At 71.2% G+C, this 56,474-nt stretch carries 51 protein-coding genes and 3 pseudogenes (1 of these 54 only partly in view); 17 read left to right on the top strand and 37 right to left on the bottom strand.

Annotated features, from left to right (window positions below; translation table 11 throughout):
- Positions 1 to 383: 383 nt before the first annotated feature.
- Positions 384 to 641, top strand: a pseudogene (locus ACZ5DS_RS26135) (SDR family NAD(P)-dependent oxidoreductase); the annotation flags it as partial.
- Between the two features lie 202 nt (positions 642 to 843).
- Positions 844 to 1,629 carry an SCO2400 family protein gene (locus tag ACZ5DS_RS26140; RefSeq protein ID WP_468242834.1) on the top strand — a complete coding sequence of 262 codons (786 nt, stop codon included), beginning with the start codon at positions 844 to 846 and terminating at the stop codon, positions 1,627 to 1,629.
- Positions 1,630 to 1,642: 13 nt separating this feature from the next.
- On the opposite strand, the gene ACZ5DS_RS26145 is transcribed toward ACZ5DS_RS26140, so the two are convergent.
- Complete coding sequence (locus ACZ5DS_RS26145; protein WP_468242836.1) at positions 1,643 to 2,359, bottom strand: TIGR03943 family putative permease subunit; 717 nt, start codon at positions 2,357 to 2,359, stop codon at positions 1,643 to 1,645.
- Positions 2,356 to 3,399, bottom strand: a complete 1,044-nt coding sequence (locus ACZ5DS_RS26150; protein ID WP_468242838.1) for a permease — start codon at positions 3,397 to 3,399, stop codon at positions 2,356 to 2,358. Before ACZ5DS_RS26150 ends, ACZ5DS_RS26145 begins: the two co-directional genes overlap by 4 nt.
- Before the next feature lie 164 nt (positions 3,400 to 3,563).
- Between ACZ5DS_RS26150 and ACZ5DS_RS26155 the strand changes: the two genes are divergently transcribed.
- A complete protein-coding gene (locus ACZ5DS_RS26155) occupies positions 3,564 to 5,396 on the top strand; it encodes an NAD-binding protein (protein ID WP_468242841.1) in 1,833 nt (610 codons plus the stop codon).
- Between the two features lie 32 nt (positions 5,397 to 5,428).
- Here ACZ5DS_RS26155 and ACZ5DS_RS26160 read toward each other — a convergent pair whose 3' ends face one another.
- Complete coding sequence (locus ACZ5DS_RS26160; protein WP_468242844.1) at positions 5,429 to 5,803, bottom strand: hypothetical protein; 375 nt, start codon at positions 5,801 to 5,803, stop codon at positions 5,429 to 5,431.
- A gap of 103 nt (positions 5,804 to 5,906) precedes the next feature.
- On the opposite strand from ACZ5DS_RS26160, the gene sigJ reads away from it, so the two are divergent.
- The 3 genes from sigJ (at position 5,907) to ACZ5DS_RS26175 (ending at position 9,069) form a co-directional block, all read left to right on the top strand.
- Positions 5,907 to 6,824, top strand: a complete 918-nt coding sequence (gene sigJ, locus ACZ5DS_RS26165; RefSeq protein ID WP_468242847.1) for an RNA polymerase sigma factor SigJ — start codon at positions 5,907 to 5,909, stop codon at positions 6,822 to 6,824.
- A gap of 105 nt (positions 6,825 to 6,929) precedes the next feature.
- Positions 6,930 to 8,120 (top strand): NAD(P)/FAD-dependent oxidoreductase, encoded by a 1,191-nt coding sequence (locus ACZ5DS_RS26170; protein WP_468242849.1) that lies wholly within the window; start codon positions 6,930 to 6,932, stop codon positions 8,118 to 8,120.
- A gap of 10 nt (positions 8,121 to 8,130) precedes the next feature.
- Positions 8,131 to 9,069 (top strand): sigma-70 family RNA polymerase sigma factor, encoded by a 939-nt coding sequence (locus ACZ5DS_RS26175; RefSeq protein ID WP_468242852.1) that lies wholly within the window; start codon positions 8,131 to 8,133, stop codon positions 9,067 to 9,069.
- A gap of 61 nt (positions 9,070 to 9,130) precedes the next feature.
- Here ACZ5DS_RS26175 and ACZ5DS_RS26180 read toward each other — a convergent pair whose 3' ends face one another.
- Positions 9,131 to 10,936: a S9 family peptidase gene (locus ACZ5DS_RS26180; protein ID WP_468242854.1), complete on the bottom strand. Its 1,806-nt coding sequence runs from the start codon at positions 10,934 to 10,936 to the stop codon at positions 9,131 to 9,133.
- A gap of 150 nt (positions 10,937 to 11,086) precedes the next feature.
- Entirely contained in the window at positions 11,087 to 12,721 is a 1,635-nt protein-coding gene (locus ACZ5DS_RS26185) for an IS200/IS605 family accessory protein TnpB-related protein (RefSeq protein ID WP_468242857.1), read from the bottom strand.
- 236 nt (positions 12,722 to 12,957) lie between these two features.
- Here ACZ5DS_RS26185 and ACZ5DS_RS26190 point away from each other — a divergent pair, with 236 nt between their 5' ends.
- A complete protein-coding gene (locus ACZ5DS_RS26190) occupies positions 12,958 to 13,755 on the top strand; it encodes an SURF1 family protein (protein ID WP_468242860.1) in 798 nt (265 codons plus the stop codon).
- Here the strand turns inward: ACZ5DS_RS26190 and ACZ5DS_RS26195 are convergent, their stop codons facing one another.
- From ACZ5DS_RS26195 to ACZ5DS_RS26210, 4 genes are all read right to left on the bottom strand, one after another.
- Positions 13,756 to 14,820 (bottom strand): hypothetical protein, encoded by a 1,065-nt coding sequence (locus ACZ5DS_RS26195; protein ID WP_468242862.1) that lies wholly within the window; start codon positions 14,818 to 14,820, stop codon positions 13,756 to 13,758.
- Between the two features lie 80 nt (positions 14,821 to 14,900).
- Entirely contained in the window at positions 14,901 to 15,584 is a 684-nt protein-coding gene (locus ACZ5DS_RS26200) for a SigE family RNA polymerase sigma factor (RefSeq protein WP_468242865.1), read from the bottom strand.
- A 322-nt stretch (positions 15,585 to 15,906) separates the two neighbouring features.
- Entirely contained in the window at positions 15,907 to 16,986 is a 1,080-nt protein-coding gene (locus ACZ5DS_RS26205; protein WP_468242867.1) for an aspartate-semialdehyde dehydrogenase, read from the bottom strand.
- Positions 16,986 to 18,257 (bottom strand): aspartate kinase, encoded by a 1,272-nt coding sequence (locus tag ACZ5DS_RS26210; protein WP_468242869.1) that lies wholly within the window; start codon positions 18,255 to 18,257, stop codon positions 16,986 to 16,988. The genes ACZ5DS_RS26205 and ACZ5DS_RS26210 overlap by 1 nt, the downstream gene beginning before the upstream one ends.
- A 210-nt stretch (positions 18,258 to 18,467) precedes the next feature.
- Between ACZ5DS_RS26210 and ACZ5DS_RS26215 the strand changes: the two are divergent.
- Positions 18,468 to 18,625, top strand: a pseudogene (locus ACZ5DS_RS26215) (winged helix-turn-helix domain-containing protein); the annotation flags it as partial.
- Positions 18,626 to 18,741: 116 nt separating this feature from the next.
- Here the strand turns inward: ACZ5DS_RS26215 and ACZ5DS_RS26220 are convergent.
- On the bottom strand, positions 18,742 to 19,365 hold the full coding sequence (locus tag ACZ5DS_RS26220; protein ID WP_468243015.1) for a TetR/AcrR family transcriptional regulator: 624 nt from the start codon (positions 19,363 to 19,365) through the stop codon (positions 18,742 to 18,744).
- Positions 19,366 to 19,528: 163 nt separating this feature from the next.
- Between ACZ5DS_RS26220 and ACZ5DS_RS26225 the strand changes: the two genes are divergently transcribed.
- Positions 19,529 to 19,957: a nuclear transport factor 2 family protein gene (locus ACZ5DS_RS26225; protein WP_468242872.1), complete on the top strand. Its 429-nt coding sequence runs from the start codon at positions 19,529 to 19,531 to the stop codon at positions 19,955 to 19,957.
- 239 nt (positions 19,958 to 20,196) lie between these two features.
- Here the strand turns inward: ACZ5DS_RS26225 and ACZ5DS_RS26230 are convergent, their stop codons facing one another.
- The 5 genes from ACZ5DS_RS26230 to ACZ5DS_RS26250 form a co-directional block, all read right to left on the bottom strand.
- On the bottom strand, positions 20,197 to 23,196 hold the full coding sequence (locus tag ACZ5DS_RS26230; RefSeq protein WP_468242874.1) for a tetratricopeptide repeat protein: 3,000 nt from the start codon (positions 23,194 to 23,196) through the stop codon (positions 20,197 to 20,199).
- 42 nt (positions 23,197 to 23,238) lie between these two features.
- Entirely contained in the window at positions 23,239 to 23,550 is a 312-nt protein-coding gene (locus tag ACZ5DS_RS26235) for a trypco2 family protein (RefSeq protein WP_468242876.1), read from the bottom strand.
- A gap of 141 nt (positions 23,551 to 23,691) precedes the next feature.
- Positions 23,692 to 24,354, bottom strand: coding sequence for a DUF5063 domain-containing protein (locus ACZ5DS_RS26240; RefSeq protein WP_468242879.1), 663 nt, complete (start codon positions 24,352 to 24,354; stop codon positions 23,692 to 23,694).
- Positions 24,347 to 24,946: a recombination mediator RecR gene (gene recR / locus ACZ5DS_RS26245; protein WP_468242881.1), complete on the bottom strand. Its 600-nt coding sequence runs from the start codon at positions 24,944 to 24,946 to the stop codon at positions 24,347 to 24,349. The genes ACZ5DS_RS26240 and recR overlap by 8 nt, the downstream gene beginning before the upstream one ends.
- A 55-nt stretch (positions 24,947 to 25,001) precedes the next feature.
- A complete protein-coding gene (locus tag ACZ5DS_RS26250) occupies positions 25,002 to 25,346 on the bottom strand; it encodes a YbaB/EbfC family nucleoid-associated protein (protein ID WP_468243017.1) in 345 nt (114 codons plus the stop codon).
- 251 nt (positions 25,347 to 25,597) lie between these two features.
- Between ACZ5DS_RS26250 and ACZ5DS_RS26255 the strand changes: the two genes are divergently transcribed.
- On the top strand, positions 25,598 to 26,347 hold the full coding sequence (locus ACZ5DS_RS26255; RefSeq protein ID WP_468242883.1) for an SLATT domain-containing protein: 750 nt from the start codon (positions 25,598 to 25,600) through the stop codon (positions 26,345 to 26,347).
- Positions 26,348 to 26,363: 16 nt separating this feature from the next.
- Here the strand turns inward: ACZ5DS_RS26255 and ACZ5DS_RS26260 are convergent, their stop codons facing one another.
- A complete protein-coding gene (locus tag ACZ5DS_RS26260) occupies positions 26,364 to 27,902 on the bottom strand; it encodes a substrate-binding domain-containing protein (RefSeq protein WP_468242885.1) in 1,539 nt (512 codons plus the stop codon).
- A gap of 142 nt (positions 27,903 to 28,044) precedes the next feature.
- A complete protein-coding gene (locus ACZ5DS_RS26265; protein ID WP_468242887.1) occupies positions 28,045 to 29,931 on the bottom strand; it encodes a serine/threonine-protein kinase in 1,887 nt (628 codons plus the stop codon).
- A 230-nt stretch (positions 29,932 to 30,161) separates the two neighbouring features.
- Between ACZ5DS_RS26265 and ACZ5DS_RS26270 the strand changes: the two genes are divergently transcribed.
- The 4 genes and pseudogenes from ACZ5DS_RS26270 to ACZ5DS_RS26285 all read left to right on the top strand — a co-directional run bounded on the left by ACZ5DS_RS26270 (position 30,162) and on the right by ACZ5DS_RS26285 (position 33,530).
- Entirely contained in the window at positions 30,162 to 31,517 is a 1,356-nt protein-coding gene (locus ACZ5DS_RS26270; RefSeq protein WP_468242890.1) for an aminotransferase class III-fold pyridoxal phosphate-dependent enzyme, read from the top strand.
- A 111-nt stretch (positions 31,518 to 31,628) separates the two neighbouring features.
- A complete protein-coding gene (locus ACZ5DS_RS26275; RefSeq protein ID WP_468242892.1) occupies positions 31,629 to 32,321 on the top strand; it encodes a GntR family transcriptional regulator in 693 nt (230 codons plus the stop codon).
- A 171-nt stretch (positions 32,322 to 32,492) separates the two neighbouring features.
- Positions 32,493 to 33,143: a hypothetical protein gene (locus tag ACZ5DS_RS26280; RefSeq protein ID WP_468242895.1), complete on the top strand. Its 651-nt coding sequence runs from the start codon at positions 32,493 to 32,495 to the stop codon at positions 33,141 to 33,143.
- Positions 33,144 to 33,361: 218 nt separating this feature from the next.
- Positions 33,362 to 33,530: pseudogene (locus ACZ5DS_RS26285) on the top strand (DUF397 domain-containing protein).
- A 42-nt stretch (positions 33,531 to 33,572) separates the two neighbouring features.
- Here the strand turns inward: ACZ5DS_RS26285 and ACZ5DS_RS26290 are convergent.
- From ACZ5DS_RS26290 to ACZ5DS_RS26320, 7 genes are all read right to left on the bottom strand, one after another.
- Positions 33,573 to 33,959, bottom strand: coding sequence for a hypothetical protein (locus tag ACZ5DS_RS26290; RefSeq protein WP_468242897.1), 387 nt, complete (start codon positions 33,957 to 33,959; stop codon positions 33,573 to 33,575).
- A 182-nt stretch (positions 33,960 to 34,141) separates the two neighbouring features.
- Positions 34,142 to 35,950: a bifunctional metallophosphatase/5'-nucleotidase gene (locus tag ACZ5DS_RS26295; protein WP_468242899.1), complete on the bottom strand. Its 1,809-nt coding sequence runs from the start codon at positions 35,948 to 35,950 to the stop codon at positions 34,142 to 34,144.
- A gap of 127 nt (positions 35,951 to 36,077) precedes the next feature.
- A complete protein-coding gene (locus ACZ5DS_RS26300; protein WP_468242902.1) occupies positions 36,078 to 36,617 on the bottom strand; it encodes a DUF6114 domain-containing protein in 540 nt (179 codons plus the stop codon).
- Positions 36,608 to 37,180, bottom strand: coding sequence for a DUF6230 family protein (locus ACZ5DS_RS26305; RefSeq protein ID WP_468242904.1), 573 nt, complete (start codon positions 37,178 to 37,180; stop codon positions 36,608 to 36,610). Before ACZ5DS_RS26305 ends, ACZ5DS_RS26300 begins: the two co-directional genes overlap by 10 nt.
- A gap of 187 nt (positions 37,181 to 37,367) precedes the next feature.
- The gene (locus ACZ5DS_RS26310) at positions 37,368 to 37,580 is read right to left on the bottom strand and encodes a hypothetical protein (protein WP_468242907.1); all 213 of its coding nucleotides are present in this window, start codon (positions 37,578 to 37,580) and stop codon (positions 37,368 to 37,370) included.
- 124 nt (positions 37,581 to 37,704) lie between these two features.
- Positions 37,705 to 38,208, bottom strand: coding sequence for a hypothetical protein (locus ACZ5DS_RS26315; protein ID WP_468242909.1), 504 nt, complete (start codon positions 38,206 to 38,208; stop codon positions 37,705 to 37,707).
- A 156-nt stretch (positions 38,209 to 38,364) separates the two neighbouring features.
- Positions 38,365 to 39,648: an adenylosuccinate synthase gene (locus ACZ5DS_RS26320; RefSeq protein WP_468242911.1), complete on the bottom strand. Its 1,284-nt coding sequence runs from the start codon at positions 39,646 to 39,648 to the stop codon at positions 38,365 to 38,367.
- Between the two features lie 197 nt (positions 39,649 to 39,845).
- Here ACZ5DS_RS26320 and ACZ5DS_RS26325 point away from each other — a divergent pair, with 197 nt between their 5' ends.
- Positions 39,846 to 40,697 carry a diacylglycerol kinase family protein gene (locus tag ACZ5DS_RS26325; RefSeq protein ID WP_468242914.1) on the top strand — a complete coding sequence of 284 codons (852 nt, stop codon included), beginning with the start codon at positions 39,846 to 39,848 and terminating at the stop codon, positions 40,695 to 40,697.
- Positions 40,698 to 40,833: 136 nt separating this feature from the next.
- Positions 40,834 to 42,345 (top strand): APC family permease, encoded by a 1,512-nt coding sequence (locus ACZ5DS_RS26330; RefSeq protein WP_468242916.1) that lies wholly within the window; start codon positions 40,834 to 40,836, stop codon positions 42,343 to 42,345.
- A 16-nt stretch (positions 42,346 to 42,361) separates the two neighbouring features.
- Here ACZ5DS_RS26330 and ACZ5DS_RS26335 read toward each other — a convergent pair whose 3' ends face one another.
- Complete coding sequence (locus tag ACZ5DS_RS26335; protein WP_468242918.1) at positions 42,362 to 42,916, bottom strand: GbsR/MarR family transcriptional regulator; 555 nt, start codon at positions 42,914 to 42,916, stop codon at positions 42,362 to 42,364.
- 74 nt (positions 42,917 to 42,990) lie between these two features.
- Here ACZ5DS_RS26335 and ACZ5DS_RS26340 point away from each other — a divergent pair, with 74 nt between their 5' ends.
- On the top strand, positions 42,991 to 44,025 hold the full coding sequence (locus ACZ5DS_RS26340) for an ABC transporter ATP-binding protein (protein WP_468242920.1): 1,035 nt from the start codon (positions 42,991 to 42,993) through the stop codon (positions 44,023 to 44,025).
- Positions 44,026 to 44,035: 10 nt separating this feature from the next.
- Here ACZ5DS_RS26340 and ACZ5DS_RS26345 read toward each other — a convergent pair whose 3' ends face one another.
- From ACZ5DS_RS26345 to ACZ5DS_RS26400, 12 genes are all read right to left on the bottom strand, one after another.
- Complete coding sequence (locus tag ACZ5DS_RS26345; RefSeq protein ID WP_386573046.1) at positions 44,036 to 44,632, bottom strand: Uma2 family endonuclease; 597 nt, start codon at positions 44,630 to 44,632, stop codon at positions 44,036 to 44,038.
- 87 nt (positions 44,633 to 44,719) lie between these two features.
- Positions 44,720 to 45,925, bottom strand: a complete 1,206-nt coding sequence (locus ACZ5DS_RS26350) for a cytochrome P450 (protein WP_468242923.1) — start codon at positions 45,923 to 45,925, stop codon at positions 44,720 to 44,722.
- A 257-nt stretch (positions 45,926 to 46,182) separates the two neighbouring features.
- Positions 46,183 to 46,848, bottom strand: a complete 666-nt coding sequence (locus ACZ5DS_RS26355) for a response regulator (protein WP_468242925.1) — start codon at positions 46,846 to 46,848, stop codon at positions 46,183 to 46,185.
- Entirely contained in the window at positions 46,845 to 48,197 is a 1,353-nt protein-coding gene (locus tag ACZ5DS_RS26360; protein ID WP_468242928.1) for a sensor histidine kinase, read from the bottom strand. The genes ACZ5DS_RS26355 and ACZ5DS_RS26360 overlap by 4 nt, the downstream gene beginning before the upstream one ends.
- A 160-nt stretch (positions 48,198 to 48,357) precedes the next feature.
- Positions 48,358 to 49,032 carry a response regulator gene (locus ACZ5DS_RS26365; RefSeq protein ID WP_468242929.1) on the bottom strand — a complete coding sequence of 225 codons (675 nt, stop codon included), beginning with the start codon at positions 49,030 to 49,032 and terminating at the stop codon, positions 48,358 to 48,360.
- Positions 49,029 to 50,396 (bottom strand): sensor histidine kinase, encoded by a 1,368-nt coding sequence (locus tag ACZ5DS_RS26370; protein ID WP_468242932.1) that lies wholly within the window; start codon positions 50,394 to 50,396, stop codon positions 49,029 to 49,031. The genes ACZ5DS_RS26365 and ACZ5DS_RS26370 overlap by 4 nt, the downstream gene beginning before the upstream one ends.
- Positions 50,397 to 50,406: 10 nt before the next feature.
- On the bottom strand, positions 50,407 to 51,657 hold the full coding sequence (locus tag ACZ5DS_RS26375; RefSeq protein ID WP_468242934.1) for an acyltransferase family protein: 1,251 nt from the start codon (positions 51,655 to 51,657) through the stop codon (positions 50,407 to 50,409).
- On the bottom strand, positions 51,650 to 52,675 hold the full coding sequence (locus tag ACZ5DS_RS26380) for an alpha/beta hydrolase (protein ID WP_468242937.1): 1,026 nt from the start codon (positions 52,673 to 52,675) through the stop codon (positions 51,650 to 51,652). Before ACZ5DS_RS26380 ends, ACZ5DS_RS26375 begins: the two co-directional genes overlap by 8 nt.
- A gap of 162 nt (positions 52,676 to 52,837) precedes the next feature.
- Entirely contained in the window at positions 52,838 to 53,740 is a 903-nt protein-coding gene (locus ACZ5DS_RS26385; protein WP_468242939.1) for an alpha/beta hydrolase, read from the bottom strand.
- A 210-nt stretch (positions 53,741 to 53,950) separates the two neighbouring features.
- Positions 53,951 to 55,135: a kynureninase gene (gene kynU / locus ACZ5DS_RS26390; protein WP_468243020.1), complete on the bottom strand. Its 1,185-nt coding sequence runs from the start codon at positions 55,133 to 55,135 to the stop codon at positions 53,951 to 53,953.
- Between the two features lies 1 nt (position 55,136).
- Positions 55,137 to 55,985, bottom strand: a complete 849-nt coding sequence (locus ACZ5DS_RS26395; RefSeq protein WP_468242942.1) for a tryptophan 2,3-dioxygenase family protein — start codon at positions 55,983 to 55,985, stop codon at positions 55,137 to 55,139.
- Between the two features lie 152 nt (positions 55,986 to 56,137).
- Positions 56,138 to 56,474, bottom strand: the 3' portion of a protein-coding gene (locus tag ACZ5DS_RS26400; protein ID WP_468242945.1) for a DUF3151 domain-containing protein. It continues 77 nt past the right edge of the window; 337 of the gene's 414 nt are visible here — the last part of the coding sequence; its start codon lies off the right edge, out of view — the gene reads right to left on this strand; the stop codon is at positions 56,138 to 56,140.

Raw genomic sequence — 56,474 nt, forward strand, 5'->3', positions numbered from 1 at the left:
GGGGGGTCTTGTTTGCTTTCGCGGGAGAAAACCCCCACCCCCCCCTTCTTTTCATCCCCCCCGCTGTTTCTCTTGCCCTGTTGCTTCCCCCTCCCCCCCCCCCCCCCCGGACCCGCGGCCACCGTCCCTGTCCGCCACCAAGGCACGAAGGTGTCCATGCTTCCCGCCGCCCTCCAGCAGGCCCCACCGTCCCGCCCCCGGCGCACCGACCGGCCCGGACCGCAGGGGAGGGCGAGACGCCGGGCCCCGAGCGGCCTGTTCGAGCCCGTCCAGCTCGTCCGCGCCTTCCCCGAGACACTGCGCAAACTGCACCCGCGCGCCCTGGTCCGTAACCCGGTGCTCTTCGCCGTCTCCGTCGGCGCGGCTCTGACCACCCTGTCGGCGACGCGCGCGTCACCGCGGTCTCCGTGCACCCCGGCGTGTGCGACACGGCCCTGCTGCCGCTCTACGCCCACGAGGGCGTCTCCGCGGCCGACGGGTCCGGGCACGTGGTCCGGCTGTGCGACCCGGCGGTCGAGATCGTCAACGGCGCGTACTACGACCGCGACGAACGCGTCGACCCGGCCCCGGCGGCGACCGAGGACCGCACGATCAAGCGCCTCAACAAGCTGGCGGACCTGCTGGTCGGCCGGACCGCTTGAAGAACCCGGCAAGAAGAAGGCCGACCAGCACCGGGTCCGTCCGCGTCTACCCCCGGTTCCGCAAGGGACACGAGTCACCCATGAATCCCCTGTGAATGTGTGCAGTAGTGCCACAAGGGCCGCACACCGTCTTCCGAAAGCCCCGCTAGCGTTCTGGCCGCTCGATCCCACGTGCGAACGCGTCGACTCAGGAAGACCCCACATGGACTACTGCTCCTCGTGCCGTCGGCATCTGAACGGCGCCCTGGTGTGTCCCGGCTGCGGCGCGTACGCCCCGGACATAGCCCCGCACAGGCCCACGGCCGTCCCCGCGGCGCAAGCCGCCGGCTGGTACGACGGTCTCCCTGCCGAGCCCACACCGCCTGCCGTGGACGAGGCTCCGTCCGACGACACGGCCGGCCTTCCCGCTGCCCCGCAGGGCCGGGCGGCCCGGCGCCGCCAGCTGGCCCGCTGGAAGAAGAACAAGCGCCGGGCCGCGGTCGCGTCCGCCGTCGCGCTGGTCGGCGGCGGGCTCACCCTGGCCGCACTGGACCGGCAGTCCCCGGACCGGGCCCAGGCGGCCGCGGCGCCGGACAACCGGCCCATGGGCGCCGCGGACGAGCAGGCCGGCGCCGATGCCCGGCCGGAGTCGACCGCACCCAGCACGCCTCGCCCGCCGCACACCACCGCCCCTGCCCGGCACCGGGCGCCCAGCGCCCCGCGCGGCCACACCCTCGCCGCGGCCCCGCAGAACACCCACCCGGATGCGGCCGCCGCCCCGCTGCCCGCGCAGCCGCCGGCGGCCGTACGGCACCAGATCGCCGCCCCCGTCCACGGCACCACGACGACCACCCACAGCGACACGGGCACGACGGCCCAGCAGCCGTCCACCCCCGCCCCCGCCCCCTCGACCACCAGCGGAACGGACTCGAGCACGCCTCGGACGAGCCCCTCCCCGGCGGCGACCTCCCCGTCCCAGCTCTGCCTGCTCGTGGTGTGCCTGGGCTGACGGGGCTCTCGCCTCAGTTGTTCCAGCTCTCGTCGTACGGGTCGTGCGGGGTCGGTACCGGCCTCGCCGCGGTGACGTTCAGGTACGGGATCGGGCCGTTGTTGACCGGGTCGTGGGTCAGCCGGGGGCTGTAGGTGCCGGTGACCTCCAGCCAGGCGTCCGGTTGCAGGACCGGGGGCAGCTTGCCGGTCAGGGCGATCTTCACCGGCTGGGCGTCCGCCGCGCAGCAGTTGAGGGCCATGCGGACCAGATAGGGCGCGCCGGAATGGTCCAGGGCGAGGAAGCCGGTGACGCGGACGGGGCGGCCGTGCAGGGAGCGGCCGTGGCCGTAGGCAGCGCGGGACGCGTAGTCGACCACGCTGAGCGGGACCGCGTCACCCGCGGGCAACCTGCCGTAGCCGTACGGCTGTTGCAGTGCGGTGCCGGTGCGCAGGGCGCTGTAGGAGCCCAGGGCCGGCGGGGCTACGAGGATCAGCGCGAGCAGCGGGAGCACGAGGAGCCAGGAGATGCGGGGCTCGGGGTGGGTGTGGGCGGTGGCCTTCGCCGCCTTGGCGCGCCTGAGCTCGTACCACGCCGTCGCCAGCGCCGCCGCGATCAGCACCGCACCCGACGCCAGCAGCAGCGGCTGCAGGCCCGCCTTGACGTAGCGCAGATAGAGGTCGGTGGCGCCGGCGTGGAGCAGGGCACCGCCGAGCAGGAACAGCACCGCCGCCTGGGCCTGGCGGTTCACAGAAGCACCGTCCCGGTCAGTACGGCACCCGCGACCGCCAGGGCGAACGTGGCGGGGGCGAAGCGGAGGGCGAAGGTACGGCCGAAGGTGCCGGCCTGCATCGCGAACAGCTTGAGGTCGATCATCGGGCCCACCACCAGGAACACCAGCTTGGCCGTCAGGGAGAACTGGGTGAGGGAGGCCGCGACGAACGCGTCCGCCTCCGAGCAGATGGACAGGAGTACGGCCAGTACGGCGAGGGCGAGGACGGAGACCAGGGGGTTGTCGGCCGCGGTGCGCAGCCAGGTCGCCGGGGCCACCGCCTTCAGCGTGGCCGCGGCCATCGCGCCCAGCACCAGGAAGCCGCCCGCGTGCACGGTGTCGTGCCGGACCGAGTTCCAGAACGCCTCACCCCTGGTCGCGCCCTCGTGCGCTCCGTGGGCCGGCGGGCGCAGCCAGTCCGTGCGGCCCAGGCGCTGCCACAGCCAGCCCATCGCGCAGGCTACGAGGAGGCTGGCGAGGAACCGGGCCAGGACCATCTCCGGGTTGCGTGGGAACGCGACGGCCGTGGCGGTCAGGACGATCGGGTTGATCGCGGGGGCCGAGAGGAGGAAGGCCAGGGCTGCCGCGGGGGTCACGCCCCTGCGCACCAGCGCGCCCGCCACCGGCACCGAGGCGCACTCGCAGCCCGGCAGCACCGCGCCCGCCATCCCGGCCACCGGTACGGCCAGGGCGGGCCGGCTCGGCAGGGCGCGGGCGAAGAAGGACGGGGGTACGAAGACCGCGATCGCCGCCGAGAGCAGGACCCCCAGGACGAGGAAGGGCAGCGCCTGGACCGTCACGGCCACGAACACCGTCGTCCAGCTCTGCATCAGCGGGGTGCCGAGGACCCCGCGGATCGGGGACTGGGCGAGCACCGCCAGCAGCAGGGTCATGGTGAGGATCAGCGGCGAGCTGGGTTTCCGGCCCTCCCCGCCGGGCTGTTCGCCGGACGGACGCGCCGACCGGCCCGCCCGGTCCCGCTCGGTGGCGCCGGGCGGGGCGTCTTCGGTGATGGCCACGCGTGGGTACCTCCGGCTCTGTGCTCCCTCTCCCTCCCCATCAATACGCCACCGGGGGCACGCGTGTTCACCCCGTTGCTGGAACCACCTGTCTCCATGGGGCAGTCTTTTCCCTTGTGGTGAGCGTTCCTCAGCAAGGTGGGCCCGGCGTCCGGGCGGCGCACATGGTGGTGTGCGGTGACGACGGGCTCGCGCACCGGCTGGCCGCCGAGTTGCGCGGAGTCCACGGCGAGCAGGTCACCCTCGTGGTGCCGCCGAACGAGCGCACGGCACGGCCCCCGGTGGTCGGGCGGGCCCGTGCCGCCTCCGCCGCGCTGCTCGACCGGATGGTCAACGCCGCCGTCGGACGCGGCGGCAACGGCACAGGCGGCACGACCGGGAACGGCGCAGGTGCCGGCCGACCCGACGGCGAACGGGTGTTGGAGGCCGCCGACCTCACCGAGACGGTGCTCGCCGAGGCCGGAGTGGAGCGGGCCACCGCGCTGGCGCTCGTCCATGACGACGACGAGACCAACATCCGGGCCGCGCTGACCGCCCGCCGGCTCAACCCGCGCCTGAGGCTCGTCCTGCGCCTGTACAACCGGCGGTTGGGCCAGCACATCGAGGAACTGCTGGACCAGGCCGCCGCGTTGGCCTACGGCGCGGGGACGGACGGCCCGGAGGCGTCCACGACCGTGCTGTCCGACGCCGACACCGCCGCGCCCGCGCTCGCCGCGGCCGCCGTCGCCGGCACCACCAAGGTCGTCCAGACCGACAGCCTGCTGCTGCGGGCCGTGGAGCGGCTGCCGGCCGCGGACGGGCGGCTCGCCGCTCCTGGGCTGTGCACCCTGGCGCTGCTCTCGGAGACCGGCACGGGCCCCGCCGGGGCGGACGAGTCCGGGGGCAACGGGGAGCAGGGGCCCCTGCTGCTGCCGGACGACGAGGAGGTGCGGCAGGCCTCCGGGCGGGCCGCCGTGGTGCTGGAGCAGGTGTCGTCCTCCGACGGTCCCGCATCGGCCGCCACCGGGCGCGGGGTGGGGGTCGTACCGCCGCTCGCCTCCCTCTTCTCGCGGCGGCTGCGGTGGTCGCTGGCCGGGCTCGTGACGTGTGTGGTGGCGCTCGCCGTCGCGCTGTGGCTGGTCACGGGGATCCATCCACTGGGGGCCTTCTACCTGACGCTGCTGGATCTGTTCGCGATCGACAATCCGGCGCTCGGGGCGTCCCTCGGTCGGCAGATCCTCCAACTCCTGTCCGGGCTCACGGGCCTGCTGTTGCTGCCGGTGCTGCTGGCGGCGGTACTCGAGGCGCTCGGCACCTTCCGGACCGCGTCCGCGCTGCGGAAGCCGCCGCGCGGGCTGGGCGGGCATGTGGTGCTGCTCGGGCTCGGGAAGATCGGCACGCGGGTGCTGACCCGGCTGCGGGAGCTGCACATTCCCGTGGTGTGCGTGGAGTCCGACCCGGAGGCGCGGGGGCTTGCGACCGCGCGGCGGCTGCGGGTGCCGGTGGTGCTGGGGGATGTCACGCAGGAGGGGGTGCTGGAGTCCGCGAAGATCCATCGGGCGCATGCGCTGCTCGCGGTGACCAGCGCGGACACGACGAACCTGGAGGCCGTGCTGTACGCGCGGAACGTGCGGCCGGATCTGCGGGTGGTGCTACGGCTGTACGACGACGACTTCGCCACCGCGGTGTACCGGACGCTGCGGGCCGCCCATCCGCAGGCCTCGACGCGGAGCCGGAGTGTGTCGCACCTGGCCGCCCCGGCGTTCGCGGGGGCGATGCTGGGGCGGCAGGTGCTGGGGGCGATCCCCGTGGAGCGGCGGGTGCTGCTGTTCGCCGCGGTCGAGGTGGCCGGGCACGCGGAGCTGGAGGGGCGGACCGTGGCGGAGGCGTTTCGGGCGGGCGCCTTTCGGGTGCTGGCGCTGGAGGGCCGGGCTGATGTGCCCGCCGACTATGTGCTCCGCAAGGGGGACCGGGTCGTGGTTGCCGCTACTCGCCGGGGGCTGGCCGAACTGCGCTGACCGCCCAGGGGGCTCCGGTCCCGCATCGGACCTCAGCGCCGGGCCAGGGCCAGCACACTCAGACCGAACATCAGGACACCCAGGGGGAGATGGACCGACGGGACGTGCGCGATGCCGAGCACGACCTGGACCGAGGCGAGGACGAGGAAGCCCGACGCGTGCCAGACAGGCCGGGGCGAGCCTCCGCCGGGCTTCCACGCCAGCACCGCCGCGAGCACGTACAGCATCGACGCGCCGTACATCACACGGGCTCCGACACTGTGCAGCGTCTCTCCGTAGGACGAGGTCAGCAGCAGTCCGGCGGAGACCGCCTGAAGGAAGATGGTCAGGGTCTGCAGGGCGATCGCGATCTTCAGGAACGAGGAGCTGCGCTGTCCGTTCGTCGTCGCCGTCACCTGAGTGGCCATGTCTACAGTCCCCTTTTCCGCCCTCGGGCAGTAGATCGATAAGGTCTCACCAGCCCGACGACGCGGGCCTGCGAAAGGTAAGGCGAGGGGGGCGGCCGGAAGCATGGCGAGTGTCGGGACCAGCACAGACGAGACAGTCGGCGAGCGACGCCAACTGATCAATGTCGCTTACCGGTTGCTCGGTTCGGTGACCGAGGCCGAGGACGCCGTACAGGATGCCTACGCACGCTGGTACGGGCTGCCACGAAGCCGGCAGGAGGAGATCCGGTCCCCCGGCGCCTGGCTGACGACGGTGACCAGCCGCATCTGCCTGGACCTGCTCGGCTCGGCGCGGGCCCGCCGTGAACGCTATGTCGGCGCGTGGCTGCCCGAGCCGCTGCCCGACCGCACCGAGTGGGACCATGCGGGCGGCGCCGGCCCCACCGGCCCTGCAGACCCCGCCGACCAGATCGTCCTGGACGAGTCGGTGACCATGGCCTTCCTCGTCGTCCTGGAGTCGATGACGCCCGCCGAGCGGGTGGCGTTCGTCCTGCACGACGTCTTCCGGTACCCGTTCGCCGAGATCGCCGACGTGCTCGGCCGGACCCCTGCGGCCTGCAAGCAGCTGGCGGCCTCCGCCCGGCGGCGGGTGAGCGCCGCGCGCGCTCCGGTGACGGCGGCCGGCCAGGCCGACGTGGTGAGGCACGTCAAAGAGGCATGGGAGACCAAGGACATCGCAGCCCTCGTCGGTCTCCTCGACCCGGCCGCCGTGATGACTGCCGACGGCGGCGGCATGGTCGGCACGGTCCTGCGCCCGGTCGAGGGCGGCGCGCGCATCGCCCAGTACATGGTCGCCATCGCCGACAAGGCTCCGGGGCTCGAACTCCTGGAGCGGTCGGTCAACGGTGTCCCGGGCCTGGTGGCCCTGCGTGCCGGCGGCGTCGTGACCGTGGCCTCGTTCGACGTCTCCGACGGGCGCGTCACCCGGATCTGGGCGGTCCGCAACCCGGAGAAACTGCGGCCGTGGGCGCGGGAGGGCTAGCCGGCCCTTGCCCTTGGTTCGGTGACCCACGTCACACCCGGCTCCTGTCAGCAATCGGGGCGCTGTCTCGTTCAAGGGGCACGCGAACGAGACAGGAGCAACGCCATGAAGCACCGCATCGTCGTACTCGGCGCCGGATACGCCGGGGCCTTCGCCGCCGGAAACCTGGCCCGCCGGCTCTCCCCCGCCGACACCGAGATCACCGTCGTCAACGCCGTGCCCGACTTCGTTGAGCGGATGCGGCTCCACCAGCTCGCGATCGGCCAGGACCTCGCGTTCCGCAAGCTCGCCGACGTCTTCGCGGGCACCGGGGTGCGGCTGCGCCTGGCGCGCATCACCGGCGTCGCCCCCGAGCGCAGGACCGTCGCCGTGACCGGCGAGGACGGCGACGGCGAACTCGCGTACGACACGCTCCTCTACACGCTCGGCAGCTCCATAGCCCACCATGGCGTCCCCGGCGTGGCCGAGTACGCCTTCGATGTGACCGGCCTGTCCTCGGCGCTGCGGCTGCGCGAACGCCTGGCCGGCCTGGGCGCGGGCGGCACCGTGCTGGTCGTCGGTGAGGGGCTGACCGGCATCGAGACCGCCACCGAGTTCGCCGAGTCCCGGCCCGACCTCTCGGTCGCGCTCGCCGCCCGCGGCGAGCTGGGCGCCTGGCTCTCCCCGAAGGCCCGCCGTCACCTGCGCCAGGCCTTCGACCGGCTCGGCATCACCGTCCACGAGCACACCGGCATCGAAGCCGTCGAGCCGACACGGGCGATCGCCGCCGACGGTACGTCCGTCCCAGCCGACGTGACCGTGTGGTCGGCCGGGTTCGCCGTGCACCCCATCGCGGCCGCCAGCGACCTGGAGGTCGCCGAGACCGGCCAGATCGTCGTCGACCGCAGCATGCGCTCGGTCTCGCACCCGGACGTCTACGCCGCCGGTGACAGCGTCTACGCGATCGGCGAGAACGGCCGGCCGCTGCCGATGTCCTGCGCCTCGGCCGGCTACACCAACATGCAGGCGACCGCCGCGATCATCGCGCGCCTGACGGGCGGCAAGGTCCCAACAACCGGGCTGAAGTACCACGGCAACCACATCAGCCTCGGGCGGCGGGACGCGATCTTCCAGATGGTGGACGGGGACGTCCGGTCGAAGTCGTGGTACCTGGGCGGCCGGCCCGCCGTGCGGCTCAAGGCGGGCATCCTCAAGGGGGCGGGGTGGAGCATCGCCCACCCGACCTTCGGCATGCCGAAGCGCAAGCGCCGCCTGGCCACCGCGCCCGGCCGGGTCGGTGTGAGGGTCGCCGCATAGGCTGCTCCGCATGGACAGCGCAGCCGTCGATCGGTTCGAGGCCAGCCGGGGCCGGCTGGCCTCGCTGGCGTACCGTCTGCTCGGCTCGGCCGCCGACGCCGAGGACGCCGTGCAGGACACGTTCCTGCGCTGGCAGGCCGCAGACCGCGAACGGGTCGAGGCGCCGGAGGCCTGGCTGACCAAGGTCGTCACCAATCTCTGCCTCGACCGGCTCCGCTCGGCGCAGGCGCGCCACGAGCGAGCGGCCGGTGCCTGGCTGCCCGAGCCGCTCCTGGAGGGCGACCCGATGCTCGGCCCTGCCGATACCTTCGAGCAGCGCGAATCGGTGTCCTTGGCCGTACTGACCCTCATGGAGCGCCTCTCGCCGGTCGAGCGGGCCGCTTACGTCCTGCGCGAGGCCTTCTCGTACCCCCACGCCGAGATCGCCCAGATCCTCGACATCACCGAGTCCGCGAGCCAGCAGCATGTCCACCGGGCCCGACGCCGGATCGCCGCCGAGCGCCGCGGCGGCGACGAGGTGGATCCCGCGTCCGCGCGCCGGATCGTCGAGGAGTTCCTCGTCGCCGCCACGTCGGGGCGCACCGAACGCCTGGTGGCGATGCTCACCGCCGACGCGACGGCGGTCTCGGACGGCGCCGGGCTGGCCAGGCGGCTGCTGCGGTACGAGACGCGCGAGCGCGTCGCCTCCTACGTGCGGGCCGGCTTCAAGCCCACTCCGGCGAAGCGGCGGCTGGCCGGCGGCTCCCCCGCGATGCACATCGTGCTGGTCAACGGCTCCCCGGCCGTCCTCGCCGTGGTCGACGGCCGGGTCGTGGGCGCCGTGGTGTTCGAAGTCGGCGACGGCAAGGTCGCGTCCCTGCGCGGCATCGCCGCCGCGGACCGGCTCGCGCGCCTCAACGAGGCCTGGCGGCAGCACGAACCCGAAGCTCCGGTCATCAACGCGTGGTGACCGGAGCCACCGGAGTCCCCTGCTCGGGTGGGTTTCGGGCTCGGCCGGTCGGCCAGGCGCCCTAAAGCCCCACATGCCTCCCCGCGAACTCCATCTCCAGTCTCACCTGCTTGATCCGCTCGTCCACCACCAGTGAGCCGTGGCCCGCGTCGTAGCGGTACACCTCGTGCACGGCGCCCCGGGACTCCAGGCGCTTGACGTAGTTGTCGATCTGGCGGATGGGGCAGCGGGGGTCGTTGACGCCCGCGGAGATGTAGACGGGGGCCTTGACCTGGTCGACGTAGGTCAGCGGGGAGGACGCCTCGAAGCGCTCGGGGACCTCCTCCGGCGTACCGCCCAGCAGCGTGCGGTCCATCGCCTTCAGGGCCTCCATCTCGTCGTGGTACGCGGTGACGTAGTCCGCGACCGGCACGACCGCGATGCCCACCGCCCACGCCTCCGGCTGGGTGCCGACGCCGAGGAGGGTGAGGTAGCCGCCCCAGGAGGCGCCGGTGAGGATCAGCCGGGCGGGGTCGGCGAGGCCGGAGGCGATCGCCCACTCACGGACGGCCGCCACGTCCTCCAGCTCGATCAGGCCGACCCGGTGCTTGAGGGCGTCCGTCCAGGCGCGGCCGTACCCCGTGGAGCCGCGGTAGTTGATGCGGATCACCGCGTAGCCGTGGTCCACCCAGGCGGCCGGGCCCGCGGCGAAGGAGTCGCTGTCGTGCCAGGTCGGACCGCCGTGCAGATCGAAGACCGTGGGGAGCGGGCCGGTCGTGCCTGCCGGCTTCTGGACCAGGGCGTGGATGCGGCCGCCGGGGCCCTCCACCCACACGTCCTCGACCGACACGGACGGCGGGCACGTCATGCCGGGCGGGTCCAGGACCACCCCGCCCGTCGTGGAACGGACCACGGGCGGCTCGGCGGCCGACGACCACAGGTACTCCACGCTGCCGTCGGGGCGGGCCGTCGCCCCGGAGACCGTGCCGGGCGGGGTGGGGATGCGGGTCAGCTCGCCGGTCCCCAGGTCGTAGCGGAGCAGCTCGCTGCGGGCCTCGAAGCCGTGGACGACGAGCAGGGCGCTGCCGTCGGGATACCACTCGGCGCTGACATCGCCGGGCAGGTCGAGGTCCAGGTCCGTCTCCTCGCCCGTCGCCACGTCCCACACCAGCGGCTCCCAGCGGCCGCGGCGCTGGTGGCCGATGAGGAGGCGGGTGTCGCCGTCGACGGGAGCGAACCCTAGGACCTCCAGGCCCAGTTCCTCGGTGCCGCCCTTGGTGTCGTCCAGCTCGGCGACCGTCGTGCCGTCCGGGCGCAGCACGCGCAGGGCCGCGTGCATGGCGTCGCCGTGCTCGGTGTGCTCGATCGCGATCAGGGAGCCGTCGTAGGAGAGGTCGCCGACGCCCGCCGACTCGCGGTGCCGGTAGATCTCGGCCGGGACCTCGCCCTCGCGCGCGAGGTGGATCGTGGTGCCCTCCTCGTCCGTGGAGCGGCCGACCACCGCCGTACGGCCGTCGCGGGCCAGGGCCAGGCCGGCCGGGTAGGAGGGCTCGAGGCCGGGCACGGCGGTCTCGTCCGCCCCGCCCCCGAAGGGCTGGCGGCGCCAGCTGCCGAACTCGTCGCCGTCCTTGTCGTCGAACCACCAGATCCACGCGCCGTCCGGGGTGAGCACGCCGTCCGTCGTGCCGTTCGGCCGTTGCGTGGCCTGGCGCTGCCCGCCCGTCGCCCGGTCCCAGGCGTACAGCTCGTAGGTCCCCGTCGCGTTCGACACGAACAGGGAGCGGTCCGGCGCATCCTCCGCCCAGTCGGGCAGCGAGACCCGCGGCGCCCGAAAGCGCTTCTCCCAGTCCGGCATGTCCGGTGTCTCCGGCGTCCTGCTCTCACTCATGGCCCCAGTCATGCGCCCATACTGCCTGGCCCCACCCACAATCCGCCGACGGGTATACCCAGCCTGTGGATAACTTCCCGACCATGCCCACCGACTCCGCACACACGTCCGCCCCCGAGCATGCCGGTCAAGGGGGCTGACACACCGTTTCTAAAGACTGAGCGGGAGTGAGTCCTGTTGCCAGGACGCATGCTCAGCCGCGTGCCCCGAACGGTGTTGGGCACGCTGGTCGCCCGCTTTCGCTCCGCGCCCGGGCGGCACGCATCTCGTGCGTGGTCCGGGAATGCGGGGGCGGGGTCCCTCACGCCGTCGGGTGGCCGGTCCGGCCTGGGCGGTCCGATGCCCGTACCCATCGCTCTGGTGAGTACGGGGCGGTGCCGTCCGTCGCCGGATCGGGAGCCCCAGGGCGCGCCGTCCGATCGCCACGGCCGCAGCGTCGTGGCGAGTGGTTTTGCGGGTCTTCGTGGTCAGGGGCTTTTGCCAGTGCTGGGCGCCCCACATCGAGGTGTAGGCCGGGTCGACCGCGACAATCGCGAGGTCCTGCTCGGCGGCCATGGCCACCAGCCGGGCCTTGAGCTTCCCGGTCGGAAAACGTGAGATCAGGCGACGGAAACGCTTGTTACGGCCGTGTCTCTCCCGGGACCTGCCGTCGGTGAAGTCGAGGTCTTCGATCGCGATCGCCCCGGCCCCACGGTGGCGCGTGTGGTGCAGCAGCCGAGTCAGCGCGTGCCGGATCTGCGCATCCCGGTGCGCAGCGTTACCCGACAGGTCGTAGAAGAAGCGCCGGGGCTCGCCGACCGGGTTGCCGCATACGTCGACGTGCCAGGCGGCGAGGTGGTCGTCGTTCATGTCCACCGCCACCACGCCCCGGGCAAGTGCCGCCTCCAAGGGCAGCCTCGGAACGGCGGCACGTTGCCAGGAGGCGGTCAGATACCAGCGGCCGCGCACGATGTCGTGGTGGATGCGGTAGGCCACCGCCCGGTCAGCGGTGACGCGATCGAGCCATTCCTCGGCCCGGTGCTGGAACTCCACCACCGCATCCAGCACATACCGGCCGTGCGGGGCGTTCGCGAGATGGGCCAGGGCGGCGGGGAGCCTGATCGAGATGTGCCCGGTATCGGTGACACGGATGGTCTCGTTGCCGCAGCGCTTGCCGGACTCCCCGTCGGCAGCCAGGAACATCCGCGCCGCCTGCCACCGCTCCCGCCACGCCTGCTCGTCCAGCCCAGCCTGGTCCAGGTGATGGCGCAGCCGGGTGAGCTGCTTGCCGCCGCGCACCACGCGCACCCGGCCCGCTGCCCAGTCCGCCTCCACAGCCGTCAACCGGTCCTTGAGCGCGTGCAAGCGGCGGGACTTGGCGTGCCACTCCGCCCGCGAGCCGTAGCCGCGCGGCAGCCGGGCACGTTTGTCGGCCTTGGCGCCCAGCGGCCGCGCCAGCCGGGCCTCGATCGACATGATCTGCCCGCGCAGCCAGGCCATCTCCGCCGCCTGGCCACGCCGCGCCAGCGCCCATTGGTCGTGCGTGGCCTTGGTGATGCTGCCCGCCCAGCGCGCCGACGAGCGCCCGGTCAGCCCCCTCTTCCGCCCCGCCCACGCGCCGGCATCGTGGGCCAGGCCCTGCCCACAGCGCACCGCGAGATCCCCTGCGGCCAGAGAACCGAGGAATACCCCGACCTCGCGAAGTACCACGGCATCTGTCACCGACACACGCAGCCGGGCCCGGATCGCCACCCCAGAGGGGCCGGGCACGACGAACGGCGCCGCCAGCTCCCGCAGCCCGCCCACCGTGCCCCCGTACCGGTATCGGAGATCCTTTCATCGCACCCAACGACCTGCCGCCCTTAAAGGTCACACATTCGATGCCAGAACTCCTGTCCCCTCACAGAGACTCGCACGCGCCGCCCGGACCGGATCACCCACACTCACTCATGCATGCCAGAACGCACTCGGACTCAGCGAAACTCCAGCAGTACCCAACCCCCCGCCCAAGCCCCCGGCACAAGCGCCGTACCGTTGAGGGCGTGTACCGGTTTCTGCTGACACCCCGCTGGTGGGGCATCAACGTCTTCGTGCTGCTCGCCATCCCGTTCTGCGTCTTCATGGGGTCGTGGCAGCTGAGCCGGTTCGAGGGGCGGGTGCAGGACCACCGCGCCGCGACCGAGCAGGCCGCCTCCGACCGGCACGAGACGGCCCAGCCGCTGGCCCGGATGCTGCCCGTCGACAAGAGCACCTCGGGACGCCGGGTCACCGCGAGCGGCCGGTACGGCAAACAGCTCCTCGTGCCGGGCCGGGAACTGGACGGCAAGCGCGGCTTCTACGTGCTGACGCTGCTGCGCACCGACTCCGGCAAGGCCCTGCCCGTGGTCCGTGGCTGGCTGCCCGGCGGGGCGGACCCCGCCAAGGCCCCCGCCGCGCCCGTCGGCGAGGTCACCGTCACCGGCGCGCTGCAGGCCTCCGAGACCCCGGGGGACAACGGGGTCAGCACGCAGGGCGGGCTGCCCGCCGGCCAGACGGCCGCGATCAGCTCGGCCTCGCTGGTGAACCTGGTGACGGACAAGCTGTACGACGCCTGGGTCACCCTCGACAAGGCCGACGCGGGGATGAAGGCCGTGCCCGCGACCGCGCCGACCGGCACCGGTCTCGACCTGAAGGCGTACCAGAACCTCGGCTACACCGGGGAGTGGTTCGTCTTCGCGGGCTTCGTGGTCTTCATGTGGTTCCGGCTGCTGCGCCGCGAGGTGGAGTTCCAGCGCGACGCGGCGCTCGGCCTGGTGCCGAAGGAGCAGGACAACGCCTCCAGCCCGGCCGCCACCGTCTGACTACGACCCCGCCAGCACCCCGGTGTAGTACACCGTCCCCGCGCACGCGTTGGGCACGGTCGCCGAGATCGAGGGCGCGCCCCCTTGGGCGGTGTGGGTGACGAGGACGCTGCCGTCGGCCGTCCCACCGTCCTCGGTGACGAGCTGGGTCGTGGCGCCCGAGGAGGTGCCGGTGTCCGTACTCCCGCCGGTGCTCACCTCCTGGGTGGGCGACGGGTCGGGCGAGGGACCGCCGCTCTCGGAGCCGGTGGTGCCGCCGCCGGTGGTGGGGCAGGTCTCGGAGGGCACGAAGGCGAACCTCTCCTCGTAGGCTGCGCCCGGCTGGAGGACCAGCGTCGTGACCTCCAGGGAGGGGTCGGGCAGGGTGGCCGCCGCGTCCCCGGAGACATGCCGGGCACCGGTGACCTTGGCCGGATCCGCGGCGCCCTGGGCCAGGACGCCGACCGTGCCCGTGCCGCCGACGGTGCAGCCCTTGGTGGAGACGTTGGTGATGCGGAAGGTGCCGTAGACGGCACCCGCGGAGTCGGGCGCGTCGACGCTCTGCGTGGCGCTCAGCTGGGCCGCCGTGCACACCGGGGCGCCCGCGGCCACGGTGGCGGACGGGTTGGCGCCGCCGGTCGAGCCGGTGGCGTTGCCGCCGGTCTTGCCCTGCTCGCCGCCCTTGCCGGTGTCCTTGCCGGGTCCGGGGGTCTGGCCGTGGGAGCCGCCGACGCTGCTGGAGCCGCCGTCGGGGTTCTTGCCCTGGGTGGTGCCGCCCTGGGCCTGGGAGGTCTGCCCGGCCATGGCGGTGTTGGGGTCGGTGCCGCCGGAGCCGGAGACGTGGATGAGGGCGGGGACCGCGGTGCCGATGAACAGGGCGGCGGCCGCCATGCCGACGGCGGCCTGGCGCTTGCGCGCCCGGCGTGCGGGCACCGCGCGGCGCAGATGGTCCAGCGTGCCGGTGCGCGGCTCGATGTCGTCGACCGCCGAGTGCAGCAGCCGGCGCAGGTCCAGCTCGTCCGGGTCGAGCCCGCCCGGGCCCGGGCCGAGCCCCTCGGGGCCCTGTTCGTCGGGGCCGTGGTTCACAGTTCCGTTCCCAGCGTGCGATTGCGTGTGCTCTTCGTCGAGGTGGGCTTCATGGGAATCGCCCCCTTCGGGTTGCTCGCTCATGCCGGTGCCTCCATGGCCCGCCGCAGCGCGGCGATGCCTCGCGAGCCGTACGCCTTCACGGAGCCCAGCGAGATGCCGAGCGTCTCGGCGACCTGGGCCTCGGTCATGTCCGCGAAGTAGCGCAGGACGAGGACCTCGCGCTGGCGGCGCTGCAGGCCCTTCATCGCCTTGATGAGATCGCGCCGCTCCAGCTGGTCGTAGGCGCCCTCCTCCGCGCTGGCCATGTCCGGCATCGGCTTGGAGAGCAGCTTCAGGCCGAGGATGCGGCGGCGCAGGGCGGAGCGGGAGAGGTTGACGACCGTCTGCCGCAGGTAGGCGAGGGTCTTCTCGGGGTCGCGGACGCGTTTGCGGGCCGAGTGGACGCGGATGAACGCCTCCTGGACGACGTCCTCACAGGAGGCGGTGTCGTCGAGGAGGAGCGCGGCGAGGCCGAGCAGCGAGCGGTAGTGCGCCCGGTAGGTCTCGGTGAGGTGGTCGACGGTCGTACCGACGACCGCAGTGTCCGCTCCGGCCGCGGTGCCTTCGGAGCCGTCACGCTGACTGGGTATGCGGGCGGGCCGCGCTGCGGGCATGGGCGCGATCACCGGCATGCCGCCGGGCATGCGCGGCCGGAGCGCCGCGCGGGGCGGGCGGAGCGCCGCGGCGCTGCGGGCCGCACTGAGTTCGAGAACCTCTGCCACGCCAGTTGGACACGTCTCCCCCCGTCAGGGTTGTACGTGCCGGGCGTCACATGTCCGACAACCGACGGTGCCTCAAGTGCCGTCATGCGTCCCGCTCTTCCCCTATGTCCTGTTTGAACGGGCGTCCCCACGCCCTGATCGCGGCGTCCCCACGCCAGGATCCTCACGTCTCACGCCCCGCAGGGGTGATCGCAAAGACGCTCCCCGCCCCCCGCACGGTTGCGGGGGGCGGGGAGGAAAATCCTCTGTTGCCGAGGTTCAAGGTTCAAGCGGTTTGGACCATGCTCCCGGCCACACTTCTTACATGGATCCTACAAACGTCCTAGGGACGGGCGGTCGTCTCTCCCGTGAACTCTGCCGCCACCAGCTCCGCGATCTGCGCGGTGTTCAGCGCGGCACCCTTGCGCAGGTTGTCACCGCAGACGAAGAGTTCCAGGGCGGTCGGGTCGTCCAGGGCCCGCCGCACCCGCCCGACCCAGGTCGGGTCGGTGCCCACCACGTCGGCGGGGGTGGGGAACTCGCCGGCGTCGGGGTCGTCGTAGAGGACCACTCCGGGGGCGGTGGCGAGGATCTCGCGGGCGCCGTCGACGGTCACCTCGCCCTGGAAGCGGGCGTGGACGGTGAGCGAGTGCGTGGTGATCACGGGCACCCGGACACAGGTCACGGCGACGGGCAGCTGGGGCAGTCCGAGGATCTTGCGGGACTCGTCCCGCACCTTCATCTCCTCCGACGACCAGCCGTCCTCCCGGAGCGACCCGGCCCACGGGACGACGTTCAGCACGACCGGCTCCGGGAAGGGCCCGGTGTCGTCCCCGACGGCCCGCCGTACGTCACCGGGGCTGGTCCCCAGCTCGGTCCCGGCGACCAGGGACAGCTGGGCCCTGAGCGTCTCCACGCCCGCGCGGCCCGCCCCGCTCACCGCCTGGTACGACGACACCACCAGCTCGCGCAGCCCGAACTCGGCGTGCAGCGCACCCAGGGCGACGATCATCGACAGGGTGGTGCAGTTGGGGTTGGCGACGATCCCGCGCGGCCGGCTGCGCACCGCGTGCGGATTGACCTCGGGGACGACGAGCGGCACGTCCGGGTCCATGCGGAAGGCGCCGGAGTTGTCGACGACGACCGCGCCGCGGGCGGCGGCGATCGGGGCCCACTCGGCGGCGACCTCGTCGGGCACGTCGAACATCGCGATGTCGACCCCGGCGAACGCGTCCTCCGTCAGGGCCTTGACCTCGACCTCCTCGCCGCGCACGGCCAGCTTGCGGCCGGCCGAGCGCGGCGAGGCGATCAGGCGGATCTCGCCCCAGACGTCCGCGCGCTGGGACAGGATCTGGAGCATGACCGCGCCGACGGCTCCGGTCGCTCCCACGACCGCGAGCGTCGGCTTCCCGGTCAGCGCCATCAGCGGCCCGTGCCTCCGTAGACGACGGCCTCGTCGGTGTCGGAGTCGAGGCCGAACGCGGTGTGCACGGCGCGCACGGCCTCCGGCACGTCGTCGGCGCGGGTGACGACCGAGATGCGGATCTCGGAGGTGGAGATCAGCTCGATGTTCACGCCCGCGTCGCTCAGCGCCTCGAAGAAGGAGGCGGTGACGCCCGGGTTGGTCTTCATGCCGGCGCCGACGAGGGAGATCTTGCCGATCTGGTCGTCGTAGCGCAGGGAGTCGAAGCCGATGCCGGGCTTGTCCTTCTCCAGCGCGTCGATGGCCTTGCGGCCCTCGGTCTTCGGCAGCGTGAAGGAGATGTCCGTCAGGCCCGTGGAGGCGGCGGACACGTTCTGCACGACCATGTCGATGTTGATCTCGGCATCGGCGATGGTGCGGAAGATCGCGGCAGCCTCACCCGGCTTGTCCGGCACACCGACGACCGTGATCTTGGCCTCGGAGGTGTCGTGCGCGACACCGGAGATGATGGCCTGCTCCACCTTCTGGTCCCCAATCGGCTCACTGCTGACCCACGTGCCCTGCAGCCCGCTGAAGCTGGAGCGGACGTGGATCGGGATGTTGTAGCGGCGGGCGTACTCCACACAGCGGTGGAGCAGCACCTTGGAGCCGGACGCCGCGAGCTCCAGCATGTCCTCGAAGGAGATCCAGTCGATCTTCTTCGCCTTCTTCACCACACGCGGGTCGGCGGTGAACACGCCGTCGACGTCGGTGTAGATCTCGCAGACCTCGGCGTCGAGCGCGGCGGCGAGCGCCACGGCCGTCGTGTCGGAACCACCGCGTCCCAGCGTGGTGATGTCCTTCTTGTCCTGGCTTACGCCCTGGAAGCCGGCGACGATCGCGATGTTGCCCTTGTTCAGCGACTCGCGGATCCGGCCCGGCGTGACGTCGATGATCCGGGCTTTGTTGTGGACCGAGTCGGTGATGACGCCTGCCTGGCTGCCCGTGAAGGACTGGGCCTCGTGGCCCAGGTTTTTGATCGCCATGGCCAGCAGGGCCATGGAGATACGCTCTCCGGCGGTCAGCAGCATGTCGAATTCGCGTCCGGCAGGCATCGGCGAAACCTGCTCGGCGAGATCGATCAGCTCGTCCGTCGTGTCGCCCATCGCGGAAACGACGACAACCACCTGGTTGCCGTTCTTCTTCGCTTCCACGATCCGCTTGGCGACGCGCTTGATGCCTTCGGCATCGGCTACGGAGGAGCCTCCGTACTTCTGCACGACAAGGCCCACGTGCGCTCCTCGCTCGGTTCGTTTGTGTCGGCTCAGTCTAACGAGCGTCCGAAATCCACCTTCCTGCTCCCGCATGGTGAGACATCCGGCGGTGGGAGGTCGACACGCCCGCGACCGGAACCTGCCCAGCACAGGGCACACCACGCGGAACGTGCCCCGGCTCACAGTTACGCCTGTGAATTAAGTTTCAAGCATTAGGTGAGTCCGGCGGAGGTCGCCCTGGCTCCCAAGGAGTACGACCTGCTCGCCTTCCTCACCGAGGAGCCGGGTGCGCTGATGTCGCGGGAGCAGAGATCATGGAAGCGGTCTGGGACACGAACTGGTTCGGCCCGACCAAGACCCTGGACGTGTGCTTCGCACCGGTTAGGGGCTGTGCAGCGGACGTACGATCCGGTCCAGCTCGGGCAGGGGTGTGCCGCGCCGGATGTGGTGAGTCCCGTAGGCGTGCCAGATCTCGGCGTTCACCGCCCGAAGCTACCCCGCCTCACCCACGCACAGACCCCGACTCACGAAGTGCCGTCTCCAGGAGTGCCCCCGCCGCCCACCGCATGATCTCCTTCGCCTCCTCGGGGGCGAGGCCGCAGGCGTCGCGGGTGGTGATGAGGGCCTCTACGCCGTAGACCAGCATGAGTGCCATCGTCAGGCGGCGCTGGTCGGAGGGCGGGAGGGTGTCGGCGAGGGGTTCCAGGGCCGTGCGGGTGAGGTCCAGGCGGGTGCGGTTGCGGATGGGGATCTCGTCGGCCTGCTCGCCCTTCCGGGCCTGCTGGGACCAGCGCTCCATGGACGCTCGCAGCAGCGCCCGCCACATGGCCTCGTCACCGAGCTGCATGTCCGCGACCCGGGAGACGACCGCGTCGAGCCGCTGCGCCGGGTCGGCCGGCAGGTCGGCGAGGACGTCCGGGGTGCGCAGGAGGGTCTGGGCCTCCTGCAGCAGCTCCGGGGGGCTGGAGAAGTAACGGTACGCCGTGGCCGTCGACACCTGTGCCGCCTCCGCGGCGTCCGCGATCGTGACCGTCCGCCCCTCGCGCAGCAGCGTGACGGCGGCGTCGATGAGGGCGCGCCGGGTGCGCAGCTTCTGGTTCCGCCGCCCGTCGCCCACGCCTCTCACACCCTCGTGCGCTCCCTCTCTCGCGCCCTGCGTGCTCCGCGCGCCCCCGCCACTCATGAGAGTCTCCTCTTGTTGTGAGAAGTCTTTCTCATTACAGTAGCACTGTCTCACTACGGGGGCCGCGGCCTGCCCGGGCGCGCGGCGCGAGAAGAGAGGGGACTCCATGTCCTCCACGACCACACCCGCGGAAATGGAAGCTCTGATCCAGGCGCACATGGCCGCCGAAGGGCGCGGGGACCCGGAGGGATCGGTCGCCGTCTACACGGACGACATCGAGCACGACGTCGTGGGCGACCCCGGCGGCCCGAAGCACGGGATCCCGGCGGCGCTGGAGTTCTACCGCCAGCTGTGCAAGGACTTCCGCAGCGAGAAGGAGGAGCGGACCCACACGTACTACTCGGACGACGCCATCACCGTCGAGAACGTGATGACGGGAACGGTCCCGGGCTCCTTTCTCGGCATCCCCGGCAATGGCCGCCGCATCACCTTCCGCATCCTGCACGTCTTCGAGTTCCGCGAGGGAAAGATCTCCCGCGAGAACGTGTGGCTGGACGGCGCCTCGGTCATCGCCCAGCTGACGGCTCCCGCCTAGGAATACCAGCGTCGGCGGACGGTGTCCGCGGCGCCGCCGCCGCCCGGCCGAAGCCTCATCAGAACGTCCTGAAGGGTCGTGATCGGCAGATGCCGGGCGGCGAAGTCGATGCCTCTGCCGACAGGCCCGCGTCGGCGAGTTCGACGGCGGTGAACGGCATCCTTGACAGGGCGATACTTGACGAACTGCCACACCGTCAATCCCCCCACGCAAGGAACACCGCCCAGGCACGGGGAGTGCTATCCGACGTTCGGGTCCTGCGGGGGTCTTTGAGTCACGCTCAGCCGCCGCGGAGACTTCGGAAGTTCCCTGATCATGGAGTGCATCTTGTCCACGAACGCTTCGAACTGGCCCGGAAACGCCCTCGCTTGCAGGGAATCCTCGTCGGAAAACACCTTCGAGAGGCTCGGCCGAACCTGATCGAGATTCCCATCGGCGTTGAAGAACTCCAGGACGAGGTTCAGGCCACGTGTATCCATGTCCTGAGCACCCAGTACGCGTTCGCACACGGGGGCGGCCTGCTCCGCCAGCACCCGGGCACGTTCCGGGTCTCCGGACATGAAGTACGCGACAACGAGGCGCGCCTGTGCCCTGAGTGTCGCCTCGGCCTCGTCGCCCAGGGAGCGTCGGCATTCAGCGACGACCCGCTCCTCGCGAGCGACGGGATCCTCCCGATCGTCCGTGGCCCCGTTCGGCAGGGAAACCAGAACGGACTTGAGAGCTCGGAGGACGTCGGCGAATCCGTTCGAGTCGTCCATGACGTCAAAGAGCCGTTTGATCGACTCTCGGGTGCCGAAGAGCCCCAGCATGGTCGCCGTCTGCTCAACGACCGTGTTGACGCCCCGCGTAGCCTGGGTGACCGGGTGTTCCTCACCCAACTCCCGTTCACAGATGTCGAGATTGCGCTGCACAAGTGCGGACGCGGCCGCAGTCTCGCCCGCCTGTGCGAGAACCTGAACCAAGCCGTTGCGGGCCTCGATCGTGTCAGGGTTCGTCTCCCCCCGATCACGCTCCAGCCCGTCGAGCGCGTTCCGAGCCAGTGGCATCGCCCGGTCCAGACGGTTCGCTGCCGCGTACGCCCGTGCCAGGCTGATCTGCGCCTTGTGCGTCTCAGGCGATGTCGCCCCCAGCACACGCTCGCAATCCCCCACGACGCTCTCCGCCAGCCGGACCGCCCGGTCGAACTCGCCGAACTCCCGGTAGGCGTCCGCGCTCCAGCGCTTCACGACCAGCGTGGAGGGGTTCTCCTCACCGAGGATCCGCGCAGAAGAGCGCGTGGCCCGCTCCAGCAGGTTCCGGGCTGACTGCCTCCGTCCCTGGGTGCGCAGGAAGCGCCCCGCCCTCGCGGTGAGACGGGCAGTACTCTCGCTGTCGGTATCCGGGACGGCCTTTTCGAGCAGTGCCTCGACATGGGGCAGATTCCGCCGCCATACCGGCGCCTGCCACGCGTCGTCCTCCTGGTCGTCCGGCAGCGCCCTCAGCAGCAAGTCGACAGCCCGGTCCCGGGCGGCCGCCACAAGCTCCTCCGTTCGGTGCGGATCGTCCCGAAGGGGTGTCCTGGCCATCATCTGGACCATTCGGTGGACGTCGACGACCGGTCTCCGGTAACTGATCATGTTGTAGTCGTCGAGCAGCCCGAGGATCTCCGGCAGGTCGAGGGGATCGTCGACGTACGGGGCGATCAGATCACACGGCACGCCGGCCGGGGCGTACCAGGCGATGATGCGCAGGACGTCCACGGCGCGGGGCTCCCGCTCCTGGAGGGCGTCCAACGTGATCCGCCAGATGCGCGCCATCGTACGGCTGGGGTCGGTGCCATCGGGCGCCCTGCTCGTGACGCGGTCCGGCTGCCGGCCGAGGAGGGCACGGTACTCGGCAACGGTGTAGCGGGTCTGCGCGATGTAGGCACCCGCCTGGCCAAGCGCGATCGGCAGGTGGCCCAGGTCCTCCGCGAGTGCACGAGCGTCGTCGGCCTCGTCCTCGCTCACCCCCGCCAGGTCCAGGAGCAGGCTCCCGGCTGCCTCGGGCGCCAGCACCGGAAGCGGAGTCAGTGCGGTGTTCCAACCCCGCTTGAATCGAGTGGTGATCAAGAGCCGTCCGGCCTGGCGGAGTTGGCCGATGACGCGGTGGACATCGTCCGGCCACGTGGCGTTGTCGAATACCAGCAGCCAACCCGGGTGGGTCTGCAACCAAGTGATCGCCCAGGCGGCGGCGTCGTCCATGGTCTGACCGGCGGGACCGTGGCCACGAATACGGCGAGCGAGTTCGGCGAGGTCCGCTGTGATCGAGTCCGCCGTGTCCGCCCTGATCCACCACACCAGCCGACAGGCGTCCACGTGGCGGTGGGCGTAGTGCAACGCCAGCGTCGTCTTGCCCACTCCCCCAAGTCCGTGCACGGTCTGCGCGGCCGCCTCCGGATTCGTGGAGAAGCCGCGTTCCAGAGCAGCGAGTGCCGCGTCGCGGCCGACGAAGGCCGACGCGGGGAAGTCCGGCAGGTTGTTGAAGCCGCGGGGTACGTCGATGTCGTAGGCCGTGCGCGAGGCCGCGCCCTCCGGGGCGCTGACGTCTTCGAGGGTGAGTTCGCCGCCTGCAGCACGCACCGTCTCGGCGAAGCCGGGGCGGTCGACCAAAGCTGCCACGGAAACCGCTGTGAGCTGGTCGCCGGAGTAGTACCGGTCGCGATCGACGGTGACGATGCCGACGAGCCGCCGACGGCAGAAGAGCGCCGCGCCCGAGGCGCCGGTCCAGCCGTGGTCTCTGGGTTTGGCGACCTTGTCGAGGTACACGGTGATCAGCCCCCGGGACTTCAGCCCGGTCAGGGTCTCTATGCGGCCATTGATCTCTTTGGCGTCCCGGACCCGGTCGTGGCGTACCTCGGACTGCGGGAACCCGGTTCCCCTCACTCTGAGTTCCTCGTCGTCCGCCATCGGCCCGGCGCCGCCGACCTTGCCCCACCGCACCGGTTCCGTACTCGGCTCGGTCCACCAGGGAGCCGTGATACGAATCAGCGCCGCGTCCGCTTCCGGGGTGCGCAGTACGTCCGGGGAATCCTGCGGCCAGACCAGCTCTGCGGCGGCCCAACGAGGCGTACGCTCCGAATCGAGCGGTCTCACCTCCAGCGCACCGTGCACGTCGACATTGTGAAATGCCGTCAGCACAAGCCGGTCGGTGATGAGGTATCCCGTGCCCACCGCTTTTCCGGCCGGGTTCCAGATCTCCATGACCCGTCGCGTGTCCATACGCCCCCGTTGCCGCGCGCCCGCTGCCCCTGGCTGCCCGCGCTATGCGGGGCGTTCCTCGGCGTGCCCCTTGATGCGGAGGTCGTTTCCGTCCCCGTCCACGGGCTGAAGCGTGATCTTGACGCGGTTGGTCGCGCCCTTGGAGCGTGCCGCCTTGGCCTCCACACCGAAAGGCATGACCCTCACCTTCGCCCGCGCCTCCCCGTCGGTCTTCACGTCCACCGTGAACTCGACCTCCACCGGGCCGGTACGGAACCGGACGTCCTGTCCGCGGCCCTCCGCCTCGGCCTGCTGGAGCTCCCGCCGGATCGCCCCGATCGCCTCGGCCAGCCCCGCCCACGTCTCGTCCGCCACCAGGCGCGCTCCTTCATCCCCGTGCCTCCGCTTGCAGGGCGCAGCGTACCCACCGCCCACACGCATGCGCACTCAACAAGCAGACATACAACGGAAGATGACCGCCGCGCCGGTCAAGCCGCCCCGTGTGCCGGGCCGAAGTCACTTGGCCGGCCGCATCCCCAGGGGGCCGCCGATCTCCTTCGCCATGACCCTGCCCGCCTCGAACTCCAGGGTCTCGTCGCCCATGGTGGCCTGGTCGGTGTCGAGGCCGTCGAGCTCTTCCAGGGGCTGGTTGAGGCGGACGTGGGCGACCAGGGACTGGAGGGCGCGCAGGGCGGCGGAGGCGGTGCCGCCCCAGTTGGAGAAGTAGGAGAACTGCCACCACCACAGGGCCTCCGTGGTGCGGCCCGCGCGGTAGTGGGCCATGCCGTGGCGCAGGTCGGTGACGACATCGGCGAGGTCGTCGGAGATACGGGCCGGGACCGGGGCCTTGCGGGGCTCGTAGGGGTCGAAGACCTCGGAGTAGACGTCGACGGGGTCCAGGAGGCGGACCAGGTTCTCGCGGAGTTCGTCCACGTCCGGCTCGGGGCCCAGGTCGGGCTCGTAGCGCTCGTCGGGGACGATGTCCTCGTGGGCGCCCAGGCGACCGCCGGCCAGCAGGAGCTGGGAGACCTCCAGGAGGAGGAAGGGGACGGCCGAGTCGGGTTCGTCGCCCTTCGCCACCTCCGTGACGGCCACCAGGAAGCTCTCGATCTGGTCCGCGATCTGGACCGCGAAGTCGTCCGGGTTGTGACCGGTCGCGTGCAGCGTGGCGTCAGACATCTAGCAGTCGTCTCCCCTCGAAGGCGCGGCCGAGCGTGACCTCGTCCGCGTATTCCAGGTCGCCACCCACCGGGAGGCCGCTGGCCAGGCGGGTGACCTTCAGGCCCATGGGTTTGATCATGCGGGCGAGGTACGTGGCCGTGGCCTCGCCTTCCAGATTCGGGTCCGTGGCCAGGATCAGCTCCGTGACCGTCCCGTCGGCCAACCGCGCGAGAAGTTCTCGTATACGCAGGTCGTCGGGGCCGACACCCTCGATCGGGCTGATCGCGCCGCCGAGCACGTGGTAGCGGCCGCGGAACTCACGGGTCCGCTCGATGGCGACGACGTCCTTGGGCTCCTCCACCACGCAGATGACCGAAGGGTCGCGGCGCGGGTCGCGGCAGATGCCGCACAGCTCCTCCTGTGCCACGTTGCCGCAGGTCGCGCAGAAGCGGACCTTCGCCTTCACCTCGAGGAGGGCCTGGGCGAGCCGCCGGACGTCCGCCGGCTCCGCCTGCAGGATGTGGAAGGCGATCCGCTGCGCGCTCTTGGGACCGACGCCGGGCAGCCGCCCCAGCTCGTCGATGAGGTCCTGGACCACGCCTTCGTACAACGGACTGCCCTTCCTGGAGTCTTTCAGTACGTACCGTAGTTGGCCGCGGCCTGTCTTAGAAGGGCAGGCCGGGGATGCCGCTGCCGCCGCCCAGGCCCTGGGCCAGCGGGCCGAGCTTCTGCTGCTGGAGCGTCTGCGCGTTCTCGTTGGCCGCCTGTACGGCCGCCACGATCAGGTCGGCGAGGGTCTCGGTGTCCTCCGGGTCCACCGCCTTCGGGTCGATCTGCAGGGCGCGCAGCTCGCCGGCGCCGGTGACGGTCGCCCTGACCAGGCCGCCGCCCGCCTGCCCGTCGACCTCCGTGTTCGCCAGTTCCTCCTGCGCCCGCTGCAGGTCCTGCTGCATCTTCTGGGCCTGCTGGAGCAACTGCTGCATGTTGGGCTGGCCACCACCGGGGATCACGATCAGCTCCTGGTTCTTCGTCCGCGCGGTTGTTTCTCCGTTGTGCACGAGCCTACGTGGTCCAGGCGGCCATCGCCCCGCCACTCTTTCGAGTGAGAACAGGGCAGCCCTATACCTGATCAAGGCCCTCTTCTGGGCGGAAAAGATGGGAAAGCTACGTCCCCGCCACCCATTGGGCGGTAGGAAGGGTGCCGCGCGTCGGCATCCAATGTCACGCAATGTGACTGGTCGTGTTCAGTAGGGAGTGCCGGGTGGGTCAGCCGGAGATGCAGCCCGAGGGTCCGCCTCAGGACGGGTGGGGCGAGGGTGCGGCCGGGCTGCGGCCGGGCGATCTGACCGGGCGGGCGTTTCCGCTCGGGGACTGGGGCGAGCCCGCCGAGCGGCTCGACGAGCTGTACCGGTGGGTGGAGCGCGGGGCACTGCAGACGGCGTCCTGGTATCTGGCGGACCGGGTGTGGAAGCGGCGCGGGGCGCGGGCGCTGCGGGCCGGGGCGGCGACGGGGGCGGTCTTCGGGGCCGCGCTGCCGTTGCTGGATCTGACCGGGGTGGTCGGCGGGGTGGCGCCCTGGGGGTATCTGGCGCTCATGCTCGCGGTGGCGTGTGTCGGGGTGGACCGGTTCTTCGGGGTCACGTCCGGGTGGATAAGGGACGTCGCCACGGCACAGGCCGTGCAGCGGCGGTTGCAGGTGTTGCAGTTCGACTGGGCGTCGGAGAGTGTCCGGGAGGTCCTGGGGCCGGCGGAGGGGACGGCCGGCGAGGCCGCGGAGCGGTGCCTCGGGGTGTTGCGGCGGTTCTCCGAGGACGTGATGGAGCTGGTGCGGACGGAGACGGCCGACTGGATGGTCGAGTTCCGGACGGGGTCGGCACCCCTGGGGATCCAGGCGGCGGTGGCGTCCGGGGCACGGGCGGAGGGGGGCGGGCCTGTGGGAAGGTTTCCGCTGCCACCGGCGAACGGGACCCGTCCCAACATGCCACGGCAGCGACCGCCGGAGCCTCGGTAGGCGCCCTGGGGTGGGGTTACGCGCAGAGTTTCATGCCCTCCGGCGTCCAGCACGGCACGTGGCCGTGGGTGCGGATGATGTCCTGGCCGGGGCCTCGCGAGAGGTAGGTCAGGAAGCTTGAGGTCAGGGAGTCCGCGGGGGGCTGGCCGTAGGTGTAGGCGTACTCGATCTCGCGGTAGGGATACGGGCTGTGGGCGTGTTCGATCGCGTCCACCGAGGGAGCCTTGGTGTCCAGGTTCAGGACGTGCAGGCCCTTGGCCCGGGTGGCCAGATTGAGTTCGCTGTAGCCGACGGCACCGGGCAGTTCGGCCACCTCGTTCAGCACCTGTTCCGTGGAGTCGAGTTCGCAGCGGATCACCGGTGCCGTCCGGTCGTCCTTGTGGACGCAGTCGACGGAGGAGTTCGCCACCTCGCCCCGGCCCAGGACACGCCGCTGGAAGACCTGCCGGGTCCCGGAGTTGGCGTCCCGGCTGACCAGGTGCACCGGGAGGGAACGGCCGCCCAGCCGCCGCCAGTTGGTGATCTCGCCCCGGTACAGACGGCGCACGTCCGCCGTCGAGAGGTTCTTCAGGCCCACGTCGTCGTTCACGACCAGCGCGAACACCGACAGCGCGACGCGGCTCTCCCGCAGCTCCGGCATGTCGGTCGGCTTGGGGCCGTCGGAGAGGGCCACCAGCGGCGGCGAACCCTTCCCCCTCCCCTTCGCCTGGGCGCCGGCCGCCTCCACCTCCCTGATGCCCGCCGTCGATCCATGCGCGTCCACCGTGACGCTCGCGCCCGCGCAGTCCTCCTCGTACCGCTGCGCCACCTCCCGCATCACCGGCTCGAACGCGGTCGACCCCGTGACGGTCAGCGTGCCCTGCGCGCAGCCGATCGGCGGTGGCGTGTCGTCGCGGGCCACCACGATCGCGGCCAGGGTCACCACGCTCACCGTGAGCATGATGGTGATGAGCCGGGACGCGCGGCTGAACAGCGGCGGCTTGTCGTCCGGCGTGGCGCTGCGGTTGGGATGGACCTCGCCCTCCCTGATCCCGCCGACGATCCGGATGTCCCCGCCGACGGCCCCGCCGGACAGCAGCACGAGCAGCTTGAAGTGGTCCCCCCTGTTCAGCGGGACGCGCGGGATGCGCAGGGTGTTGCCCTCGTACCCGAAGCCGCGCTCGGCGGTGAAGTGGTCCACCAGGTGGTCGGTGTCGGTCGGCTGGGTGACCGAGACGCCCCGGACGACGCGGTCGGTGAACACCGCGGTCAGACCGTGGCGTTCGGGACTGGTGTAGTCGTCACGGTCGATGCCCAGCGAGCCGTCGTTCTCGATGCGGAGCAGGACGAGGGTCGCGTCGGTCATGTCCGCCTCGTCGAAGACGAAGAGGCCGAACCGGCGGTTGGCACGGCCCGAACGGGCGTCGTCGCCTATGGGGTTGTCCATCTGCACGCGGTAGCCGACACGCCTGCGACGCGGCACCCGACGCTCGTACCAGACCATGCCCGCGGACGCGACGATGCCCAGCACCGCCGTGCCGACGGCCACGAGGTTCTCCGCGCTCAGCCACTCCATGTGGGTGCCCCCGCTACTCCCCGGAGTCGGATGAATGGGGTCACCGTACGCGCATGGAAGGGGATAAAACGGATGCGTTGGCCGAAGTTCGCCGAACGTTCAACAGCCCCAGGGGAAACGGGAGTTCACCCCGGACTGCGGCTCATTGCCGGGTGTACGTCAGGCTCTCCCCGCCGCTCTTCCTCACCCGCTTCAGCCGGCCGTCGGGCAGCAGGGCGACCTCGGTGGCCTCGCCCGGTGAGCAGGAGGAAAGCGGCTCGCCGGAGGACACCGTGGACGGACCGAGCTCCAACGGGCCGTTTCCGGAGGGCTGTTCGGCCAGCTGCGCCTCGAAGACGCAGTGGTACGAGCCACCGCCGTCGGTGGGGCCGTCCGCGACGAGGGTGAGGACCGTGTCGCCCACCTGGCCCTGCTGGATGGTGAGGCGGCGGCTGTTGGAGCCGGTGGCGTTGTCGATCGTGGTCTGCCAGGTGCCGAGGTAGGCGTCGGGGATCACGCCGTCCGCGGGAGCGGAGGGAGAGGTCGGGGCGGAGGGCGTCGGGGTGGCCGGCTGGGAGGTGCCGCCGGTCGGGGTGGTGGTGCGGGTCGGGGTGGGGCTGGTGCCGCCGGCCTTGTGGTCGGTGCGGTCCTTCATCAGGGCGTAGACCGAGCCGCCGGCGCCCAGCGCGACGACCAGGGCGATGGCGACGAGCAGGGCGGTGGAGCGGCCGTTTCTGCGCGGGACGCCCACCGGCGGGGGGCCGTAGGGCGGGGTCGAGCCCAGTCCGCCGCCGTAGGGGTTGTACGGCTGCTGGGGGTAGGGGTGCTGTTGGGGGTAGCCGTACGGGTTCGGGTGGCCGTAGGCGGGAGGAGCGGGTGGCGTGGGCGGGGTGGGTGGGGGTGTCTGGGCGGAGACGACGGTCGGGAGGTGGTTGATGGGGGGCGGGGCGTCGTCGGGTACGGGGGCGTGTTCGGGCGTCCGGCCTTCGACCGGGTGCGGGTGCCCACCCGCACCACCCGCACCACCCGCACCACCCGCACCACTTTCGTCCTCGGCTGCGGGTGGCCCCTGTGGGGCGGACTCGCCGTCGGCGGCCGCGGGTGCGGGCCGGCGTGGCAGCGACGTGGTTTCCGGGTCCTCCGTGTCCAGGAGTTGGACCGCGTGGCGGCCCAGTTGGGCGACCAGGGCGCTCGGCAGCCAGGGGTCACGGGAGCGGCCGCCGGACACCGTGTCCTCCGCACCGGTCCGCTCCAGGATCCGGTCCAGCGAGGGCCGCGCCGCGGGGTCCTTCTTCAGGCAGTCCCGGACCAGGTCCGCGATCCCCTCCGGCACCCCCTCCAGATCCGGGTCCTCCTGGGCGATCCGGAACATCAGGGCGTGCACGCCGCTGTTCGCACCGCCGAAGGGCAGCACGCCGGTCGCGGCGTAGGCGAGGACGGAACCCAGGCAGAAGACGTCGCAGGCGGGCGTGATCCGGTCGCCGCGCACCTGCTCCGGCGCCATGAAGCCGGGCGAGCCCACCAGCGACCCGGTACGGGTCAGCCCGTCCCCGGCCAGCGTCTCCATCGCCCGCGCGATCCCGAAGTCGATCACCCGGGGCCCGTCGATGGTGACGAGCACATTGGACGGCTTCAGATCCCGGTGCACGATCCCCGCCGCATGGATGTCCCGCAGCGCGTTCGCGAGCCCCGCCGCGAGGATCCGTACCGACCGCTCCGGCAGCGCCCCGTGATCGCGCCCGACGACCTGCTGGAGGCTGGGCCCGGCGACGTACCCGGTGGCCACCCAGGGCACCGCGGCCTCGGTGTCCGCGTCCAGCACCGGCGCGGTCCAGTACCCGCCGACCCGCCGCGCCGCCTGCACCTCCTGCCGGAACCGCGCCCGGAACTCCTCCTGCTCGGCCAGCTCCTCGCGCACCAGCTTCACGGCGACGGTACGACCCCGGTCCGACCGGGCCAGATACACATGCCCCATGCCGCCCGCGCCCAGCCGCGCCAGCAGCCGGTACGCCCCGATCCGCTGCGGATCCCCCGCCCCCAGCTTCTCCATCCCCGCGCCGCCTTCCCCCCATAGGTCTGCAACGGACCGAGAATAGTGCGGTCGTACGGGGAGTCGCGCAGGCCGAGGTCTACGGTTCCGTAACGGCGGTCGCGGCCACGAACAGCGGGTGCGGCCACACATGATCGGCTGCACCGTCGACAACCTGTCGCGGAAACCCCCTGCCCAGGGAACAAGACGCCGATGTCGCGTCCGCATCCCGGACATTTACGCTCACCCGCATGACCCCTCAGCTCAGCCCCGAAGCAGGCAACGCGGTGAAGGCCGCGGACCGTGCGCACGTCTTCCACTCCTGGTCCGCCCAGGACCTCATCGACCCGCTCGCCGTCGCCGGCGCCGAGGGGTCGTACTTCTGGGACTACGAAGGCAAGCGGTACCTGGACTTCACCAGCGGACTCGTCTTCACCAACATCGGCTACCAGCACCCCAAGGTCGTCGCCGCGATCCAGGAGCAGGCCGCGACGATGACGACGTTCGCGCCCGCCTTCGCCGTCGAGGCGCGCTCGGAGGCGGCCCGGCTGATCGCCGAGCGGACCCCCGGCGACCTGGACAAGATCTTCTTCACCAACGGCGGCGCGGACGCCGTCGAGCACGCGGTGCGCATGGCCCGGCTGCACACGGGCCGCCCGAAGGTGCTCTCGGCGTACCGCTCGTACCACGGCGGCACCCAGCAGGCCGTGAACATCACCGGCGACCCGCGCCGCTGGGCCTCCGACAGCGGCAGCGCCGGTGTCGTCCACTTCTGGGCGCCCTTCCTCTACCGCTCCCGCTTCTACGCCGAGACCGAGGAGCAGGAGACCGCGCGGGCCCTGGAGCACCTGGAGACGACGATCGCCTTCGAGGGGCCGGGGACGGTCGCGGCGATCATCCTGGAGACCGTGCCCGGCACCGCCGGGATCATGGTCCCGCCGCCGGGCTACCTGGCCGGCGTCCGCGAGCTCTGCGACAAGTACGGGATCGTCTTCATCCTGGACGAGGTCATGGCCGGGTTCGGCCGCACCGGCGAGTGGTTCGCGGCCGATCTCTTCGGTGTCGTCCCGGACCTGATGACCTTCGCCAAGGGCGTGAACTCGGGTTACGTCCCGCTCGGCGGCGTAGCCATCTCCCAGGAGATCGCCGAGACCTTCGGCAAGCGCCCCTACCCCGGCGGGCTCACCTACTCCGGGCACCCGCTGGCCTGCGCCGCCGCCGTCGCCACGATCAAGGTGATGGAGGAGGAGGGCGTCGTCGAGAACGCCAAGCGGCTCGGCGAGAGCGTCCTCGGCCCGGCCCTCGCCGAGCTGGCCGAGCGGCACCCGAGCGTCGGCGAGGTCCGCGGCGTCGGCATGTTCTGGGCGCTGGAGCTGGTGAAGAGCCGGGAGACCCGGGAGCCGCTGGTGCCGTACAACGCGGCCGGTGAGGCGAACGCTCCCATGGCGGCGTTCGGTGCCGCCGCCAAGCAGCACGGCCTGTGGCCCTTCATCAACATGAACCGGACCCACGTCGTCCCGCCGTGCAACGTCACGGAGGCCGAGCTGAAGGAGGGCCTCGCGGCCCTGGACGCGGCGCTGAGCGCGGCCGACACCTACACGGTGTAGCCGAACCACAGCTGCCGTCGGGGGAACCCGAACGCGTAAGGTGGCGTGCTCGTAAGACATGGCGAGTACGTGCGAGTACGTCACCCATACGCGTGAGGAGAGGCCCGGACGATGCCCGGCAACGGCACCGTGACGCGCAGCACCCTGCGCCAGCAGATCGCGGACGCGCTGCGCGACGAGGTGCTGGCGGGGCGGCTCCAGCCGGGGCGGGCGTTCACGGTCAAGGAGATCGCCGAGCAGTACGGCGTCTCGGCGACCCCGGTCCGCGAGGCGCTGGTCGACCTGTCGGCGCAGGGCATCCTGGAGGCCGACCAGCACCGCGGCTTCCATGTCCCCGAGTACTCCCTCGCCGACTACCGGGACATGATCGAGGCCCGCAGCCTGGTCACCGACGGCATGTTCCAGGCCCTCACCACCCACCACCCGGCCTTCGCCGATACCGAGGACGCGCGGACCGCAGCAGCCCTGACGGCGGTACGCCGACGCGGCGAGGAGGCCCAGCGCGCCGCCGCGGCAGGCGACCTCACCGTACTGATCGGCTACGACCTGCGCTTCTGGCGCGAACTGAGCGGACTGTTCGGCAACCCCTACCTGGCCGACTTCCTGCACCGCCTGCGCGTCCAGTCCTGGGTCTGCGCCGTCCAGCACCTGCGCCGCCTGCCCGACGTCCGCGGCCGCCTGTGGGCCGGCCACACCGACCTGGTCGACGCGCTGACCCACCGCGACACGGCCAAGGCCCGCGCCATCGTCGCCGCAGCCAACGCCCACTCCCTGGCCCTCGTGGAACGCCTGGCCGCGGAATGACCCCCACACACAGGCCGCACCCGCCGAAGCGCCGCAGGCGGTAAGTGGACGGGCGGGGTCTGGGTATGGGACCTGCACAGGGGGAGCTGAGCGTGGGCCGCACCGATTACCCTTCCCTGACCACCTGCTGCTGTGCGTGAACGCACACCTGCCGATGCGAGGAGATCTCTTTTGGCCTGTGACCTGTGGCTGGTACCGCTCGTCGACGTGTTGTGCCACACCCCGGACAACCCGTTCGCCGAGGAACTCGCGCAGTACAACAACGCGCTGTCCGCGGCCGGGCTGCCGCCGGTGCCGGTGTACCAGTACATGCCGGGCCTGTCCGGCGAGGTCGCGCCCGTGGCCGGCTTCGACTACGACGCCCTTCACTTCCTCCGTCGCGCGTATCTCCTCCAGGTGTGCGGGCTGCCGGTGACCCCGGTGGACGAGCTGGGCGGCGACTACGAGCAGCTGCTGGAGATGTTCGAGTCGACGGCCCAGCAGTCCCACCTGGTCTGGCACTACGACCACGCGGGCGCCTACGTCCCCGTGGACTTCCCGCACCCCCTGACGAACGACGAACTCCTCGCGGGCGGCGGCCCCTTGGGCTCCTCCCAGACCCTCCTGCGCGAACTGGAGTACGTGGCCCCGACGATCGGCATCGACCCGGCCAACCCCCCGGCGGCACCGGCACCGCCGTCGGCCCCCACCGAACTGGAGGAGCCCGCGGTACCGGCGCCGTACGACCCCAGCCCCTTCGCCCGCGAGCGCCACGTGTGGCTCGGCCTGCACGCGGCGGCGACGCGGTCTCTGGCGCAGGGGTCGATGATCGTGTTCAGCTGAGCGTCAGGCCGGCTGCGCGTTCAGGTTGGTGAACAGGCGGCCTCCGGCTTGATTGGGTCAAGGGCTTCCTTGACCATCTGGCTTTCGCCTGGCCGGGCAGCCGCCCGCTCTCACGGCAGTTGGGGACACGGCTCCTCTTGTAGCGCAATGCACAGCAGCAGGGTGTGTCTGAGCCTCATCCGGAAGTCGGCAGGAGAAGAGCGGACATGACGAGCACCATGCAGTGGTTCAAGTCGAGCTACAGCGGCAGCAGCGGTGGCGATTGCGTCGAAGTAGCCCCCTGCCCCCACACACATCCGGGACTCCAAGAACCCCGACGGCCCCCTTCTCACCGTCTCCCCCGCCGCATGGGCCGATTTCCTGGCGGCAGCCCACGCGGCGAAGTGACCGCAGAAGGAGGGCAGGGGCAGGCACAACGCCTGTTGCTGGTCAGACCGGCAGCTGCGGACCCGGCTTCGGGATACCAGGCGCCGGCGGCACAGGCTTCGGGATACCAGGCGCCGGCGGCACAGGCTTCGGCGGCGTCCCCTGAGGAACATGCGGCACCTCCGGGATCTGGGGAACCGGTCCCGGCTTCGGCAGCCCAGGCAGGTCCGGCACCGGAGCCGGGGCCGGCTTGCAGTGCTTACAGCTGCGGTCCTTCTTTTTCTTCTTCCCGCCGTGATCATCCTTGTAATCCGACTTCACAGAGACGGAGCCGGTGTGCTGCTGGTGGTCGGCGGCAAATGCGCTGGACGGAATCAGTGCACCGCCAGCCGCGATGACGGTCGAGACGCCGAGCAGCAGGAATCGGTGTGCGTGAGATACGCGCTGCATAGAAATTCTCCCTGGCAGGTATTGAGTCGCGCCCAGGATCTCCCTGGGCGATGTCTGGGCCGCACGCTTGTGCAGCCATGACTCAATTACGCCCCGGCCACCGATTCACGTCACGCCACTTCATCGCGTGGCTTGACATATGCGCTCAGCTATGAAAATGGCCCCTGAGCTGCACGAACGGCTCAGAACACCGGCGTTCCGGCCTGCGTCAGCTTCCAGTTGGTGATCGCGAAGTCCGTCGGGTCGAGGGTCTTCTTTGCCGTCACGTAGTCGATCATCAGCTGGCGGATCTCGTTGGTCGAGCTGTAGGTGATGGGTGCCGAGGCCATGTGCGGGTAGCCGGAGCCCCCGTTCGCGCGGTAGTTGTTGACCGCCACGACGAAGACCTGGTCGTCGGCGACCGGGGCGCCGTTGTAGGTGAGGTTCTTGATCCTCGACCCCTCCGGCTGCGCGATGTCGATCTCGTAGGAGACGCCCGCCGCCGTGTCGTACATGTAGTCCCAGAAGTGGTTGGCGTTCGTCAGCGTCGCGGTGTCGACCTTCGTGCCGGCCGGGACCTGGTGGTAGTACTTCGCCCCGTACTCCAGGTAGTCCCTGAGCTGGGCGCCCGTCAGCTTCTTGCCGTACAGGGTGTTGTCGTAGATGTAGAGACCGGCGATGTCCTTGATGGTGACGCTGCCCTGGGGGATGTCGGCCGTGCGGCTGAAGGGGGCCGCGACCGAGATCAGCGGAAGTGCCGCGTCGGACGCCGACAGGCCCGACTTCACCGTGTCCATCTGCACCTTGTGGATGAAGTCCATGATCGGCACGTCCTTCCAGCAGGACTCCGCCGCCGAGAGGTCCTCGGTGCAGGTGCCGACCGCGGTGTTGACATACTTCACGACCAGATCGTGGTCGGCCTGGAGGAGCTTCTTGATCTCCGGGTCCTCGTCCACGGTGTTGGGGTTGAGGGTCTGCGCGGTCTTGCTCGTGACCTTCCACTGGCCGTGGTGCAGTTCGAGTTCGAAGTCGAAGACGCTCAGGCGGAAGCCCCAGCAGTACGGCTCGGAGAGCAGGACCTCCTCGCCGGTCTCCGCGTTCTTCACCGTGTAGGAGGGGACCTCCACATGGGTGTGGCCCACGAGGATCGCGTCGATGCCGGGCACCTGCTCGGCGACGAGGTTGGAGGCGTTCTCGACGTACGGGAGCGCGTCGCCGTAGGAGGAGGAGCCGTCCAGGCCGGAGTGGTCGGTCAGGAAGACGACGTCGCAGCCGAGGGCGCGCAGCCGGGGCACGTACTTCCTGGCCTGCTCGACCAGCCCGGGGAAGACCATCTTGCCGCTGACGTTGTCCTTGTCCCACAAGGCGATACCGGGGTTGGTCAGGCCGAGGATGCCGACCTTGATGTCCGGGGCGCCCGGCACGCAGATCCGCTTCACGGTGTACGGGTGGAAGGCGGGGCGCAGGGTCGTCGCGTCGAGGGCGTTCGCGCCGAGCAGCGGGAAGCGGCACTGGCTCTCGAACTTGCGCAGGGTGTCGATGCCGTAGTTGAACTCGTGGTTGCCGAGGGCGGCGGCGTCGTAGCGCATGGCGTTCATGGCGACGGCCATCGGGTGCTTGACGCCGTTCGAGATGGGCTCGACGCGGGCGAAGTAGTAGGCCAGGGAGGTGCCCTGGATGATGTCGCCGGCGTCGACCAGCAGGACGCGGTGCTCGCCCTTGGCCTCGCGCTGCTGCTTGATCAGGGTGGCCACCCGGGCCACGCCCGCGGAGTTGCCCGCCTTGTCGGTGTAGGGGGCGTCCTTGTAGTAGTCCCAGTCGAAGACGTGGCTGTGCAGGTCGGTGGTGCCCAGGATGGAGAACGACCAGGTGCGCGGCGCCCTTTCGGGCCCGTGACCGGCGTCCGCGGCCTCGGCGCTGCCGGTGCCGACCGCACCCGCGGCGGCGACGGCGGCGCCGGTGACGGCCGACTTCTGCAGGAAGGTGCGGCGGTTGAGGGGATGCGCGGGCATGAAGGCTCCCGGAGGCTGGAGTTGACGCGATCAGACGGGCGTGTCGTGCGGGGCTACCCGCGTAGATCGTGCTCGCGCCCGCCAGTGGCGGGAACCAGGAACAGACCATGTCCAGGTCAAGGATGCGTCAGCAGGGACACCCGGTGTCGGCCGGCGGCTCGTCGACGTCGGCCGGCGGCTCGTCGACGTCGGCCGGCGGCTCGTCGACGTCGGCCGGCGGCTCGTCGACGTCGGCCGGCGGCTCGTCGACGTCGGGTGGAACCCAGGAGCAGGCCAGGGAGCCGCCGATCAGGCCGGCGAACACCCCGAGGAAGAGGCCGCCGAAGTTCGCGACGGGGAAGGAGATGAGGGAGAGCAGGAGGGTGGCGATCCCGGCGAACAGGCGAAGGCGGGGCTGGTACCAGAGGGTGAGCCCCAGGGTGATGAGCAGAACACCGATGACCAGGGATCCGGCACCGGACGTGGTCGACAGGGCCAGCGCGATCCCGCCCACGTCCAGGTTCATGTACGGCCAGTACAGGATGGGCAAGCCCGCCGCCAGGGTGAAAAGCCCCGCCCAGAAGGGACGTTCACCGCGCCAGGCGCGGAACCTGCGTCGGGCGTGCACCGCTGCGCGGCGGATGCCGGGGCGTTCGGCAGGTTCGTCCCGCCCGGGGGTCAGGCGCATTCGTGGCGGCCCTGCTCGATCCGCACGCGCAGACCGGGAATGTTGAACGTACCGGAAGAGAGCGCGACCGCGGTCAGGTGCACGTCGTTCAGGGTGACGGACGAGGCCTGCTGCCCGAAGCCGTCGGGGTTGAAGAGGCGCGAGTCCCTGTCGCCCGGATTGATCGGCCCCTTGGTGATCTCCCCCTGCGCGATGCCCATGTCGAGGCCCCTGAAATCCGCCTGCCCGGCCGACTGGAATGTCGTGTCGAGGAACAGGTTCGACGCCTCGACCGGTCGTTTGTTTCCGCCGGTGATCTTCAGCGTCTGCGGGCCCAGCACCGGGACGTCGACCACTACGGACTGGCACAGCCCGCTGATCGTCGTGTGCCGGGATCCGGTGACCAGGACCGGCACACGCTCGCCCTGCCTGGTCACGTCCAGCATGGGGTAGATGCTGAGTCCGCGCGTGGTCAGCGTGTCCGCGGTGACCTGGAACCTCTGACCGGAAATGAGGAACGACGCGGCCAGCAGCCCCTGTCCCATGACGATGCCGAGGGCTGCGCAGGCGGCGACGCCGGCCACCAGGACCACCGCGAAGCGCCGCCAACGGGTCCTGCCGACACGCTGCGACATCCCGTCTCCTTCGGCCATGGAGTGGATCCGCCCAGAACCCATCCAGGCGGACATTTCCCATCATCCAGTGACGGATCCTAGGATCCCGGCAGCAGCAACCGGCCGCACGCCAGGGCCGCCGTACGGGTGGGCTGCCTCAGGGCCGCCCGATGAGCGTGATCTCCGGCGGCCACAGCACTCCGCTCGCCATCAGCAGCGCGGGCCCGAGGTGCACCGGGCACACCAGCAGCGGAGGCCTGCCGTGCCGGGCGATCTCGAAGACGGCCGGGTCGGAGCAGTCCGTGCCGGCGGCCTGGTCGCCTTCGCCGCCGTACGGGCCCCGGCACCGTGCTGTCCGGTGGATGCCCATACTCCGATTGCACCGCGCACCACGGCGGACCGCCCGCCGATCACGCCCGAGGGCGGAGCGGCGGGCGGCCGAAGCAACCCGGCGGGCGCTTCTCACTCATGCCTGCGGGAACGCCACCCGCGGATCACGACGGGTCGACGTCATGGAAGAACCAGGTGAGGATGTCGTGGCCCAACGGCTGCTGGATGTGCAGCACGACATTTTCGAAGGTCGCCGAGACGACCTGCACCCGCCAGTTGCCGTTGGGACACACCTGGCTCGCCGGGGGGTTCGGCGGCGTCTGAAGCTGCACGCTGAACGTGATCTGCCCCTGGTGGGTGTCGAGGGGCACGCTCTTGCCGGTGAGAGGGCCGAAGAAGGCGGGGTGACCCGGGGCGGTGTTCCCGCCCTTGTTGACACAGATGTACTTGACGCTGACCGATTCCGCCGTCAGCAGGGCTGCGGCGGGCCCCGTTCCCAGACCGGCCACCTTGCCGCTGCACGTCGCGGTCGCGACGCCACCATCCGTGATCGTCTTGGGGACGCATGTCGGCATCCCGATGAAATGCGGGCTGTCCGCGAGGGCCGGTGAGACGCCGAGGCCGAGTGCCAGGAACGTCATCGTCAGGAGCTTGAGAACACGACGCACGTAGGTTCTCCTCTTCCACTGTGGGGGGTGCGGTGCGAAGGGAGTCCTACCGCGCATGGAGTGACAAAATTCGACAAATCACTCAAACGCTTATATACGTGATCCCCGCCGGAAGGCTTCCGGCGGGGATCACGGAACCGCTGCCTACAGGGCGGCCTACAGGAACGAGTTGATCTCGATCGTCTCGTCCCGGCCCGGGCCCACGCCGATCGCGGAGATCGGGGCGCCGGACATCTCCTCCAGCGCCTTGACGTAGTTCTGGGCGTTCTTCGGCAGGTCGGAGAAGGACTTCGCCTTGGTGATGTCCTCGGACCAGCCCGGCAGGGTCTCGTAGACCGGCTTCGCGTGGTGGAAGTCGGACTGCGAGTAGGGCAGCTCCTCCACGCGCTTGCCGTCGATCTCGTACGCCACGCAGACCGGGATCTCCTCCCAGCCGGTGAGCACGTCCAGCTTGGTGAGGAAGAAGTCGGTCAGGCCGTTCACGCGGGTCGCGTAGCGGGCGATGACCGCGTCGAACCAGCCGCAGCGGCGGTCACGGCCGGTCGTCACGCCCCGCTCGCCGCCGATCCGGCGCAGCGCCTCGCCGTCCTCGTCGAACAGCTCCGTCGGGAACGGGCCGGCGCCGACGCGGGTCGTGTACGCCTTGAGGATGCCGATGACCCGGCTGATCTTCGTCGGGCCCACGCCGGCGCCGGTGCAGGCACCGCCCGCGGTCGGGTTCGAGGAGGTGACGAAGGGGTACGTGCCGTGGTCGATGTCGAGCAGGGTGCCCTGACCGCCCTCGAACAGCACGACCTTGTCGTCCTCCAGGGCCTGGTTCAGGACCAGCACGGTGTCGGCGACGTACGGCTTGATCTTGTCGGCGTAGCCCAGCAGCTCCTCGACCACCTGGTCCACGGCGATCGCGCGCCGGTTGTACAGCTTGGTGAGGATCTGGTTCTTGACGTCGAGGGCCGCCTCGACCTTCTGCAGGAGGATCGACTCGTCGTACAGGTCCTGGACCCGGATGCCGACGCGGTTGATCTTGTCGGCGTAGGTCGGGCCGATGCCGCGCCCGGTCGTGCCGATCTTGCGCTTGCCGAGGAAGCGTTCCGTCACCTTGTCGACGGTCACGTTGTACGGCGTGATGATGTGCGCGTTACCGCTGATCAGGAGCTTGGACGTGTCGACGCCACGCTCGTTCAGACCGCTCAGCTCGGAGAGCAGGACCGACGGGTCGACGACGACACCGTTGCCGATGACCGGCGTACAACCGGGCGAGAGGATTCCGGAAGGGAGAAGGTGGAGAGCGTACTTCTGATCGCCGACGACCACCGTGTGGCCGGCGTTGTTGCCGCCCTGGTAGCGAACGACATAGTCCACCGAGCCACCGAGCAGGTCGGTCGCCTTCCCCTTGCCTTCGTCACCCCACTGAGCACCGAGCAGCACAAGTGCGGGCACGCGCGTACACCCCTTCCGGGCGGGGCATGTCCAAGGTCGGGGGCTTGGGCGTAAGGTTCACCGCCGCGTACCACCGCGACCGTCGTTGGTCGCACAACCGTCGGACCGGATGCCCCGGAATAGACGAAGCCCCTGGCGCAATAGCGCAAGGGGCTCTTGCACAAAGATGCTACCCGAGGAAGCGAGGCAGGACCGAGGTGGCGACTTTCGCGACGTCCGAACAGCTGCTGGTGATCATCGATCCGGCGGCCCGGCAGACGGACGGGGAGTCCGTCCGGATCGCGAAAGACGTGCTCAGCGCGGGTGCGACCACGAAGGTATGCCTGCCGGACGGGCCCGAGGAATTCGCCCGGGCACTCGGCCGGCGAGGGTCCCGGCGCCCGGTCGTGGTCGGCGACGACCGGGCGCTGGTCCGCGCGGTGACCCTGCTGCACCACCATCGCGAGCTGGCCGGATGCGCCCTGTCGGTGGTGCCGGTCGGGGGTGCGGCCCTGGCCGAGTCCCTGGGCGTGCCGACCGGTGCGGTGGCGGCGGCGCGGGCCGTGCTGGACGGCGTGGAGCGTCGCCTGGACCTCCTGGTGGACGACAGCGACGGGGTGGTGCTGGGTGCGCTGGGCATTCCGTCGGCGCCGGTGCGGGCGACTGCCGCCGAGCCGGTGAGCGTCCCTGCGGGGCGCCCCTGGCTGCGCACGACGTACCGCTCCCTCGTCCGCACCCTGGCGCCCCGCCCCGCCCGCCTGGCGGCCGTACCGGCCCCGGGGCCCACCCGGCTCCGGGTGGAGGTGGACGGGCAGACGCTCGTGGACCTGGACCAGCCCGTGGAGGCCGTGTCGGTGACGCCGGGCTCCGGCGGGGTCGCGAAGGTGGAGGTCAGGCCGCTGTCGCTGGGCGCGGAGGCGACCCCGCTCAGGGCCTCGGGGCACACGGTGACCGTGGTCGGCGGGGACTTCCGGTACCGGGCGGACGCGGCCGTCTCGGGGCCCGTACGCCGCCGGACCTGGACCGTGCGCGAGGCCGCGTGGGCACTGACACTGCCCGCCGTCCCGTGACCTCACGAGGCCCCTAAAGGTCTGGTGACAAATATTTAACCGTGCCGACCCCTTGAGGGACCGGTTCTCCCTCCACCATCCTGCTCCATCAAGGCGCGGTGCGTCCGCGCGTGGCGGTCAGGAGAGGGGCCACCCGATGGCAGTGGACGAGGGCGTCGCCCCGGCGGCGAAGACGGACGACGACGGCACGGTTCATCGGCTGAAACCCAATGCCGTCGGCCTGCTCGGCGTGGTGTTCATGGCCGTGGCCACGGCCGCGCCGATCACCGCGATGACCGGCAACGTGCCCTTCATGGTGTCGGCCGGCAATGGCATCGGGGCACCCGCAAGCTATCTCGTGGCAATGGTCGTCCTGGCAATCTTTTCCGTGGGTTTCACGTCGATGGCGAAGCACATCACGTCCACGGGCGCCTTCTACGGCTTCATCTCCTACGGCCTCGGCCGCACCGCCGGCCTCGCCTCGGGACTGCTCGCGACCTTCGCGTACGTCGTCTTCGAGCCCGCGCTGATCGGGATCTTCTCCACCTTCGCCACGAACACCCTCAAGGACCAGACCGGGGTCCACGTCCCGTGGTGGGCGTTCGCGATCCTGATGCTGGCGATCAATGCGACGGGCACCTGGTTCGGGGTGAGCGTCGCCGAGAAGCTGCTGGTGTTGCTGCTGGCGACGGAGGTGACGGTGCTGGCCGCGATGGCCGTCTCGGTCGCCCTCCACGGCGGCGGGCCGCACGGCTTCACCTTCGCGCCGGTCAACCCCGTCAACGCCTTCAAGGGCACGTCCGCCGGGCTCGGGCTCTTCTTCGCCTTCTGGTCGTGGGTCGGCTTCGAGTCGACGGCGATGTACGGCGAGGAGTCGCGCGACCCGAAGAAGATCATCCCCAAGGCGACGATGATCAGCGTCCTGGGCGTCGGCGTCTTCTACGTCTTCGTCTCCTGGATGGCCATCACCGGCAACGGCGAGGCCGCGGCCCTCAAGGCTGCGTCGGGCTCAAACCCGCTGGACCTCTTCTTCCTCCCCACCGAGCGCTATGTCGGCCACTGGGCGGTCGTCGTCATGCAGTGGCTGATGATCACGGGTTCGCTGGCCTGCGGCATGGCCTTCCACAACTGCGCCGCCCGGTATCTGTACGCGCTCGGCCGCGAGGGCGTCCTGCCCTCGCTGAAGAACACCATCGGCCGCACCCACGAGCGGCACGGCTCCCCGCACATCGCGGGCGTGGTGCAGACGGTCGTCAGCGCGGTGCTGATCGGTGCCTTCTGGGCCGCCGGCAAGGACCCGTACACCGGTACGTACGTCCTGCTCGCCATCCTCGGCACCATGGCGATCCTGGTCGTCCAGGCGGTGTGCTCGTTCGCGGTGCTGGTGTACTTCCGCTCGCACCGCCCGGAGAGCCGCCACTGGTTCCGCACCTTCGTGGCACCGCTCGCCGGGGGCATCGCGATGCTCGCCGTGGTCGTGCTGCTGGTCTCCAACATGGGCGTGGCGGCGGGCCCGGAGTCCGGCTCGCTGGTGCTGAAGGCGACGCCGTGGCTGGTGGCGCTGGTCGCGGGGACCGGCATCGGCTACGCCCAGTACCTCAAGCGGCGCGCCCCGGAGCGGTACGCGCTGCTGGGGCGGACGGTGCTGGAGGAGACGAAGGAACGGTGACGCTCGGGGAGTGCCGCTAGAGGCCGTCGGGGGACTGCTGCGCCGTTGTGGCTGGTCGCGCAGTTCCCCGCGCCCCTTCAGGGCGCTCGTACATCTGCTCCCGGTAGGCGCGCCAGCGTTCCATCATCTCGGCCACGTCCTTCTCGATGAACTCGAAGAAGGCCAGGGTCTCGGCCAGCCTGCGCCCGGCCGGTGTGTCGGCGCCCAGGCCGGCCACGCCCTCCCGGAGGGCGTCCTCCCAGCGCTTGATGATCGCCTCGCGGTTGGTGAGCGCCTCGTACCACTGGTCGCTGTGCACCCGGTACCGCTCCCGCCGCGAGCCGGGCTCCCGCTCCCTCGACACCATGTGGACCTGCGCGAGGTAGCGCACGGCGCCGGAGACGGCCGCGGGGCTGATCCGCAGCTGTTCGCCCAGCTCGGCGGAGGTCAGGGCACCGGTGTCGGAGGCGAGCAGGGCGGCGAAGACCCGCGAGGGCATGCGCGGCATGCCCGCCTCGACGAGCTGTGCCGCAAAGTGTTCCACGAACCGCGAGACCGACTCCGGGTCCCGCTCAGTAGTCGGCTCCGTCATGCTCCTCACCCTATCCAGGATTCAAGCGATTCCTTAACTTCACAAATTTCTGAAAGAAGCGTACGTTCGGAGCCATGACCAAGGCAATCACGGTCTCCGGACTCCACAAGTCCTTCGGCCGTACCCACGCGCTGGACGGCCTGGACCTGGCCGTCGAGGCCGGTGAAGTGCACGGCTTCCTCGGCCCCAACGGCGCCGGCAAGTCGACCACCATCCGGATCCTGCTCGGCCTCCTGCGCGCGGACAGGGGCGCGGCACAGGTCCTGGGCCGCGATCCGTGGACGGACGCGGTGGAGATCCACCGCCGCATCGCCTACGTCCCCGGCGACGTCACCCTGTGGCGCAACCTCTCCGGCGGCGAGGTCATCGACCTCTACGGCCGCCTGCGCGGGGGCCTGGACACGACCCGCCGGGCGGAGCTGATCGACCGCTTCGAACTGGACCCCAGCAACAAGGGCCGCACCTACTCCAAGGGCAACCGGCAGAAGGTCGCCCTGGTCGCCGCGTTCGCCTCGGACGTGGACCTGCTGATCCTGGACGAGCCGACCTCGGGCCTGGACCCGCTGATGGAGGAGGTCTTCCGGCGCTGTGTGGAGGAGGAGCGGGACCGCGGCCGCACGATCCTGCTGTCCTCCCACATCCTGAGCGAGGTCGAGGAACTCTGCGACCGCGTCAGCATCATCCGCAAGGGCCGCACCGTGGAGACCGGCTCCCTGGCCGACCTGCGCCACCTGACGCGGACGAGCGTGAGCGCCGAACTCGCGGGCCCGCCCAACGGGTTGGCACACCTGCCCGGCGTCCACGACCTGGACGTCCAGGGCCACCGAGCGGTCTGGCTGATCGGCGCGCTGACCCTCCTGCTCTACGGCCTGGCCCCCCGCCTGGCCCCGGCCGCCTGGGGCATCGCCGTGGCCATCCTCCTGATCGGCTGGGTGGGCCCGGCCCTGAACGCCCCCCGGATCGTGCTGGACCTGTCCCCGTTCGGCCACCTGCCGAAGCTGCCGGGTGGGGGGATGGAGTGGGGGCCGGTACTGGTCCTTGCGGGGCTGGCGGTGGTGCTGGTGGCGGTTGGCCTGGTGGGGCTGCGGAGGCGGGACCTGGCTACCTGAGGGCGGGGCGTCAGTCGACGTACTGCTTGAGTTCCTCGGTGTCGAGTTCAAGGCCGAGCGGCTCGGGCAGCGAGAGCTTGGCTCCGAACGCCTTCTTCACAGCGCTGCGATAACCCACGTTCGGGGCCGGATCGCTGTAGAGCGTGATCGAGCAGTCGTCGCGGTCGATCAGCAGATAGTAAGGAATCCCGGCATCTGCGTACCCAGCGGGCTTCTCCTCGCGATCCCGCCGGTGGGTGTCCGCGTCATAGGAAGTGACCTCCACCGTCATGATCACCCCCTGTGTGTCGGCCCAGTCCCCTTTCCCAGTGAACGTTCCCCGAGGCGCAAGCACGGCGTCCGGGAGCGCCCGGCCTTTGCGGTACTTCTCGATCCGCAGCCCCAGCTCACCGCCTCCGTACAGCCACAGCCCGGAGCCGGCCAACAGAAAGCACTCCTGCAGCCACCTGATGACCTCGCTGTGATTGCCGTCCGTCATGCCCTTGATCCCGACCCGTCCGTTGATGAACTCCAACCTGACGGCGTCGAACCTCTTGGCCACGTGTGCAGCGAGCTCCTCGAACTCCTCTACGGACATCTGAGACGTGTGCTGCGCCATAACCGTCATGGTGCCCCCCTTCGCAGGCACGCACCAGCTTGCCGAGCCGCGTGTGCCCAGCGATCCGGATCACCTTGCGATCATCCGAACGGGTGATCACCCCACCTCGACGCCCAGCCCTTCCAACCCCCGGATCACGAAGTTCGGCTTGCGCTCCGGTTCTGCCGCCAGGGTCAGGGTCGGGGCCCTCTCCAGCAACGCCGTCATGGAAGCCGCCAGCTCGATACGGGCCAGCGGGGCGCCGATGCAGTAGTGGATGCCGGCGCTGAAGGAGATGTGCGGGTTGTCCGTGCGGGTGAGGTCCAGTTGGCCGGGGTGTGCGAAGACCTCCGGGTCGTGGTTGGCGGAGCCGAAGAGCATGGCGACTTCCGCGCCCCTCGGGATCGTCGTGCCGTCGATCTCGATGTCGTCCAGGACCCAGCGCTCGAAGAGCTGCAGCGGGGTGTCGTAGCGCATCAGCTCCTCGACGGCCGAGGGGATCAGGGAGTGGTCGGCGCGCAGGGCGGCGAGCTGGTCGGGGTTGCGGAACAGGGCGTACCAGCCGTTGACCGTGGCGTTGACGGTCGCCTCGTGCCCGGCGTTGAGCAGCAGTACGGCCGTGGAGATCATCTCCTGCTCGGTCAGCCGGTCGCCCTCGTCGTGCGCGGCGATGAGCCCGGAGATCAGGTCGTCACCCGGCTCCTTGCGGCGCTCGGCGATCAGCTCCCGGAGATAGTCCGAGAACTCGACCGAGGCGCGCACCGCCTTCCGTGCCGTCTCCTGCGACGGGTTCAGCTCGTACATCCCGCAGATGTCCGCCGACCAGGGGCGCAGCGGGGCCCGGTCCGCCTCCGGGATGCCCAGCATCTCGGCGATGACGGCCACGGGGAGGGGCTCGGCGACGTCCGTGAGCAGATCCCCGCCGCCCGCCGCGACCAGCCGGTCCACCAGCTCGCCGGCGAGGTTCGCCACGTACGGCCTGAGCTGCTCGACCGTACGCGGCGTGAACGCCTTCGACACCAGGCGCCGGATCCGCGTGTGGTCCGGCGGCTCCAGGTCGAGCATCCCGTGGTCGTTGAGCGTGTGGAACGGCTCGTGCTCCGGCGGGGGCGCGGTCCGGCCGAAGTCCTCGTGCGCGTACCTGTGCTGGTACGTCCGCCCGAGTCGCCGGTCCCGCAGCAGCGCCGAGACGTCGGCGTGGTGCGGGACCAGCCACTGGTTCGTGGGCTCGTAGTAGTGCACCCGGCCCCGGGCGCGGAGCTCGGCGTAGGAGGGGTACGGGTCGGCCAGGAAATCCGGGTCCCAGGGGTCGAAGGCTGCCATGGACGGACGTTATGCCGACGATCCCTCTCCTGACCAGGGGTGTCTCAGCGCCTTACGGATGTCGAGACAGTGCCATGACGAGCAGGGGCAGGGCGGTCAGAGCGAGCGCGGTGATACCGCGCTCCACGTACTTGATCATGGGTGTGATGTAGCGGGATCCCGTCGTGCGCCGACAGGCTCCGGAACGGCAACTCACCCGACCGGCGTAGCGGATTCACTGCAGAAACGATCAGCGGAAAAGCGCTCCGCCGCACGCCCTACCCGGGTGTCACCAGCCGCGCCTCGTACGCGAACACCGCCGCCTGTGTGCGGTCCCTGAGGCCCAGCTTCACCAGGATGCGGCTCACATGGGTCTTGATCGTCGACTCCGCCACCACCAGCCGCTCGGCGATCTCCGCGTTCGACAGGCCCTGTGCGATCAGGATCAGGACCTCCGTCTCCCGTTCCGTGAGCTCGCCGTACGCCGCCTGCGCCGACGGCATGAGGCGGGGTGCCTCCGAGAGTCGTGAGAACTCCGTGATCAACCGCCTGGTCACCGAGGGGGCGAGCAGGGCCTCGCCGGAGGCCACCACCCGTACGCCGTCGGCGAGCTGGCGGGCCGAGGCGTCCTTCAGGAGGAAGCCGGAAGCTCCCGCGCGCAGTGCCTGGTACACGTACTCGTCCAGGTCGAAGGTGGTCAGGACGAGGACCTTCGCCGCCGCGTCCGCCGCGACGATCTCCCTCGTCGCCTCGATGCCGTTCAGCTCCGGCATGCGGATGTCCATCAGGACCACGTCCGGCGCGAGTTCCCGCACCCACTCGACCGCCTCGCGGCCGTTGACGGCCTCGCCGACGACCTCGATGTCCGGCATCGCGTTCAGCAGGACGGAGAAGCCCTCGCGCACCATCATCTGGTCGTCCGCGATCAGTACGCGGATCGTCATGCCTCACCCTCGCTCGCGGTGTCCGCCGGCACCGGCAGGAACACCGTCACCTCGTAGCCTCCGTCGGCCGTCGGGCCCGCCGTCATCTCGCCGTTCAGCATCGAGACGCGCTCCCGCATCCCGGTGATGCCGTGCCCCGCGCCCGGCGAGGGCTTGAGCAGGGCCGAGGCCGGGGGCGGGCCGTTCACTATGCGCAGGCCCAGGCCGCCGAGGACGTAGCCGATCTCGACCCGGGCACTCGCGCCGGGAGCGTGGCGCAGGGTGTTGCTCAGCGCCTCCTGCACGATCCGGTACGCCGACAGCTCCACGCCCTGCGGCAGTTCGCGCACCGCGCCGGTCACCGCCTTCTCCGCCTCGAGCCCGGCCTCCCGCACATTGGCGAGCAGTCCGTCCAGGTCGGCGAGGGTGGGCTGCGGGGCGTCCGGCGCCTCGTAGTCCTCCGCACGGACCACGCCCAGGACCCGGCGCAGCTCCGTCAGGGCCGCCACCGCGTTCTCCCGGATGGTGGCGAACGCCTTCTCCAGCTCCGGCGGCGGGTTCTCCACCCGGTAGGGCGCGGCCTCCGCCTGGATGGCGACCACCGACATGTGGTGGGCGACCACGTCGTGCAGCTCGCGGGCGATGGTCGTGCGCTCCTCCAGCAGCGTGCGCCGCGAGCGCTCGACCGCGGTCACCGTCTGCTGGGCGGTCACCTCCTGCTGGGCCTCACGTCGTGTGTGCCGGACGGTGACGACGAGCAGGCTCAGCGCCGAGAGGACCAGCATCGGGCCCACGTTGGTGTCGTAGTGGCTCCAGCCGAAGGCGCTCTCGGCGAGGAAGCCGTAGACGGCGGTCAGCACCCACATCCAGGCCGCCGTGCGCGGGCGGGTGCGTATCGCCACGACCGTGAGCACCACCAGGTGGGACAGGAAGCTGCCGGGCAGCCACGGCCAGTCGCTCCAGCCGCCCGCGCCGATGCCGACAGCGGCCGTGGACGCGGCGAGCGAGAACCAGAACGCGCCCACCGGACGCACCAGGGTCAGCAGCACCGGCCCCAGCGCCAGCAGCCCGCACAGCACGGACCGCAGTCCGGACTCGTCCGTACTCTGCAGTGCAAGGAACATCGCCACCATGCCGAAGGCGGCCACCACCGCGTGGGGTGTCCAGGGCGCGTACTCCCGCACGCGATCGGACCGGCGGGCGAGCCGGCCGCCGGCCTCCCTGCGGGGCAGCGGGCGGTAGGCGAAGGCGTCGTGGAACAGGTCCTGCCGCAGCCCGCGCAGGGCGTCCGCGGCGAGCCGGAACTCGGGGCTGCGCGGCCTCGCGGCTCCGCCCTGCGGTGTCGGCTGCGTGTGCGTCGTCTCGGTCACGTGCCACACGGTAGGCGGCGAACGGGGTCGCGGTCGTCCTCACGGAGGGGGGTCCTCGGGGATCCGTCTCAGGTACTACGGGCCACTACGGGAACCCCCAGGGGTCAGGAGCCGTACGGGCACCCCTGGGGGTCAGTGTCCGTCCGGGCACCCCCAGGGGTCAGTAGCCGGACGGTCGCACCAGCCCCGACTCGTACGCGAACACCGCCGCCTGCGTACGGTCCCGGAGGCCCAGCTTCACCAGGATCCGGCCCACATGGGTCTTCACGGTCTGCTCGGCCACCACCAGCCGCCCGGCGATCTCCGCGTTCGACAGGCCCTGCGCGATCAGCGCCAGCACCTCCGTCTCCCGCTCGGTCAGATCGCCGACGCGCTGCTTGAGCGGCGTCCTGCGCGAGCCGTCCAGACGGGAGAACTCGGCGATCAGACGGCGGGTGATGCCCGGGGCCAGCAGCGCGTCCCCGGCCGCCACCACCCGGACCGCCTCGGCGAGCTGGTCGGCGGAGGCGTCCTTCAGCAGGAATCCGGACGCCCCGGCGCGCAGCGCCTCGTACACGTACTCGTCCAGGTCGAACGTGGTGAGGACCAGGACCCTGATGCCCGGGTGCTCGGCGGTGATGCGGCGGGTCGCCTCGATGCCGCCGAGTTCGGGCATCCGGATGTCCATCAGGACCACGTCCGGGGTCAGCTCGGCGACCTTGGCGATCGCGTCCAGCCCGTGCACCGCCTGCCCGATCACCTCGATGTCGGGCTTGGTGTTGAGCAGCACGGTGAAGCCCTGCCGGACCATCTGCTGGTCGTCGGCGATGACTACACGGATGGTGCCGCTTGTCATGGGGTCACTTCTCCTGTCGGGGACGGGGCAGGCGGGGGCGGGGGCGGGGTGCCGTCCCGGGGGAGGAAGGCCGAGACCGTGAAGCCGCCGTCCAGGGTTCTGGTCGCGGTGACGGTGCCGCCGAGCATCGTCGCGCGCTCACGCATGCCGAGCAGCCCGTGCCCGGCGCCCGGGGAGGGCGGGACGGGCTGCCGCGGGCGGGAGTTGGTCACCGCCAGGTGCAGACCGTGCGGGAGGTGCGCGACCTCGACGCGCACCCGGGAGCCCGGCGCATGCCGCAGGGCGTTGCTCAGCGCCTCCTGCACGATCCGGTACGCCGACAGCTCCACCCCCGGAGCGTAGAGCCGCGCCTTGCCCTTGACCTCGGTGGCCACGTCCAGCCCCGCCGCGCGGGTGTTCTCGATCAGCGCGTCGAGCCGGTCGAGCGTGGGCTGGGGAGCGTCCGGGGCCGCTCCGGTGCCGGGATCCCCCAGACCGTAGGGGTCCTCGGGGTTCTCCGAACGCAGCACGCCGAGCACCCGGCGCAGCTCGGTGAGCGCCTCCAGCGCGTTCTGCCGGATGCCCGCGAGGTTCTCGATCAGCTCCTTGGGCGGGTCCTCGACGAGGTGCGGGGCCACCTGCGCCTGGATGGAGATGACCGACATGTGGTGCGCGACCACGTCGTGCAGCTCGCGGGCGATCCGGTTGCGCTCCTCCAGCAGGGTGCGGCGGGACCGCTCCTCGGCGGTGAGGGTGGTCTGCTCCAGGAGTTCGGCGCGCGCCTCCCGACGGCCGCGCAGGGCGATGCCGAGCACCACGACGACCACGGACAGCACCACCGCGACGACCCCGGTGGGCTGGTAGGCCGCCCCGCCCCACACCCCCTCCAGGAGGTAGGTGAGCAGCGCGGTCAGGGCCAGCGCCTCGACGGACACCCGGGTGCGCACGCGCAGCGCGAGCAGCAGCAGGACGAGCAGGTGCCCGATGATGCCGGCCGCGGTCCAGGGCCAGGTGAACGTCTCCCCGTCCACCATGGTCAGTCTTCCGTGGACCGCGAGGGCTCCCACCAGGGTCGCCGTCATGGACAGCCACCAGCCCGCAAGGGGCCGCCACAGCGCGAGGACGACCGCGCAGCCCTGCGCGAGGCCGATCAAGAAGGCCGGTCCGGGACCCAGATGTCCGTTGTCCGCGAGCTGCGCCGAACCGCCGAGCGTGATCCCGAACGCGGCCAGACAGAGCAGGCCGTGCGGCAGCCAGCGCAGCCACACGGAGGCGGGCAGCGGATCCGGCCGGAAGGTCCACAGGTCGTCGCGCAGCACCCGCAGCCGGCGCCGGCCCCAGCCCGCGAGCGTCACGACCGCCCGGCGGCCCCCCGTTTCCGTCACGCGGACCACCCTAGACACGCCGCACCGCCCGTGCAGCCTCCCCGTCCGCGGCCCGGTGCACCCGGACCACCCGTGAGCGTCGCCGCTCGACGGGCGCGCCGGTGCCCGCGGGACGGCGGCGGGTGCCCTGTTCGCAGGACCGGAACGTGGTCCAGCACAGGGCCAGGACCAGCGTGAACACCGGGAGCCAGAGGAGCCGGGCGGCCACCCAGCCCAGGCCGTCGGGGAGTGTGTGCAGACCGGGGAGACGGCCGGCCAGGAGACCGGTGGCCGTCGTGGCCATCAGGGCCGTCTGGTGCCACAGGAAGATCGTCATCGCGGAGAGGTTGACCAGGGCCACGGCCGCCCAGGCGAGCGGGCGCCGCATCGCCCCGCGCAGCCGGTCGCGCAGCAGGAGGGCCAGACCGCACTGGGCCAGACCGAAGGTCACGGCCGCCAGGGTCGGCGGGTTGAGGTTGGAGATCGCGGCGCCCGGGACACCGACCATCGACGCGGGGTAGCCCGCCACCGTCACGAGGACGGCCGTGGCCGTCGTACCGCCGAGGAGCAGGACCCAGGCCGCGCGGCGGCTGTCCAGCTCGCCGCGGGTCCAGGCGGCGCCCAGGGTGTACGGGACCAGCCAGCCCGCCGCCAGGTTCAGCCAGCCCAGCCAGGAGGGGCCGAGGTGCAGGCCGAAGCGGAGGACGTCGACGTGCAGGACGACGGCCAGGGGCCAGAGCGGGTTGAGGCGGGCGACGAGAGGGGTGGCCGCCGTCAGAGCGGCGAAGACCAGGAGGAACCACAGGGGGGAGAGGGCCAGTTTGAGGAGCGTGTGGAGCGTGTCGAAGGGGGTGCCGGACAGCAGCAGGGCCGTCGCCGTCACCGTCCACAGGGTCAGGAGGGCGACGACCGGCCGGAGCAGGCGGGTCAGGCGGGTGCGCAGCCATGCGCCGTACGGCACGCCCCGGGCGTGGGCCGAGGCGTGGCTGCGGGTGGCCACATGGCCGCCGACCAGGAAGAACACGGCCAGGGTCTGGAAGGCCCAGGAGACCGGGGCCAGCCACGGCAGGTGCTGCAAGGGGCTCGCCGTGTGCAGCGCGCCGTCGTCCGCGACCAGGGCCGTGACCAGCCAGTGGCCGAGGACGACACCGAGGATCGCGAAGGCGCGCAGGGCGTCGACCGCGCGGTCCCGGGATTCGGGTGTGGCGGTGTCCACACGGTGGGCACCCTGACGTATCGCGTGCAGCGCGCGGCGCGGGGTACTGAAGGCCGGCTCAGGCACGGGTCACCTCCGAGGTCTCGCCGAGGGTGATCCGGGCCAGGTTGGCGAGGGAGACCGAGCCGGGGGTGAAGTAGCCGCTGTGGTCGGCGCCGGCGGCGTCGAAGACGTGGGCGCCGAAGGCGCGGGAGACCGGGTCGGTGCCGAAGCCGACGGTCGTGACCAGGAGGTCGGCGCGGACGTGCGGTACGTGCGCCACCCAGTCGTCGCTGCCGCGGGCCGCCCAGACACGGGCGGTCGTGTGCAGGCCCGCCACGGAGTCCGCGCCCGTGCCGGGGCTGCCGACCAGGGCGATGTCGTCGACGTCCAGGCCCGCGGCGGCGCGGCCGCAGACCACCGAGCCGTAGGAGTGGCACAGCAGGGAGATGCGCGCCCGGGCGGGGGTGAGGGTGTGCAGCCGTCGTATGAAGGCACGCAGGTGGGGGGCGGCTTGGTCGGCGCGGCCCGGGGTCGCCACCGTGGTGCTGACCGTGCCCGGGGTCCGGTAGCCGAGCCAGGCGACCACGGCGACGCGGGTGCCGGTTGGGGCGCGGTGCGTGAGGTCGTCGTACAGGGCCGCCGCCGCCCTGTGGAAGCGGGCGTAGGTGTCGACGGAGGTGTCGGATCCGGGGACGAGAACCGCTACGTGGTCGGCGTGCGGCAGGTCGCCGAGGACCTCCGTGGCCAGGCCGGTGCCCCGGCCGTCGAAGGAGAGGAGGTGGCGGGAGGGGGAAGCCAGTGCGCGGTCCGCGGCGGCGCGGTGTCCGTCGCCGTGGGCGGCGGCCATACGGGCCGCCTCGGTGGCGTTGGCCCGGTTCGCCGCGTACGCGGTGTGCAGGGTCGACGGGCCGGGAGGCGCGAGGGTGGCGGGGGGCGGGGCGGGGATTCCGGGGCGGGCCGCGCCCGAGAGGGGGACGACCAGGGCGGTGGTGAGGAGGGTCGCGAGGACGGCCCGGCGCCATCCGGGGCTTCGGCGGCCCGCGTGGGGCGAGAGCGCCGCCGGCGGGTGCGGGTCCGTGGTGTGCGGCGGCGCTTGCCCCATGGTCGGCTTCCTTTCAGAGAGCCCGGCCATCGGGCTTGTCTGACAAGGAAGTTAGGAATCGGGGGCTGTCGTCGGCGTCCCGCCAGGGAGCTGTCCTGCGCGGTAGCTCTCAGGTACTACGGGTATGACCGGGGGCGCACCCCTACGTGAGAGCCGAGCGTGTCACCAGGCGAGCTGGGCGATCTCCTCCGCCACCACCGCGCACGCGTCCGCCGCCGGGTCGATCAGGGGGAAGTGGCCGACGTCCTCCAGCAGGGTCAGGCCCACCACCTCGCCCGCCTTCGCCGCCGCCTCCGCGTACGACTCGGCCACCGCGTGCGGTACCACCAGGTCCGTGCGCCCCTGGACCAGCGTCGTCGCGATGCCCGTCGGGAGGAGGAGCACGGGGTCGGCGTAGGGCTGCCGCTCGGCGAACTTGTCCTGGCCGCCGAGGAATTGGAGGGCCGCGTTGCCGCAGACGTCCAGTTTCTCCGCCACCGCGAAGTCCGCGATCGGGGCGAGCGCGACCACACCGCGCAAGGGGGCCGCGTGGTCCGTGCGCCAGGGCGCGTCGGGGGGCAGGACGTGGCGGGCCGCGGCCCACAGGGCGAGGTGGCCGCCCGCCGAGTGGCCGGTGAGGACCGTGCGGCGGGGGTCGGCCTGCGGGAGCGCCTCGCGCAGGAGGGCGGGGAGGGCGTCGAGGGCGGCGGCCACGTCGTCGAGGGTGTCGGGCCAGCGGCCGGCCAGGTGGACCGGGGCTCCTGCGTCGGACCCTGAGTTCTGCGCGGGGATCTGGGGTTCTCCCCCGCGCCGGTACTCGACGTTGGCCACGGCGAAGCCCCTGCGGGCCAGGTAGTCCGCGAAGGGGGTGACGTGCCGGCGGTCGTAGGGGCTGCGCCAGGCTCCGCCGTGGAGGATGACGACGAGGGGGGCGAGGGCGGCTTCGGCGGTCCTGGGGGCGTAGAAGTCGATCACCTGGTCGGGGTGGTCGCCGTATGCGGAGGTGACGTCGGGGTCGACCGGCGGGTGCGAGAAGGCCGACTCCTCTTCGGCGGCGGCGCGGGCTGCTGCGGCGTCGTCCGGCATGCTCCAACCTCTCAGCGACGGAACTGTTTTGGCGGACCGGGCGGGTATTCTTCGTCGGTCGTTGGCGGGGACGCTATCAGGCCGGAAACGTGCGGCGACATGGGGTTGTCACGCAGGGTGAGGGTAAACGGTTCTGCCGGGCGCTCGTACGAGGAGCGGGGTGCCGTCGCACGGACCGACACCCCGCCCCACGCCTGCTGCCGGGCCTGATTACCCGAGCACCGCGCCCAGCACCCGCGCCGCCCGCTCCGTCTCGGCGAAGCTCACATAGAGCGGGGTGAAGCCGAAGCGGAGCACGTCCGGGTGGCGGAAATCGCCCACGACGCCCCGCTCGATCAGGCGCTCCATCACCTCGCCCGCGTCGGGGCAGCGCAGGGCGATCTGGCTGCCCCGCTCCCCGTGCGGCTCGGGAGTCACGGAGGTGACCCGGCCCGGCTCGGTGTACGCCGTGACGCACTCCAGGAAGAAGTCCGTCAGGGCCAGGGACTTGGCGCGGACCGCGGAGATCGAGACGTCGTCCCAGACCTCCAGGGCCGCCTCCAGGGCCAGCATGGAAAGGATGTCGGGCGTGCCGACGCGGCCGCGCAGGGCGCCCGGTGCCGGGGCGTACGACGGGCTCATCCCGAACGGCTCGGCGTGGGAGTTCCAGCCGGGCAGGGGCGAGTCGAAGCGGTCCTGAAGCCCGCGGCGGACGTAGAGGTACGCGGGTGAACCCGGCCCGCCGTTCAGGTACTTGTAGGTGCAGCCGACCGCCAGGTCGACCCCGTGTTCGTCCAGGCCCACCGGCAGGGCGCCCGCGCTGTGGCACAGGTCCCAGACCGCGAGGGCGCCCGCGGCGTGGATCGCCGCCGTCAGCGCGGGCAGGTCGTGCAGGCGGCCGGTGCGGTAGTCGACATGGTTGAGGAGCACCGCGGCCGTACGGTCGCCGAGCGCCGAAGGCACCTCCGACGGGCTGAGCGCCCGCAGCCTGCAGCCGGTCAGGCGGGCCGCCGACTCGGCGATGTAGCCGTCCGTCGGGAACGTCGTCGCGTCGACCAGGATCTCGTCCCGGCCCTCGTCGGCCATGCGGACCGCAGCCACAAGTGCCTTGAAAACGTTGACACTTGTCGAGTCACCCACGACGATCTGGCCCGGTGCCGCGCCGACCAGCGGGGCGATGCGGTCGCCGATCCGCTCGGGCGCCGTCCACCAGCCGCTCTCGCCCCAGGAGCGGATGCGGAGCTCGCCCCACTGTCGGCGGACGACGTCCTGCACACGGTCCGGCACGTTCGCCGGCAGGGCGCCCAGGGAGTTTCCGTCCAGGTAGGTAACGTCATCGAGGACGAAACGCGAGCGCAGCGGGGCGAGTTCGTCCGCCGCGTCCAGCTTCTCGGCGCGCAGGGCGAGTTCGGACATCTCAGACATGTGACCTCGCCGTCCACAGCTCCGGGAACACGTTCTTGCGGGCGCGCTTCTCCAGCCAGGCCACGCCCGCGGAGCCGCCCGTGCCGGGCTTGGCGCCCATCGCGCGGCGGGTGGCGACCAGGTGGTCGTTGCGCCAGCGCCACACCAGTTCGGCGACATCGGACAACGCCTCGCCGAGGCGGGCGAGTTCGGCGTTCTGGTCGCCGGAGTAGATCTCCGTCCAGGCCGCCTCGACGGCGTCGGAGGCGTCGTAGCGCTGGGAGACGTCCCGGTTCAGGACGGACCCGGGGATCGCGTGGCCGCGGCGCGCGAGGAGGCGTACGACCTCGTCGTACAGGCTCGGCTCGTGCAGGGCCTTCTCCAGTTCCGCGTGGACGCGCGGGGCGCCGCGGTGCGGGACGAGCATGGACGCGGACTTCTCTCCGAGCAGGAACTCCATGCGTCGGTACATCGCCGACTGGAATCCGGAGCCCTCGCCGAGGGCGGAGCGGTAGGAGTTGAACTGGGCCGGAGTCAGCTGGCCGAGCGGCTTCCAGGAGGCGTTCAGGGCCTCCAGCTCCCGCACGGAGCGCTTCAGCGCGGCGACGGCGGTCGGGACGTCGTCCGAGCGGAGGGCGTTCGCGGCCGTCTCCCACTCGTGCACGATCACCGTGAACCACAGCTCCATGACCTGGGTCGTGACCAGGAAGACCATCTCTCCGGGGTCGTCGGAGAGGGTGTGCTGGAGATGGGTGAGCACGTCCGCCTTGACGTAGTCCTCGTACGGGGTCGTGCCGGCGAAGTCGAGATGCGGGGTCTCGGGCTCAGCGGCCTCGTGAGGGGGGTGAGCCTGTTGGGACATCGCTGTCTCCTGTTGTTACTCCGGGTAGCGGTCCGCCCCTGCCGATGCCGGCACGGGGGCCCCGGTCCCCAAGCGGAATCCTCCGCAATCCCATCGGATACGGCAAGGCCCGTCCGCTGCCAGACGGGCCACACCGGAAACTCCCGTAGGGGTCAGCCCAGGGTCTGGGCCGCCGTGGGCGAGGAGTCCTTCAGGAACTGCGAGCAGCGCTCGTACTCCTCCTGCTCGCCGATCGCCTGGGCGGCACGGGCGAGGGCGTGCAGGGCACGCAGGAAGCCGCGGTTCGGCTCGTGCTCCCAGGGAACGGGGCCGTGCCCCTTCCATCCGTTCCGGCGCAGGGCGTCCAGGCCGCGGTGGTAGCCCGTACGGGCATAGGCGTACGACTCCACGACCGCGCCCCGCTCGAACGCGTCGTCGGCAAGCTGGGCCCAGGCGAGGGAGGAGGTCGGGTACGTGGCGGCGACGTCCGCCGGCGCGGTGCCCTGTGCG

This window comes from Streptomyces sp. NPDC031100, assembly GCF_055570785.1.

Bases quoted from the DNA above. Each gene is read 5' to 3' on its own strand.
- ACZ5DS_RS26350 (WP_468242923.1), bottom strand. From the start codon at position 45,925: ATGGCAGCCTTCGACCCCTGGGACCCGGATTTCCTGGCCGACCCGTAC.
- ACZ5DS_RS26205 (WP_468242867.1), bottom strand. From the start codon at position 16,986: ATGGCGCTGACCGGGAAGCCGACGCTCGCGGTCGTGGGAGCGACCGGA.
- ACZ5DS_RS26240 (WP_468242879.1), bottom strand. From the start codon at position 24,354: ATGTCTGACGCCACGCTGCACGCGACCGGTCACAACCCGGACGACTTC.
- ACZ5DS_RS26160 (WP_468242844.1), bottom strand. From the start codon at position 5,803: ATGGCCACTCAGGTGACGGCGACGACGAACGGACAGCGCAGCTCCTCG.
- ACZ5DS_RS26300 (WP_468242902.1), bottom strand. From the start codon at position 36,617: ATGCGCCTGACCCCCGGGCGGGACGAACCTGCCGAACGCCCCGGCATC.
- ACZ5DS_RS26290 (WP_468242897.1), bottom strand. From the start codon at position 33,959: ATGCAGCGCGTATCTCACGCACACCGATTCCTGCTGCTCGGCGTCTCG.
- ACZ5DS_RS26225 (WP_468242872.1), top strand. From the start codon at position 19,529: ATGTCCTCCACGACCACACCCGCGGAAATGGAAGCTCTGATCCAGGCG.
- ACZ5DS_RS26335 (WP_468242918.1), bottom strand. From the start codon at position 42,916: ATGACGGAGCCGACTACTGAGCGGGACCCGGAGTCGGTCTCGCGGTTC.
- ACZ5DS_RS26170 (WP_468242849.1), top strand. From the start codon at position 6,930: ATGAAGCACCGCATCGTCGTACTCGGCGCCGGATACGCCGGGGCCTTC.
- ACZ5DS_RS26265 (WP_468242887.1), bottom strand. From the start codon at position 29,931: ATGGAGAAGCTGGGGGCGGGGGATCCGCAGCGGATCGGGGCGTACCGG.
- ACZ5DS_RS26380 (WP_468242937.1), bottom strand. From the start codon at position 52,675: ATGGGGCAAGCGCCGCCGCACACCACGGACCCGCACCCGCCGGCGGCG.
- ACZ5DS_RS26340 (WP_468242920.1), top strand. From the start codon at position 42,991: ATGACCAAGGCAATCACGGTCTCCGGACTCCACAAGTCCTTCGGCCGT.
- kynU (WP_468243020.1), bottom strand. From the start codon at position 55,135: ATGTCCGAACTCGCCCTGCGCGCCGAGAAGCTGGACGCGGCGGACGAA.
- ACZ5DS_RS26365 (WP_468242929.1), bottom strand. From the start codon at position 49,032: ATGACAAGCGGCACCATCCGTGTAGTCATCGCCGACGACCAGCAGATG.
- ACZ5DS_RS26175 (WP_468242852.1), top strand. From the start codon at position 8,131: ATGGACAGCGCAGCCGTCGATCGGTTCGAGGCCAGCCGGGGCCGGCTG.
- ACZ5DS_RS26230 (WP_468242874.1), bottom strand. From the start codon at position 23,196: ATGGACACGCGACGGGTCATGGAGATCTGGAACCCGGCCGGAAAAGCG.
- ACZ5DS_RS26260 (WP_468242885.1), bottom strand. From the start codon at position 27,902: ATGGAGTGGCTGAGCGCGGAGAACCTCGTGGCCGTCGGCACGGCGGTG.
- ACZ5DS_RS26395 (WP_468242942.1), bottom strand. From the start codon at position 55,985: ATGTCCCAACAGGCTCACCCCCCTCACGAGGCCGCTGAGCCCGAGACC.
- ACZ5DS_RS26270 (WP_468242890.1), top strand. From the start codon at position 30,162: ATGACCCCTCAGCTCAGCCCCGAAGCAGGCAACGCGGTGAAGGCCGCG.
- ACZ5DS_RS26355 (WP_468242925.1), bottom strand. From the start codon at position 46,848: ATGACGATCCGCGTACTGATCGCGGACGACCAGATGATGGTGCGCGAG.
- ACZ5DS_RS26275 (WP_468242892.1), top strand. From the start codon at position 31,629: ATGCCCGGCAACGGCACCGTGACGCGCAGCACCCTGCGCCAGCAGATC.
- ACZ5DS_RS26180 (WP_468242854.1), bottom strand. From the start codon at position 10,936: ATGAGTGAGAGCAGGACGCCGGAGACACCGGACATGCCGGACTGGGAG.
- ACZ5DS_RS26330 (WP_468242916.1), top strand. From the start codon at position 40,834: ATGGCAGTGGACGAGGGCGTCGCCCCGGCGGCGAAGACGGACGACGAC.
- ACZ5DS_RS26155 (WP_468242841.1), top strand. From the start codon at position 3,564: ATGGTGGTGTGCGGTGACGACGGGCTCGCGCACCGGCTGGCCGCCGAG.
- sigJ (WP_468242847.1), top strand. From the start codon at position 5,907: ATGGCGAGTGTCGGGACCAGCACAGACGAGACAGTCGGCGAGCGACGC.
- ACZ5DS_RS26310 (WP_468242907.1), bottom strand. From the start codon at position 37,580: ATGGGCATCCACCGGACAGCACGGTGCCGGGGCCCGTACGGCGGCGAA.
- ACZ5DS_RS26295 (WP_468242899.1), bottom strand. From the start codon at position 35,950: ATGCCCGCGCATCCCCTCAACCGCCGCACCTTCCTGCAGAAGTCGGCC.
- ACZ5DS_RS26385 (WP_468242939.1), bottom strand. From the start codon at position 53,740: ATGCCGGACGACGCCGCAGCAGCCCGCGCCGCCGCCGAAGAGGAGTCG.
- ACZ5DS_RS26345 (WP_386573046.1), bottom strand. From the start codon at position 44,632: ATGACGGTTATGGCGCAGCACACGTCTCAGATGTCCGTAGAGGAGTTC.
- ACZ5DS_RS26140 (WP_468242834.1), top strand. From the start codon at position 844: ATGGACTACTGCTCCTCGTGCCGTCGGCATCTGAACGGCGCCCTGGTG.